Origin of the sequence: Streptomyces sp. NBC_00878, from assembly GCF_026341515.1 — a bacterium.
Taxonomy (GTDB): domain Bacteria; phylum Actinomycetota; class Actinomycetes; order Streptomycetales; family Streptomycetaceae; genus Streptomyces.
In genome coordinates this window covers 284,968-342,638 of the sequence record NZ_JAPEOK010000002.1, presented here as the reverse complement: position 1 = coordinate 342,638, position 57,671 = coordinate 284,968, and the positions used below count along the sequence as shown (strand labels likewise).

25 protein-coding genes and 1 pseudogene (2 of these 26 only partly in view) are annotated in these 57,671 nt (G+C 72.1%); 7 read left to right on the top strand and 19 right to left on the bottom strand.

The window, feature by feature from the left end; all coding sequences use genetic code 11:
• Window positions 1-98 carry the 5' portion of a type I polyketide synthase gene (locus OHA11_RS45845; protein WP_266508325.1) on the bottom strand. The gene continues 5,365 nt to the left of window position 1, outside the view, so 98 of the gene's 5,463 nt are visible here — the first part of the coding sequence; it begins with the start codon at window positions 96-98; its stop codon lies beyond the left edge, outside the window.
• A 939-nt stretch (window positions 99-1,037) separates the two neighbouring features.
• Here OHA11_RS45845 and OHA11_RS45840 point away from each other — a divergent pair.
• Window positions 1,038-1,523 (top strand): annotated as a pseudogene (locus OHA11_RS45840) (AAA family ATPase); the annotation flags it as partial.
• Window positions 1,524-1,724: 201 nt separating this feature from the next.
• Window positions 1,725-3,827: a helix-turn-helix transcriptional regulator gene (locus OHA11_RS45835; protein ID WP_266508655.1), complete on the top strand. Its 2,103-nt coding sequence runs from the start codon at window positions 1,725-1,727 to the stop codon at window positions 3,825-3,827.
• Between the two features lie 339 nt (window positions 3,828-4,166).
• Here the strand turns inward: OHA11_RS45835 and OHA11_RS45830 are convergent, their stop codons facing one another.
• The 10 genes from OHA11_RS45830 to OHA11_RS45785 all read right to left on the bottom strand — a co-directional run bounded on the left by OHA11_RS45830 (window position 4,167) and on the right by OHA11_RS45785 (window position 33,907).
• The gene (locus OHA11_RS45830; RefSeq protein ID WP_266508324.1) at window positions 4,167-14,651 is read right to left on the bottom strand and encodes a type I polyketide synthase; all 10,485 of its coding nucleotides are present in this window, start codon (window positions 14,649-14,651) and stop codon (window positions 4,167-4,169) included.
• 53 nt (window positions 14,652-14,704) lie between these two features.
• Complete coding sequence (locus tag OHA11_RS45825; protein WP_266508323.1) at window positions 14,705-25,546, bottom strand: type I polyketide synthase; 10,842 nt, start codon at window positions 25,544-25,546, stop codon at window positions 14,705-14,707.
• 69 nt (window positions 25,547-25,615) lie between these two features.
• A complete protein-coding gene (locus OHA11_RS45820; RefSeq protein ID WP_266508322.1) occupies window positions 25,616-26,905 on the bottom strand; it encodes a methylaspartate mutase in 1,290 nt (429 codons plus the stop codon).
• Window positions 26,902-27,342, bottom strand: coding sequence for a cobalamin B12-binding domain-containing protein (locus OHA11_RS45815; RefSeq protein WP_266508320.1), 441 nt, complete (start codon window positions 27,340-27,342; stop codon window positions 26,902-26,904). The genes OHA11_RS45820 and OHA11_RS45815 overlap by 4 nt, the downstream gene beginning before the upstream one ends.
• The gene (locus OHA11_RS45810) at window positions 27,342-28,580 is read right to left on the bottom strand and encodes a type III PLP-dependent enzyme (RefSeq protein ID WP_266508319.1); all 1,239 of its coding nucleotides are present in this window, start codon (window positions 28,578-28,580) and stop codon (window positions 27,342-27,344) included. Before OHA11_RS45810 ends, OHA11_RS45815 begins: the two co-directional genes overlap by 1 nt.
• Window positions 28,577-30,103, bottom strand: coding sequence for an AMP-binding protein (locus OHA11_RS45805; protein ID WP_266508318.1), 1,527 nt, complete (start codon window positions 30,101-30,103; stop codon window positions 28,577-28,579). Before OHA11_RS45805 ends, OHA11_RS45810 begins: the two co-directional genes overlap by 4 nt.
• A complete protein-coding gene (locus tag OHA11_RS45800) occupies window positions 30,100-31,677 on the bottom strand; it encodes an amino acid adenylation domain-containing protein (protein ID WP_266508653.1) in 1,578 nt (525 codons plus the stop codon). The genes OHA11_RS45805 and OHA11_RS45800 overlap by 4 nt, the downstream gene beginning before the upstream one ends.
• A gap of 26 nt (window positions 31,678-31,703) precedes the next feature.
• Complete coding sequence (locus tag OHA11_RS45795) at window positions 31,704-31,955, bottom strand: phosphopantetheine-binding protein (protein WP_266508317.1); 252 nt, start codon at window positions 31,953-31,955, stop codon at window positions 31,704-31,706.
• A gap of 78 nt (window positions 31,956-32,033) precedes the next feature.
• On the bottom strand, window positions 32,034-32,990 hold the full coding sequence (locus OHA11_RS45790) for an ACP S-malonyltransferase (RefSeq protein WP_266508316.1): 957 nt from the start codon (window positions 32,988-32,990) through the stop codon (window positions 32,034-32,036).
• 20 nt (window positions 32,991-33,010) lie between these two features.
• Complete coding sequence (locus tag OHA11_RS45785) at window positions 33,011-33,907, bottom strand: proline iminopeptidase-family hydrolase (RefSeq protein ID WP_266508315.1); 897 nt, start codon at window positions 33,905-33,907, stop codon at window positions 33,011-33,013.
• Window positions 33,908-34,317: 410 nt separating this feature from the next.
• On the opposite strand from OHA11_RS45785, the gene OHA11_RS45780 reads away from it, so the two are divergent.
• Genes OHA11_RS45780 through OHA11_RS45770 form a run of 3 tightly spaced genes read left to right on the top strand, consistent with a single transcriptional unit; the run spans window position 34,318 to window position 37,059 of the window.
• The gene (locus tag OHA11_RS45780; protein WP_266508313.1) at window positions 34,318-35,550 is read left to right on the top strand and encodes a cytochrome P450; all 1,233 of its coding nucleotides are present in this window, start codon (window positions 34,318-34,320) and stop codon (window positions 35,548-35,550) included.
• 58 nt (window positions 35,551-35,608) lie between these two features.
• The gene (locus tag OHA11_RS45775; RefSeq protein ID WP_266508312.1) at window positions 35,609-36,841 is read left to right on the top strand and encodes a cytochrome P450; all 1,233 of its coding nucleotides are present in this window, start codon (window positions 35,609-35,611) and stop codon (window positions 36,839-36,841) included.
• Between the two features lie 26 nt (window positions 36,842-36,867).
• The gene (locus OHA11_RS45770) at window positions 36,868-37,059 is read left to right on the top strand and encodes a ferredoxin (RefSeq protein WP_266508311.1); all 192 of its coding nucleotides are present in this window, start codon (window positions 36,868-36,870) and stop codon (window positions 37,057-37,059) included.
• A gap of 121 nt (window positions 37,060-37,180) precedes the next feature.
• Here OHA11_RS45770 and OHA11_RS45765 read toward each other — a convergent pair whose 3' ends face one another.
• The 3 genes from OHA11_RS45765 to OHA11_RS45755 are packed head-to-tail and all read right to left on the bottom strand — an operon-like array spanning window position 37,181 to window position 40,883.
• On the bottom strand, window positions 37,181-37,624 hold the full coding sequence (locus OHA11_RS45765; RefSeq protein WP_266508309.1) for a cobalamin B12-binding domain-containing protein: 444 nt from the start codon (window positions 37,622-37,624) through the stop codon (window positions 37,181-37,183).
• Window positions 37,625-37,658: 34 nt separating this feature from the next.
• Window positions 37,659-39,236: a methylmalonyl-CoA mutase gene (locus OHA11_RS45760; RefSeq protein WP_266508307.1), complete on the bottom strand. Its 1,578-nt coding sequence runs from the start codon at window positions 39,234-39,236 to the stop codon at window positions 37,659-37,661.
• Window positions 39,237-39,257: 21 nt separating this feature from the next.
• A complete protein-coding gene (locus OHA11_RS45755) occupies window positions 39,258-40,883 on the bottom strand; it encodes an acyl-CoA carboxylase subunit beta (protein ID WP_266508305.1) in 1,626 nt (541 codons plus the stop codon).
• A gap of 245 nt (window positions 40,884-41,128) precedes the next feature.
• Between OHA11_RS45755 and OHA11_RS45750 the strand changes: the two genes are divergently transcribed.
• Complete coding sequence (locus tag OHA11_RS45750; protein WP_266508303.1) at window positions 41,129-41,353, top strand: DUF5988 family protein; 225 nt, start codon at window positions 41,129-41,131, stop codon at window positions 41,351-41,353.
• Window positions 41,354-41,571: 218 nt separating this feature from the next.
• On the opposite strand, the gene OHA11_RS45745 is transcribed toward OHA11_RS45750, so the two are convergent.
• The 5 genes from OHA11_RS45745 to OHA11_RS45725 all read right to left on the bottom strand — a co-directional run bounded on the left by OHA11_RS45745 (window position 41,572) and on the right by OHA11_RS45725 (window position 47,413).
• Window positions 41,572-42,435, bottom strand: coding sequence for a hypothetical protein (locus tag OHA11_RS45745; protein ID WP_266508302.1), 864 nt, complete (start codon window positions 42,433-42,435; stop codon window positions 41,572-41,574).
• A 134-nt stretch (window positions 42,436-42,569) separates the two neighbouring features.
• Complete coding sequence (locus OHA11_RS45740) at window positions 42,570-42,941, bottom strand: fic family toxin-antitoxin system, toxin component (RefSeq protein WP_266508300.1); 372 nt, start codon at window positions 42,939-42,941, stop codon at window positions 42,570-42,572.
• On the bottom strand, window positions 42,938-43,195 hold the full coding sequence (locus OHA11_RS45735) for a hypothetical protein (RefSeq protein ID WP_266508299.1): 258 nt from the start codon (window positions 43,193-43,195) through the stop codon (window positions 42,938-42,940). The genes OHA11_RS45740 and OHA11_RS45735 overlap by 4 nt, the downstream gene beginning before the upstream one ends.
• A 92-nt stretch (window positions 43,196-43,287) precedes the next feature.
• The gene (locus OHA11_RS45730) at window positions 43,288-44,964 is read right to left on the bottom strand and encodes a hypothetical protein (protein WP_266508298.1); all 1,677 of its coding nucleotides are present in this window, start codon (window positions 44,962-44,964) and stop codon (window positions 43,288-43,290) included.
• Window positions 44,965-45,139: 175 nt separating this feature from the next.
• The gene (locus OHA11_RS45725) at window positions 45,140-47,413 is read right to left on the bottom strand and encodes a M4 family metallopeptidase (protein WP_266508296.1); all 2,274 of its coding nucleotides are present in this window, start codon (window positions 47,411-47,413) and stop codon (window positions 45,140-45,142) included.
• Between the two features lie 542 nt (window positions 47,414-47,955).
• Here OHA11_RS45725 and OHA11_RS45720 point away from each other — a divergent pair.
• On the top strand, window positions 47,956-57,671 hold the 5' portion of the coding sequence (locus OHA11_RS45720) for a non-ribosomal peptide synthetase/type I polyketide synthase (RefSeq protein WP_266508295.1). The gene runs 3,082 nt beyond the window's last position; the window shows 9,716 of its 12,798 coding nt (coding positions 1-9,716); its start codon is at window positions 47,956-47,958; its stop codon lies beyond the right edge, outside the window.

Here is a 57,671-nt window from a genome sequence, read left to right as displayed (position 1 = left end):
TGTGCGCGTTGCTCATTCTCGCGCAGCCGCCGCCGCGCCTCACGCAGGTCCGCAGTCGTCCGCCTGAGGTAGTCGAGCAGTTGATCCTCGTTGTTCACCAGCGCGCCATCCGATCGAAAATCGAAAGAAGGCTTCAGAAATGCGGACGGCTCCATCCCGAGTCCTCGATCCGCTTCCCCTTCCGCTCACGGAGGCTAAGGAAGCCGGGAAGGCGCCCGACACCCCTAGCGCCCCCAGCACCCCCTGAGCGCCCGGTCAGTCACGAGCGACGCTTACGCGAACCGCCTGTCCGCATCCCCGGGCCCGAATCCCTCACGGCGCTCTTCCACACCCGTCGGACAATTGAGAAACCATCCGCGAATCAGCCGCCCTGCCTCTCACCGAGAGGGCTCGGGGACGGGACGTCACTCGGCACACACAGCAAGTTGACAACCTCGGCGGGTGACAGATAGCGTCCGGGATTACCGGACTAGTGAACGAATGCGTCGACTCAATGCGGCGCCGAGCGACCGGAATTTACACAACCGTGGAAAACATTTGACTCAGCTCGTTCACCTACTTGAATAAACAGTGCAAGTCTTTACACGACCCACGCGTGGCCACGTAAAAAGCAAGGAAAAGCAAACGCACAGCTTTCCGCGCGGTGAACGCTGGCCCAACGTGACGGAAGGAACAAAGGCGTGCGAGGAACGTCCACAGCGGAACGCGCGCGGCCGACAGGAATTCGTGGTCGGCCGCGCAGCCGCGTGAACTGCTCTCAAGCCGGCCCACCCCTCCTGGGCTAGCCCAACCAATCGATCCGGCTCCCCCCACCATCGCCGGTGCATCATCTGTGGTCTGCCGCCAACTTCCGCGCCCCGCCGGGAGCCCAGATCGGGGACTGGACGACAACTCGCCTGCGCCCGGGTCCACGGCCATCGACGCCCAGGGACCCTGCGCACGGCGCCGCTCGATCCAACGATGACCAGCCGCCTTCTCTCAGCGGACTGGAGTCGGGGCGCGGCTTCACGGGGAAAACGATCACAGGGGGACTCACGATGCGCCTGTTCGACCGCAGCCGAGAACTGCAGACACTGAGCGACGCGTGGGCCGACAGCTCGAAGGGGTCCGGCCGATTCGTGATCGTCACGGGCGGTCCGGGATCCGGTAAGACCGAGCTCGTTTACGAATTCCTCGATTCCGTGGGCGACACGGGTGCACGTGTGCTTTCCGCCACAGCTTTACTGACGGAGCAGGGCCGACCGATGAACGTGGTACGGCAATTGCTCGACAACGGCGAGGTGGCCTGTCCAGCACTGAACAGCCTTCCGCTGTTTCACAGCAAAGCGGAACGACATTTTCAGCAAAGCGAACACCCTTGGAATAACACCGTCGCCGAGGTGGTCCAAGATGTTACGGATACGTTAATAAAACTGGCCGATCAGGCCGTTCCCTTGATCGTCGCCGTGGACGACGCGCATCTCATGGACAGCGAATCCCTGCAGACGATCCTCGTTCTGCTCAGCCGAATCCGCACCAAACGAATATTCGTCATATGCGTAACCTCTGGTAACAGTTCTCCGCGACCCCTGGCACATATCGAGCTCATACGCCAGCCGCACCGCAGGGTGCGGCTGGCACCGCTTTCGGAGCAGAGCGTCGGGGCCCTCCTCGCCACCCAGGCCGGAGAGCCCGTACCGTCGAAAATCAGCCGCGCATATCACCGCGCGACCGCGGGAAACCCCATGCTGGTGCATGCCCTGATGGACGACAGCACTCGTTCGCAGGCCGAATTCGGCCAGCCCGTCCCGAGCACCGCCTACCGTCAGGCGGTGCTCTCCTGCCTCTACCGCGGGGGTCTGCGGCAGACCCGGGTGGCACGGGCGCTGGCCGCGCTCGCCGACCGGGCCGACACCACCACGGTCGGATTCCTCACCGGAACCACGTCCGCCGCCGTCCAGGAGGTGGTCACTGTGTTGAACTCCACAGGGCTGCTGGACGATTACGCGTTCCGGCACCCGGCCGTGGCCGCGGCGATCCTGGACGACATGAACAGCGCCGAGCGCCGCAGCCTGCACAGCGAGGTCGCCGGCCTGCTGTACCGGCAGGGCTCACCCGCCTCGGAGGTGGCCACGCATCTGCTGGCCGCCGACCGCATCGACGAGGTCTGGGGCCGGGCCGTCCTGCGCACCGCCTCCGAACAGGCACTGGCCGCGGACGACGTGGCTCTGTGCACCAACTATCTGTGCCTGGTCCTGCGGGACTGCGAGGACGAGGGCGAGCGGCACGCCCTGTCGGCGGCCCTGGCCCGCGCGGAGTGGCGGGTCAATCCGGCGGCCGCCGGCACCCATCTGGCACCGCTGCGCGAGGCCGCGCTCGGTGACGAGCTCGACGTGCGCGACACGGCCACGGTCCTGCGGCACATGCTGTGGCAGGGCGACACCGAGCTGACGGCCAAGACCGTCGACACGATGGTCCGTTCCCGTACGCAGGCCGACGCCCACATCATCGCCGAGGTGGAGTTCATCCGGCAGTGGTTCTACGGTGTGGCGGTCGCCGGGCGGGGCTCCGACGTCAACAAGCAGATTTCCCAGGGGCGTTCGGCCACCGGTGACGCCACCGGGCTGCGCGCCAAGATGGCCGTGCTGGTCGGCGGCGACGCCACCGACGAGTCCGTGGCTGCCGTGGCACAGGCGTTGCAGGGCCACCAACTGGACTATCTCAACCTCGAACTGGTCGCGATGGCGCTGCTCGCCATCGCGCACACGGACCGCACGGCCGACGCCGCCAAGGCGTGCGACGCGCTGCTGGAGTGCGCCGTGCAGCGCGGGGCCAGGACATGGCAGACGCTGCTCGGCAGCGTCCGCGCGGAGATCGCCCTGCTCCAGGGCGATGTGACCACCGCGGCGGAACGGGCCGTCGAGGCGCTCGACATGCTGCACGCCCAGAGCTGGGGTGTGCTCGTCGGCCACCCGCTGTCGACGGCGATCTTCGCCTACACCGGAATGGGCAGGCACGACGCCGCCGAGGAGCTGCTCAAGCGGGAGCTGCCGGACGCGACGTTCCGGACCGTCTTCGGCATCCAGTACCTGCGCGCCCGCGGGCACCACTACCTGGCCACCGACCGCGCCTTCGCCGCGCTCAACGACTTCGAGACGTGCAGCCGGCTGATGCGTGACGGCAACCCCAACCTGCAGAAGGGCATCCCCTGGCGGACCGACCTCGCGCAGGCCAACCTCCGGATCGGCAAGGTCAGGACGGCCAGGGAGTGGGCCGAGCAGCAGCTGCGGCTGCCCGGCGGGCACAGTTCCCGGGCCCGGGCCGTCGCGCTGCGCGTCCTGGCCAGGGCCAGCAAGCCGCACCAGCGCGCCTCACTGCTGCGGGAGGCGATCGACCTGCTCAAGATGTGCGGCGACCGGCTCGAACTCGCGCTGGCCTACGCCGACCTGTCCGCCGCCCATTCCGAACTCGGTGAGTTCGACCGGGCCCGGCTCGTGGCACGGCAGGCCGCGCAGGAGGCCGAGGCCTGCCATGTCGAGTCCCCGGTGGGCAACCCCATGGTGGCCGCCGAACCCGCCGCGGCCCCGGCGTCCGACAGCTCCGACAACGTCCTGCCTCTCCTCAGCGACGCCGAGTCCCGCGTCGCGGGGCTGGCCGCCCTCGGATACACCAACCGGGAGATCAGCAGCCGGATCCACGTCACGATCAGCACGGTCGAGCAACACCTGACCCGCGTGTACCGCAAGCTGAACGTGGCCAGCCGGGCGGAGCTGCCGTCGAAAGTTCTGGAACACCAGTCCCCCGGCAGGCCGAACCGCCGGACCCGCAGCCGCTCTTCGGCGGTCTGATTCCCGACCTCCTCTCCGACCGCCCACGTCGGCCACGCCTCCGGCCGACCGCAGTGCCCCTCAGCCGTCCCGGGTCCCGGGGCGGCTGAGTCGTATACCGCCGATGCGGGACGGAAGACATGCGCCGCCGTGTCGGTGACCGGTGCCGTGGGCGGCTGGCCCTCAGGGACCGGGAGCCGGGTGGTCTTCCCGGGTGCACACGCTCCGGCGCGGCACCGACTGTCCGGTGCTCTCCGGCACAGCACCGACTGACGGAGCCTGCCGCGCGTGCCGTCCGCCGACGGGACGGCCGCGCCCCGGGACCTGCCCGGGACGCGGCCATCTCGGTGGAGAGTGAGGTCAGTTGAAGCTGCCGAGTTCGTCGTCGAGGATGCCGAACAGTTCGGCCGCGCTGGCCGACTCCAGCTCGGGGCCGCCCTCGGCCCGGGGCTGCGGCTCGTCCCACTCCTGTGCGCCGCCCCACTTCACGCTCAGGGCGCGCAGCCGCGCGGCCACCCGGGCGCGCCGTTCGTCGTCGACCGCGGCCGACTCCAGTGCGGTCCCCAACAGCGCCTCCAGGCGCATGACTTCCGCCTCGGCGTCCACGCTGTCCTCCGCGGTGTCGCCGTCCAGCTCCTCGAAGAGGTGCTGGGCCAGGGCCTCCGGCGTCGGGTAGTCGAAGGTGATCGTGGTGGACAGCCGCAGTCCGGTCTCCGTACTCATGCGGTTGCGCAGTTCGAGCGCGGACAGGGAGTCCACGCCCAGGTCGCCCAGGGCCCGGCCCGGCTCGATGGCGGCGACCCCGCTGTGCCCGAGGACATCGGCGACATGGCCGCACACCATCTCGACCAGCAATTGGGTGGCGTCGGCGGCGTTGAGCCCGGCGAGCCGCTGGGGCAGTGCCTCGGCGACCGCGGCGGCGCGCGCGGTGCGCCGCACCGGTGCCGGGGCCAGGCCCTGGACCATGCGCGGGGCGTCCTCGGTGACCTGGACCCGTACCGGCAGCAGCAGGGCGCTGTCGGTGGTCAGCGCCCGGTCGAACAGTTCCAGCGCCCGGTCGGCCGGCAGCGGCAGGATGCCGTCGCGGGCCAGTCGGCGCGTCTGAGTCTCGCCGAGCCCGGCCGCCATACCCGATCCGGTGTCCCACAGACCCCAGCCCAGGGAGAGGGCGGGCAGGCCGGCGGCCTGCCGCCGGGCGGCCAGGGCGTCGAGAAACGCGTTGCCCGCGGCGTAGTTGGCCTGTCCCGCCGCGCCGAGGGTGCCCGCGGCGGACGAGAAGAGCACGAAGGCGGCCAGGTCCAGGTCGCCGGTGAGTTCGTGCAGGTTCCAGGCCGCGTCGGTCTTGGGCCGCATCACCGCGTGGAGCCGGTCCGCGGTGAGGTCGGTGAGCAGCCCGTCGTCGAGGACGCCCGCGGCGTGCACCACGGCCGTCAGCGGGTGCCCGGCCGGTACGGACTCCAGGAGCAGGGCCAGCGCCTCGCGGTCGGCGGCATCGCAGGCGGCTACGGTCACGGTCGCACCGAGCGCCTCGATGTCCTCGAACCCGTCGGACCCCTTCGTCCTGCCGCTGCGACCGGTCAGCAGCAGGTGGCGTACGCCGTGCCGGGTGACCAGGTGCCGGGCCAGGAGCAGGCCCAGGCTGCCGGTGCCGCCGGTGATGAGAACGGTGCCCTCGGGGTCGAGTCCGGCGGTGGGCGGCGTGGGCCCCTCGTCGGCCGCCTCGGTCAGTTTGGGTACGTACACGATGCCCGCCCGCAGGGCGAGTTCGGGCTCGCCACTGGCCACGGCGGCCGGCAGGGCGGCGGTCGACGCGGGGTCGTCGTCGGTGTCGACGAGGACCAGGCGGTCCGGGTGCTCGACGGCGGCCGCGCGCACCAGCCCCGAGACCACGGCCTGTGCCGGGTCGGGCGGGCCGTCCACGGCGGTGCCGCGGTGGGTGAGGACCACCAGTGGCCCGGTGCTCGTCTCGTCGGTGAGGTGCCGCTGGAGCGTGGTGAGGGCTTCGAGCGCCGTCAGCCGTGCCAGGGCCGGCAGGGGCGTCCCGGCGTCCGGCCGCGGGCGGAACGTGACGGTCCGCGGCTCGCTCGTCGGACCGTCGGCGGGCAGGGGCAGGGGTGTCCAGCGCACCTCGAAGAGGTCACCGGGCGTGGGTGCGGCGGCGTTCAGTTGCTCGGCGGTCACCTGGCGGATGCGCAGTGACTCCACCTCGGCGACGGGCGCGCCCGCGCCGTCGTACAGCGACAGGGTCATGCGCTCGGTGCCGTGCGGGGTGAGCCGCAGCCGTACCGTCGTGGCGCCGGCCGCGTGGAGTGTGACGCCGTCCCAGGAGAACGGCAGCGTCATGGCGGTCGGGTCCTGGCCGTCGAGCAGGTCGATGGCGTGCAGGGCGGAGTCCAGCAGCGCCGGGTGCAGACCGAAGCCGTCGGCCGCGGCCGTGTCGGGCAGGGCGAGTTCCGCGTAGACCTCGTCACCGAGCCGCCACGCGGCGCGCAGGCACTGGAACAGCGGGCCGTAGGCGTACCCCTGTTCGGCGAGATGGCCGTAGGTGCCGCTGACGTCGACGGCCGTGGCGCCGGACGGCGGCCAGGCCCGCGGGGCGTCCGGCTCCGACGCGGCCCGGGAGGTGAGGACGCCTCCGGCGTGCCGGGTCCAGGCGCCGTCCGCTCCCTCGGGGCGGGCGTGCACGGTCAGGTGCCGCCGTCCTTCGCCGTCGAGTGCGCCGGCCGCCACCTGGAGGTGGACCGCGCCGTTCTCGGGCAGGACCAGCGGCCGTTCGATGGTGAGTTCCTCGATGTGCGTGCATCCGACCCGGTCGCCCGCCTGGACGGCGAGTTCGACGAAGGCACTGCCCGGGAGCAGCACGACTCCGGCGACGGCGTGGTCGGCGAGCCAGGGGTGGGTGGCCAGGGACAGGCGGCCGGTCAGGGCGACGGTGTCGTCGGCGGCCAGGGAGACGACCGCGCCGAGCATCGGGTGTCCGGCCGGGGACTGGCCGAGGCCGCCCGCGTCGGTGGCCGTGGTGGGCTGGTCCTCCAGCCACAGCCGTTGCCGCTGGAAGGCGTACGTCGGCAGGTCCGTGCCGCGGGCACCGGTCCCGGCGAAGACGCGTTGCCAGTCGACGGCCAGGCCGCGGATCTGGGCGGTGGCGAGCGCGGTGGCCAGCGCGGCGTCCTCCTCGCGGTCCCGGCGCAGCACGGGTACGAGCAACGACCGCTCGGGGTCGGTGAGGGCGTGGACGCCCATGGTGGACAGCACCGCGTCGGGGCCGAGTTCGACGAAGGTGCGGACGCCGTCGGCCTCCAGGGCGCGTACGCCGTCGCCGAAGCGCACGGCCTCACGGACGTGCCGGACCCAGTATTCGGGTGAGCACAGTTCGTCGTCGGTGGCGCGGGCGCCGGTGACGTTGGAGATGACGGGCACGGAGGGCGGGGAGAAGCGCAGCTCGCGGGCGATCTTCTCGAACTCCGCCAGCATCGGGTCCATCAGCGGTGAATGGAAGGCGTGGCTGACGCGCAGCCGCTTGGTCCTGCGGTCGTCGAAGGCGGCGCCGACGGCTTCCACGGCGGCTTCGGTGCCGGAGACCACGACGGCGCGCGGGCCGTTGACGGCGGCGATGGACACCTCGGGGCTCAGGTGCGGCCGTACCTCGTCCTCGGTGGCGTCGACGGCGAGCATCGCTCCCCCGGCGGGCAGTTCCTGCATGAGCCGGCCCCGTGCGGTGACCAGCCGGGCGGCGTCCGTCAGGTCCAGTACGCCGGCGACGTGCGCGGCGGTCAGTTCGCCGATGGAGTGCCCGGCGAGGTGGTCGGGGCGCAGTCCGTAGGACTCAAGCAGCCGGTACAGCGCCGTCTCGACCGCGAACAGCGCGCTCTGTGTGTAGAGGGTGTGGTCCAGCAGGGCGGCGGCGTCGCTGTCGGGTTCGGCCCACATGACCTCGCGCAGCGGGCGGTCCAGCTGCGCGTCGAGCGCCTGGCAGACGTCGTCCAGGGCGCGCCGGAACGCGGGGTGGGAGTCGTACAGGCCGCGGCCCATGCCGAGGCGCTGAGCGCCCTGGCCGGTGAAGAGGAACGCCACCCTGCCGCCGGTCTCCCGGCCGCGTACGACCGTGTCGGCGGCGGTGCCGTCGGCCAACGCGGTGAGTCCGGCGAGGAGTTCGGCCTCGTCGCGGGCGATCACCGCGCCTCGGTGGGCGAGGGCGGCGCGGCCGGTGACGAGAGAGTAGGCGAGGTCGGCGAGCGGCCGGTCGGCGACGGTCTTCAGCCGCTCGGCCTGGGCGGCCAGCGCCTCGGGAGTGGCCCCGGACAGCAGGACCGGCAGCAGCGGCGCGTCGGCGTCCGGTACGGAGGGCCCGGCGGAGTCGGGCGTCTCGGCGGTGGGCTGTTCGATGACGACGTGGGCGTTGGTGCCGCTGATCCCGAACGACGAGACACCGGCGCGCCGCGGACGGCCCGCCTCGGGCCACTCGCGCTCCTCGGTCAGCAGCCGCACGGCGCCCGCCGACCAGTCCACCTTCGTCGACGGCTCGTCCACGTGCAGGGTGCGCGGCAGCACACCCTCGCGCATCGCCATGACCATCTTGATGACACCCGCCACACCGGCCGCGGCCTGGGCGTGGCCGATGTTCGACTTGATCGACCCCAGCCACAACGGCGTGTCCTCGGGGCGCTCCTGGCCGTAGGTGTTCAGCAGGGCCTGCGCCTCGATCGGGTCGCCCAGGGTGGTACCGGTGCCGTGTGCCTCCACCGCATCCACTTCGATGGCCGACAACTGGGCGGCGGCCAGGGCCTGTTCGATCACGCGCTCCTGCGACGGACCGTTCGGCGCGGTCAGACCGTTGGACGCGCCGTCCTGGTTCACCGCCGAACCGCGGACCACGGCCAGTACGTCGTGCCCGTTGCGGCGGGCGTCCGACAGCCGCTCCAGCAGCACCATGCCGACGCCTTCGGAAAGGGCTGTGCCGTCGGCGTCCTCGGCGAAGGACTTGGCGCGGCCGTCCACGGCGAGGTTGCGCTGCCTGCTGAAGTCCACGAACGTGTCGGCGGTCGACATCACGGACACGCCGCCGGCCAGGGCCAGCGTGCACTCGCCCTGGCGCAGTGACTGGGCGGCCAGGTGGAGCGCCACGAGCGACGAGGAGCACGCGGTGTCGACGGTGAGCGTCGGCCCTTCCAGGCCGAGGGTGTAGGCGACCCGGCCGGAGGCGATGCTGCCGAGGCTGCCGTTGCCCAGGTAGTCGCGGACGGACTCCGGCGCGTTGTTCAGCCGGCTGCCGTAGTCGTAGTACATGACGCCGGTGAACACGCCGGTGCGGCTGCCGCGTACCGCGTGCGGGTCGATCCCGGCGCGCTCCAGCGCCTCCCAGGAGGCTTCAAGGAGCAGTCGCTGCTGCGGGTCCATGGCGAGTGCCTCGCGCGGGCCGATGCCGAAGAAGTCGCCGTCGAAGTCGGCGGCGTCGTACAGGAAGCCGCCCTCGCGGGTGTACGTGTGGCCGGCCTTGCCGAGTTCCGGGTCGTACAGGCCGTCCAGGTCCCAGCCGCGGTCGGCGGGGAAGGCCGCGATGCCGTCGCGGCCCTCGGCCAGCAGTCCCCACAGTTCCTCGGGGGTGGTGACACCGCCGGGGTAGCGGCAGGACATGGCGACGATGGCGATCGGCTCGTCCAGGCCCGTGACGAGGCCTTCGGCGGCGGGTGTCTCGGGGGCGTCCGGCCCGACGAGTTCCCGCCTCAGGTAGCCGACCAGCGCGTTGGCGTCGGGGTAGTCGAAGACCAGGGTGGCGGGCAGCCGCAGATCGACGGCGGTGCCGAGCCGGTTGCGCAGTTCGACGGCCGTCAGGGAGTCGAAGCCCGCCTCGCGGAAGGCGCGGCGCGGGTCGAGCACCATGTCGGCGCCGTGTCCGAGCACGGCGGCGACGTGGGTACGGACCAGTTCCAGGAGTACGGCGTCGCGTTCGGCGGGGGCGAGGGCGGTCAGCCGGTCGGCGAGCGAGGCGGACTCGGTGCGGGCGGCCGCCGTGCGCCGGGCGGGAGCCGGTACGAGGTCGCGCAGCACGGACGGTACGTCGTGGGCGCGGCGCAGCGCGGTCAGGTCCAGCCCGACGGGCAGCAGGAAGGGCTCGTCGCCGCCGAGCGCGGTGTCGAGCAGCAGCAGTCCGTCCTCGGTGGGGATGGGTCGGACGCCCGCGCGGGCCATGCGCTCCACGTCGGTGTCGCTCAGGTGCGCGGTCAGGCCGGTGCGCTGTTCCCAGAAGCCCCAGGCGAGGGAGACGGCCAGCAGGCCCGCGGCGACGCGGTGCTGGGCAAGGCCGTCGAGGAAGGCGTTGGCGGCGGCGTAGCCGGACTGGCCCCCGCCGTCGATCGTGCCGGCGGCCGAGGAGAACAGGACGAACGCCGACAGGCCGAGGTCCGCGGTGAGTTCGTGCAGGTGCCAGGCCGCGTCGACCTTGGGCCGCAGCACGGCGTCGAGCCGGTCCGCGGTGAGGCCGGTCACGAGGCCGTCGTCGAGGACGCCGGCCATGTGCACGACGCCGGTCAGCGGGTGCGCGGCGGGCACCTCGGCGAGGAGTCCGGCGAGCTGGTCGCGGTCGGCGGCGTCGCAGCGTACGACGGTGACCTCCGCGTCGAGGTCGGCGAAGTCGTCGGCGGCGGTGCCGCTGCGGCCGGCCAGCACGAGGTGGCGTACGCCGTGTTCGGTGGCCAGGTGGCGGGCGACGAGGCAGCCGAGGACGCCGGTGCCCCCGGTGATCAGGACCGTGCCGTCGGGCTCGAAGGCGGGCGCCGGTCCGCCGTGCGGGGCGCTGCGGGCCAGGCGCGGCACGTGCACGGTGCCGTCGCGCAGGGCGAGTTGGGGCTCGCCCGTGGCCGCGGCGACCGCTGCTGCCTCTGCGGCGGGGGCTCCGGTGTCGGCGAGGACGAACCGGTCGGGGTTCTCGGCCTGCGCGGCGCGTACGAGGCCCCAGACCGCGGCGCCCGCCAGGTCCCGGACGTCCTCGTCGCCGACGGCTATCGCACCGTCGGTGAGCACCAGCAGCCGGGCGGTGGCCGTGCGGTCGTCCGCCAGCCACTCCCGGAGCGTGTCGAGCGTGCGGCCGACGGCGTCGCGCGTGCCGCCGACGGGTTCGCCCTCGCCGTTGACGGGCAGCACCACCCAGTCGGGCACGGTGTCGAGAGCGGCGAGACCGTGTTCGTCCAGGACGGCGGACGCGACGTCGGGCCGCTCCGGTAGGGGCCGCGCGGGCCAGCCCAGGCGGTACAGGTCGTCCGTGCGGGCCGGGCCCGCGAGGGCGGCCGGGTCGACGGGCCGGGAGACCAGGCCGTCGACGGCGGCGACCGGGGCGCCGGTGGGGTCGGCGAGCTGGAGGGTGAGGGTGTCGCTGCCCTGGAGGCGTACCCGGAGCGCGGTGGCCCCGGCGGCGTACAGCGAGACGCCGTTCCAGACGAAGGGCAGCCGGGCGCCGTCCTGCGGCTCGGCGCCGAGCCCGTCGGCGTGCAGGGCCGCGTCGAAGAGCGCGGGGTGCAGGGCGAACCGGTCGGCGTCGACGGGCAGTTCGAGCTCGGCGAAGGTCTCGTCGCCGCGGCGCCAGGCGGCGCGCAGGCCCTGGAAGGCGGGCCCGTAGTCGTAGCCGAGGGCGGCCAGTTCCTCGTAGGCGTCGTCCACCGGCAGGGGTACGGCGTCGGTGGGCGGCCAGGCCGCGAGGTCGAAGTCGGGTGCCGCGGTCTGCGGTGCCAGCAGCCCGGAGGCGTGCAGCGTCCAGCCGCCGTCGTCCGCGCCCTCGGGGCGGGAGTGGACGGTCAGCGCGCGGTGTCCGGTGTCGTCGACGGCGGCCACGTGCAGCTGGAGCTGGACCGCGCCCTGGGCGGGCAGCACCAGCGGTGCCTGCAGGGTGAGTTCGGTGGCGTGTCCGCAGCCGAGGTCGTGGCCGGCGCCGAGCGCCAGCTCCACGAAGGCGGTGCCGGGCAGCAGAACGGTGCCGCCCACCGCGTGGTCGGCGAGCCACGGTGCGGTGGCGGCGGTCAGCCGGCCGGTGAACAGCGTGCCGCCCCCGGCGACCGGGACGGCCGCGCCGAGCAGCGGATGACCGGTCGCCGAGAGACCGGCGGCGGTGACGTCTCCGGTGGCCGGGGAGTGGCCGAGCCAGAACCGTTCGCGCTGGAAGGGGTAGGTGGGCAGCTCGGCGGCGCGTACCGGCGTACCGGCGAACACCTGGGACCAGTCGACGGGGATGCCCGCGACGAACGCCTCGCCCAGGGAGGCGAGGACGCGGTCCGGGCCGCCGTCGTCACGGCGCAGCGAGCCCAGGCCGGTGATGTCGGCGCCCGCGGCGTCGGCGGTCTCCTCGATGCTGTGCAGCAGTACCGGGTGCGGGCTGCACTCGACGAACACGCCGTAGCCGCCGTCGAGGAGCGTGCGCGTGGTGGGCGCGAACAGCACGCTCTGCCGCAGGTTGGTGTACCAGTACGTGGCGTCGAGACCCGTGGTGTCGTACAGCCCGCCGGTGACGGTGGAGTAGAACGGCACGTCGGCGGCGCGGGCCTCGATGCCGGCCAGGTCGGTGAGCAGGCGTTCGCGGATGGACTCGACGTGTGCGCCGTGCGAGGCGTAGTCCACCGGGAGCCGCTTGGCGCGGGCGCCGTCGGCCACGATCGTGTCGCGCAGTTCGTCGAGGGCGTCAGCGTCGCCGGACAGGACCACCGAGGAGGTGCCGTTGACGGCGGCCACCGAGACGCCGTCGCCGTACGGGGCGATGAGCTCGCGCAGCCGCGCTTCGGGCAGTGCGACGGACATCATGCCGCCGCGTCCCGACAGGTCCTCGGCGATGGCCCGGCTGCGCAGGGCCACCACGCGGGCGCCGTCGGCCAGGGACAGTGCGCCGGCCACGCAGGCGGCGGCGATCTCGCCCTGGGAGTGGCCGATGACGGCGGCGGGTCGCACGCCGTGGGCCCGCCACACCTCGGCCAGGGACACCATGATCGCCCACAGGACGGGCTGGACGACGTCCACCCGCTCCAGCGGGCGGCGGGCGCGCACGGTCTCCAGCAGGTCCCAGTCGGTGACGGGTGCGAGGGCCTCGGCGCAGTCGGCCATGGCGGCGGCGAACACCGGTGACGTGTCGAGGAGGTCGGCGGCCATGCCGGCCCACTGGGAGCCCTGTCCGGGGAACACGAACGCGATACGGGACTCCCCCGCTCGCGCGCCGCGCACGACGTGCGGCGCGGCGGTGCCCTCGGCGAGGGCTGTCAGGCCCGCGGTGAGGGCGGGCAGGTCGGCGCCGGTGACGACGGCCCGGTCGTCCAGCGCGGCACTGGTGGTGGCCAGGGCGAAGGCGATGTCGGGGACGGGGTCGGCGCCGGTGGCCAGGTGGTCGAGCAGTTGCCGCGCCCGTGCGGCCAGGCCCCGCTCGCCCTTGCCGGACAGCACCAGGGGCAACGGCCCGGTCCAGGCGGGCTCTTCCTCGCGGGGCTCGGGTTCGGGGGCGGCCTCCACGATGACGTGGGCGTTGGTGCCGCTGATGCCGAAGGACGACACGGCGGCGCGGCGCGGTTCTCCGGTCTCGGGCCAGTCGCGTGCCGTGCTGAGGAGTTCCACGGCGCCGGCGTCCCAGTCGACCTGGGGGGTGGGCCGGTCGGCGTGCAGGGTCTTCGGGAGCCGGCCGTGGCGGATGGCCATGACCATCTTGATGATGCCCGCGACACCGGCCGCGGCCTGGGTGTGGCCGATGTTGGACTTGACCGAGCCGAGCCACAACGGCTCGTCGCGGCCCTGTCCGTAGGTGGCGAGCAGCGCCTGGGCCTCGATCGGGTCGCCCAGCGGGGTGCCGGTGCCGTGCGCCTCCACTGCGTGCACCTGGCCCCCGTCCAGCCGGGCGTTGGCCAACGCGGCCCGGATGACGCGCTGTTGGGAGGGGCCGTTGGGAGCGGTGAGGCCGTTGGACGCGCCGTCCTGGTTGGTGGCGGTGCCGCGTACCAGGGCGAGCACCCGGTGGCCGTTGCGGCGGGCGTCCGACAGGCGCTCCAGGAGCAGCAGGCCGACGCCCTCGCCCCAGCCGGTGCCGTCCGCGCCGTCCGCGAAGGACTTGCAGCGGCCGTCCAGGGCCAGGCCGCGCTGGCGGGAGAAGTCGACGAAGGTGTCCGGCGTGGACATCACGGTGACGCCGCCCGCGAGCGCGAGGGTGCACTCACCGGTGCGCAGTGCCTGGACCGCCAGGTGCAGAGCGACCAGCGAGGAGGAGCAGGCGGTGTCGACGGTGACCGCGGGCCCTTCCAAGCCGAGGGTGTACGAGACCCGGCCGGAGGCGACGCTGCCGAGGTTGCCGTTGCCCAGGTAGCCCTCGACGCCCTCGGGCACCTCCGTCAGCCAGCTGCCGTAGTCGTGGTACATGACGCCCGCGTAGATACCGGTGCGGCTGCCGCGCAGACTGTGCGGATCGATGCCGGCCCGCTCGAACGCCTCCCAGGAGGTCTCCAGGAGCAGCCGCTGCTGCGGGTCCATGGCGATGGCCTCGCGCGGGCTGATGCCGAAGAACCCGGGGTCGAAGTGCGGGGCGTCGTACAGGAACCCGCCCTCGCGCACATGGGTCTTCCCCGGCGCGTCGGGGTCGGGGTCGTACAACGCGTCGCCGTCCCAGTCGCGGTCCGCGGGGAAGTCGCCGACGGCGTCCACGCCCTCGTCGACGAGCTGCCACAGCTGCTCGGGAGTGCTGACGCCGCCGGGGTAGCGGCAGCTCATCGCGACGATGGCGACGGGTTCCTGCGCCGACTCGGTGATCTCGGTGTTCCGCTGGCGCAGCCGCTCGTTCTCGAGCAGCGACTCGCGCAGCGCTTCGACGATCTGCTCGACGGATGTGTCCACGGTCGGTGTCGCTCCCTGATTGCTTGGCGGCGCCGGGGTGGTGCGGCGCGGGGTCACGGGGCGGTGCTGTTGTCGAGCGCCGCACGGACGAGGTCGGCGACGTCCATGGACTTGATGTCCTGGCTGCGGTCGGCCTCGCGTGGGACCGCCGGGTCGGCGGGCTCGGACAGCTTCAGCAGGCTGTCGAGCAGCCCGGCGTCCCGGATGCGGGTGACGGGGATGGCGGCGAGCAGTTCGCGCACCTGGTCGTCGTCGGCCTCCGAGGTGGCGGCGGCGGTCGCGGTGGCATCGGGCCCGACCCTGTCGAGCAGGTGGCCGGCCAGGGCCGCCGGGGTGGCGTAGTCGAAGATGAGGGTCGAGGGCAGCCGCAGCCCGACGGCCGCGCCCAGCCGGTTGCGCAGTTCGACGGCGGCGAGTGAGTCGAAGCCCAACTCGGTGAAGGCGCGCCGGGGTTCGATGGCGGAGGCTCCGGCGTGGCCGAGGACGGCGGCGACCTCGGTGCGGACCAGGTCGAGCACGGTGTGCTCGTGATCGGCGGCGGGCAGGTCGGCGAGGCGTTCGGCCAGGGTGCGGGTCGCCTCGGTGTGCGTGGCGCGGGCGGTGACTCCGGCGAGGGCGCGCAGCACGGCGGGCACGTCGTCGCCCCGGCGGCGCAGCGCGGCGATGTCCAGGCGGACCGGGACCAGGGCGGGCAGGCCGGTGGCCACGGCATCGTCGAAGAGTGCCAGGCCCTCGTCGGGGTCGAGCGCGCCGATGCCGGAACGTTCGATGCGCTGCAGGTCCGTCTCGTCGAGCTGCCCGCCCATGCCGCCCGCGCCGGACCACAGGCCCCAGGCGAGGGAGGTGGCGGGCAGTCCCTGTGCGGCGCGGTGCTCGGCGAGGGCGTCGAGGAAGACGTTGGCCGCGGCGTAGTTGCCCTGGCCCGAGGCGTCGAGGGTGCCGGCGGCCGAGGAGAACAGCACGAACTGGCGCAGGTCCCGGTCCCGGGTCAGCTCGTGCAGATGCCAGGCGGCGTCGGCCTTGGGCCGCAGCACGGTCTCGATGCGTTCCGGGGTGAGCGTGCCGACCGTGCCGTCGGCGAGGACGCCCGCGGTGTGCACGACGCTGTCGACGGGGTGGGCGTCGAGCAGGGCGGCGAGCGCGTCCCGGTCGCCGACGTCGCAGGCGACGAGCTCGGCATGGGCGCCGAGGCCGGCCAGTTCCTCGCGCAGCCGCTCGGCGCCGGCGGCCTGGGGACCGCTGCGGCTGGCCAGCACCAGCCGGGTGACGCCGTGCCGGGTGGTGAGGTGCCGTGCGACGAGCGCGCCGAGCCCGCCGGTGCCGCCGGTGACGAGGACGGTGCCCCAGTCGGGGTCCGCCGTCGCCAACGGCTGTTCGGCGAGGGCGAGTCGGGGCACGCACGCCCGGCCGTCGCGCCAGATCACCTCGGGTTCCCCGGTGTCGAGGGCGGCGGCGAGCGCGGCGCGGGCGGGGAGGTCCTCCCCCAGCCCGAGGAGCACGATACGGCCGGGGTCCTCGGCCTGCGCGGCGCGGACCAGGCCCCGTACGGGGGCGTCGGCGAGGGTGTCGCCGGTGAGCACGAGGAGCACCGAGTCGGCGTAGCGCTCGTCGGCCAGCCACCGCTGGACGGGCTCCAGGGCGGCGTGCAGCGCACCGCGCACGGCGGTCGGCATGTCGTCCGCGTCGGACCGCGGCGCCCGCACCGGCAGGACGACCACGTCGGGCACGGTGTCGCCGAGTGCGGCCAGGTCCGCGTGGACGGGGACGCCGAGACCGAGGTCGTCGGCGCCGAGGGCCGCCCAGGTGCGGCGGTCGGTCCGGTCTGCGGCTTCGGGCAGCGGCACGGGCTCGACGGCGTACAGCGACCGCTGCTGCCGGGCGAGCCGGTCGGCGGTGACGGTACGGGTGACGAACGAGGCGACGGTGGCGACGGGTTGCCCCTCGCCGTCCGCCACCTCGATGCGGGTGCCCTCGGCGCCCGGGATGACACGTACGCGGGCGGTGAGCGAGCCCTGGGCGTGGAGGGTGACGCCGGTCCAGGCGAACGGCAGGGCCAGGCCCGCCTCGCCGTGGCCGTCCCGCTCACCGTCATCGCTGCCGCTGCCGGTGTCCGTGTCGGTCTCGCTGTCGAGCAGGGAGGTGACGTGCAGGGCCGAGTCCAGGAGTGCCGGGTGCAGGCCGTAGCGGGTGGCGTCCTGCCGGGCTTCGGCGGGCAGTTCGAGCTCGGCGAACACGGTGTCGCCGCGGCGCCAGGCCGTCCGTACGCCGCGGAAGACGGGGCCGTAGTCGTAGCCCTCGGTGTGCATGCGCGGGTAGAGGCCGGTGACGTCGACCGGGGTCGCGCCGGGCGGCGGCCAGGCGGCCGGCGGGCGCGGCGGCTCGTCGGTCACGGCGGTGAGGGTACCGGTGGCGTTGCGGGTCCAGCCTTCGTCGGCGGGGGCGTTCTCGGGCCGCGAGTGGATCTCGACTCCGCCGTCGGGGCGGGCGGACACCTGGATGCGTACGGCGGTGTCCTCGGGCAGGACCAGCGGTGCCTGGAGGGTCAGCTCGTCCAGGACGGGCAGCCCGACGAGGCCTCCGGCGTGCACGGCGAGGTCGACCAGGGCGGTGCCGGGCAGCAACACGGTGCCGAGCACGGCGTGTTGGGCCAGGACCGGGTGGGTGGCGGTGGAGATCCGGCCGGTCAGCAGGACGCCGTCGGAGCCGGCCATCTCGATGCGCGCGCTGACCAACGGGTGGTCGACCGACGTGAGTCCGTGGCCGGCGGCATCGCCCTTGGCGACGGCCGTGTCGAGCCAGAACCGGCGGTGCTGGAAGGCGTAGGTGGGCAGTTCGGTACGGCGTCCCGCGTAACCGTCGTACAGGACCGCCCAGTCGACGTCCGCGCCCCGGGTGTGGACGGCGGCCACGGCGGCGAGCAGCCCGGGTACCTGCGCGGTGTCCTTGCGGGCGGTGGGCACGAAGGCGACATCCGCGCCATCGGTGTCCTGGGAGTCGTCGTCGGCGACGCAGTCCGGGCCCATGGCGCTGAGCACGGCGGCCGGGCCGAGTTCCAGGAAGGTGTCGACGCCCTGGGCGGCCAAGGCGGTGACGGCGTCGGCGAAGCGCACCGTCTCCCGCACGTGTCGCACCCAGTAGTCGGCGGAGCCGAGTTCACCGGGCGCGGCGGGCGCGCCGGTGAGGGTGGACACGATGGGCACACTCGGTTCCCCGGTGGCGAGGTCGGACATGACCTGCCGGAACTCCTCCAGCATGGGTTCCATGCGGGGCGAGTGGAAGGCGTGCGAGACGCGCAGCCGCCGGGTCGTGGTGAATCCGGCGGCGAGCCCGGTGACGGCGTCCTCGTCACCGGAGACGACGACGGCACGGGGGCCGTTGACGGCGGCGATGCCCATCCGCTCGTCCAGGAGCGGCGTGACCTCCTCCTCGGTGGCCTGGACAGCGATCATCGCGCCGCCCTCGGGCAGCGCCTGCATGAGCCGGCCGCGGGCGGCGACGGCGCTCACCGCGTCCTGGAGGGACCACACGCCCGCGACGTGCGCGGCGGCGAACTCGCCGATCGAGTGTCCGGCCAGCCAGTCGGGTCGCACCCCGAGCGACTCCAGCAGCCGGTAGAGGGCGACCTGGGTGGTGAACAGGGCGGCCTGGGTGTACGCGGTCTGCTCCAGCGCCTCGGAGTCGTCGCCGAAGACGACCTCGGCCAGCGGCCGTTCCAGGTGCTTGTCGAACAGGGCGGCGGCCCGGTCGAAGTGCTCGGCGTACACGGGGTACGTGTCGTACCAGTCGCGGCCCATGCCGGGGCGCTGCGCGCCCTGCCCGGAGAACAGGAAGGCGAGCCCGCCCTCGGTGACGGAGCCGGTGACCAGCAGGCCGGGTGCCTCGGCGCCGCGGGCCAGGGCGTCCAGGCCGGCGGCGGCCTGGCCGTCGTCCGCGGCGACGACGACGGCGCGGTGCGGGTGGGTGCTGCGGGTGGTGGCGAGCGCCAGGCCGAGGTCGGCGGGTGCGGCGGCGGTCGTCTCCCGCAGTCGCTCGGCCTGGCCGCGCAGCGCCTCGGGCGCGCGGGCGGAGAGCGGCAGGACGACCACCGGCGGGGCGGTGACCGGGTCGGGCTCGACGGCCTCCGGCTGGGGGAACTCCTCGATGATGACGTGGGCGTTGGTGCCGCTGATGCCGAACGAGGAGACGCCCGCGCGGCGCGGCCGGTCCGATGCCTCCCATGGGCGGGTCTCGGTGAGCAGTTCCACCGCGCCCGCCGACCAGTCGACCTGGTCGGAGGGCGCGTCGACGTGCAGGGTGCGCGGCAGTGTGCCGTTGCGCATCGCCATCACCATCTTGATGATGCCCGCGACACCGGCGGCGGCCTGGGTGTGGCCGATGTTGGACTTGATGGAGCCCAGCCACAGCGGCCGGCCGTCGGGCCGCTCCTGGCCGTAGGTGGCCAGCAGGGCCTGCGCCTCGATGGGGTCGCCGAGGGTGGTGCCGGTGCCGTGCGCCTCGACGGCGTCGACGTCGGCGGTCGTGAGCCCGGCGCCGGCCAGCGCGGCCCGGATGACCCGTTGCTGCGAGGGGCCGTTGGGCGCGGTGAGCCCGTTGGACGCGCCGTCGGAGTTGACGGCGGAGCCGCGGACCACGGCGAGTACCTGGTGGCCGTTGCGGCGGGCGTCGGAGAGCCGCTCGACAACGAGCATGCCGACGCCCTCGCCCCAGCCGGTGCCGTCGGCCGCGGCGGCGAACGACTTGCAGCGGCCGTCCGCGGCCAGCCCGCGCTGGCGGGCGAAGTCCACAAAGGTGTCGGGGGTGGACATCACGGTGACACCGCCGACCAGGGCGAGTTCGCATTCGCCCTGCCGCAGGGCCTGCGCGGCCAGGTGGAGGGTGACCAGTGAGGAGGAGCAGGCGGTGTCGACGGTGACGGCCGGGCCCTCCAGGCCCAGGGCGTAGGCGACGCGTCCGGAGACGACGCTGCCGAGACTGCCGTTGCCGAGGTAGGCGGCGACATCCTCGGGAACGTCGGTCAGCCAGGTGCCGTAGTCGTGGTACATGACGCCGGCGAAGACGCCGGTGCGGGAGCCGCGGACGGTCGCCGGGTCGATGGCGGCGCGCTCCAGCGCCTCCCAGGACACCTCCAGCAGCAGCCGCTGCTGCGGGTCCATGGCGACCGCCTCACGCGGGCTGATGCCGAAGAAGTCCGCGTCGAACTCGGCCGCGTCGTACAGGAAGGCGCCTTCGCGGGTGTACGTGCGGCCGGGCGTGCCCGGCTCCGGGTCGTAGAGCGCCTCGGTGTCCCAGCCGCGGTCGGCGGGGAAGTCCGCGACGCCGTCGACGCCGTCGGCGACCAGGTGCCACAGGTCCTCGGGCGAACCGACGCCGCCGGGGTAGCGGCAGCTCATGCCGACGATGACGATCGGGTCGTCATCGTCGGCGCGGCGTGTGGCGACGAGGGCGGCGGCCTGGGGCTCCGCGCCGAAGAGGACGTCGCGGATGTGGTCGGCGAGTGCCTGGGAGGTGGGGTAGTCGAAGACGAGAGTGGCGGGCAGTTGCTTCCCCGTGACGGTGTTCAGCCGGTTGCGCAGTTCCACGGCGGCCAGCGAGTCGAAGCCGATCTCGGTGAACGCGCGGGCCGGGTCGATGGCGGAGGGGCCGTCGTGCCGCAGCACGGCCGCGACCTCGGTGCGCACCAACTCCAGCAGCGCGCGGCCGCGTTCGGCGACGGGCAGTGCGGCGAGCGCTCCGCCCTCGGCGCCGCCGTCGGTGGCCGTGGCGGCGGCTGTCCGCCGGGTGACCGGCCGGACGACCGTGCTGAGCAGCGGGGGTATGCCGTCGGGGCGGCGGCGTACGGCGGCGGCGTCGACCTCGACGGGGACGACGCGGGGTGCGCCGGAGCGTACGACCGCGTCGAAGAGTTCCAGCGAGCGTTCGGCGGTGAGTCCGGGCAGGCCGTATCCGGCGATGCGTTCCAGCGTGGCGTCGTCGAGCGCGGCGCCCATGCCGGTGTCGGTGGCCCACAGGCCCCAGGCGAGGGCGGTGGCGGGCAGGCCGAGGGTCGCGCGGTGCTCGGCGAGGGCGTCGAGGTAGGCGTTGGCGGCGGCGTAGTTGCCCTGGCCGGCGCCGTCGAGGACGGCGGCGAGCGAGGAGAACAGGACGAAGTGGCGCAGGTCGTGGTCGCGGGTCAGCTCGTGCAGGTGCCAGGCGCCCTCGGCCTTGGCGTGGAAGACCTCGTCGACCATCTCGTCGGTAAGGCTGTCGAGGACGCCGTCGCGGACGGTGCCGGCGGCGTGCACGACGGAGTCGACGGGGTGCTCGGCCAGCAGTTGCCGGAGTGCTTCGCGGTCGCCGACGTCGCAGGCGGCGACGGTCACCTCGGCGCCGAGGGCGGTGAGCTCCTCCGCCAGGGCGGGGGCGGAGCCGCGGCGCCCGACGAGCACCAGGTCGCGTACGTCGTGTTCGCGCACCAGATGCCGGGCCAGGAGTGCGCCCAGGCCGCCGGTGCCGCCGGTGATCAGGACGGTGCCCCAGTCGGCCGCGGTGGCGGTGGCGGCGGGCAGGGAGGTCAGCCGGGGCACGCTGAACTGGCCGCCGAACAGGGCGAGTTCGGGTTCGCCGGTGGCGAGGGCGGCGCGCAGTTCGGCGTCGGTGGGCAGGGCGTCGTGTGCCACGAGCACGTAGCGGCCGGGGTTCTCCGCCTGCGCGGAGCGCACCAGGCCGCGTACGGCGGCGTGGTCGGGGCTGCCGGGCGAGGTGACGACCACGAGCCGGGTGTCCGCGAACCGTTCGCCGCGCTGCCAGGTCCGCAGCAGCCGCAGCACGTCCGAGGTGGCGTCGCGGGCCTCGCGGGCGTCGGCGGCGGAGTCACCGGGCCCTTCGGGCACGCGGTGGACGGCGATGTCCGGGGCCGGTCCGGTGGGCAGCGTGCCGGTCTCGTCGTCCAGGACGGCGATGTGCAGGGGTGGGGTGGTCGCCGGCCGAGGACACGGCGACCACCCCACCGTGTAGAGGACGTCGGTGTCCGGAACTGGCAGGGACGTCAGTCCCGCGACGTCGGCCACCGGCGCTCCGGTGGCGTCGGCGAGGTGCAGTGCGATGGTGTTGCCGCCGGTGCGGGAGATCTTCACGCGCACGGCGGTGGCGCCGGTGGCGTGCAGGGTGACATCGGTCCAGGCGAACGGCAGCAGCACCTCGTCGCTCGGTTCGGCGTCGAGGTCGGCGGCGTGCAGGGCCGCGTCCAGCAGCGCGGGGTGCAGGCCGAACCCGGGGGCGTCGCTGGCGGCCGGTTCGGGCAGGGTCACCTCGGCGTAGACGTCGGTGCCGTGCTTCCAGGCGGCGCGCAGGCCCTGGAAGGCGGGTCCGTAGCCGTAGCCCTGGTCGGCCAGGTCGGTGTAGACGCCGGTGACGTCGAGGGGTTCGGCGCCGAGGGGCGGCCAGGTGATCAGGTCCGCGGCGGTGGGCACGGCGGTGGCGGTGAGCACGCCGGTGGCGTGGCGGGTCCAGGGCGCGGTGTCGTCGCCGTCGGGCCGGGAGTGCACGGTGACGGCGCGGCTGCCGGAGTCGTCGGGTTCGGCGACGGCGACCTGGATCGCTACGCCACCGTCGGCGTTCAGCACCAGGGGCGCGCCGAGGGTCAGCTCTCGCAGGGTGCCGGCGCCCACCTGGTCCCCGGCGCACAGGGCGAGTTCGACGAAGGCGGTGCCGGGGAACAGCACGCGGCCGGAGATGACGTGATCGGCCAGCCAGGGATGGGTACGGGTGGACAGCCGCCCGGTGAGGACGACGCCCTCGGCGCCGACGGCGACGACCGCGGCCAGCAACGGGTGTCCTGCCGGGAGTTGGCCGAGCCCGCCGGCGTCGGTGGCCGAGCCCTGCTCCAGCCAGAACCGGCGGCGCTGGAAGGGGTAGGGCGGCAGGTCCGTACGTTTGGCGCCGTGGCCGCGGAAGTGGCGTTCCCAGTCGACCGGGACGCCGCGGGTGTGCGCGGCGGCCAGTGCGGAGAGCGCCTCGTGGGTTTCGGGACGGTCGCGGCGCAGCACCGGCAGGAAGGCGGTGCCGGGGGTGTCGACGCAGTCCGGGCCCATGGCGGACAGCACCGCGTCGGGGCCGATCTCCAGGAAGGTGCGTACGCCCGCGTCGGCCAGCCAGCGCACGGCGTCGTGGAAGCGGACCTGCGCGCGGACGTGCTCCACCCAGTACTCGGGGTCGCACAGTTCGGAGGTGACCAGGTCGCCGGTGACGGTGGACACCACGGGCAGCGCGGGCTCGGCGTAGTCGAGCACGTGGGCGATGCGGCGGAACTCGGCCAGCATCGGTTCCATCAGCGGCGAGTGGAAGGCATGGCTGACCCGTAGGCGCTTGGTGTCGTGGCCGCGCGCGGCGAGTTCGCCGGCGATGCGCTCCACGTCGGCCTCGTCGCCGGAGACGACCACGGAGGCGGGGCCGTTGACGGCGGCGACGCCGGTGCGTTCGGTGAGCAGGGGCGTCACGTCGGCCTCGGCGGCCCGGACGGCGACCATGGCGCCGCCGGTGGGGAGTTGCTGCATGAGACGGCCGCGGGCGGCGACCAGGATCGCCGCGTCCTCCAGGGTGAGCACCCCGGCGACGTGCGCGGCGGCGATCTCGCCGATGGAGTGGCCGGCGAGGTAGTCGGGGGTCAGGCCCCAGCTCTCCAGGAGGCGGTAGAGCGCCACTTCGAGGGCGAACAGGGCGGGCTGGGCGTACTCGGTGCGGTGCAGCAGCTCGGCCTGGGGCGAGTCGGGCTCGGCGAACAGCACGTCACGCAGCGGGAGTTCGAGCTGGAGGTCCAGGTAGCCGCAGGCGGCGTCCAGGGCGTCGGCGAACACCGGGTGGGTCTCGGCCAGTTCCCGGCCCATGGCCGTGCGCTGGCTGCCCTGGCCGGTGAAGAGGAAGCCGAGGGCCCCGCCCGTGGCGGCGGACACGGGTGCGGTGCCGGAGGCCAGGGCGGTGAGGGCGTCGCGCAGTTCGGCGCGGTCGCCGCTGACCAGGACGGCGCGGTCACCGAGGGCGGCGCGGGTGGTGGCCAGGGAGTAGGCGAGGTCGATGTCACCGGGGCCCGTCTCGTCCACCAGGGGCAGCAGGTCGGCGGCGCGGGCCCGCAGGGCGGCCTCGCCACGGGCGGACAGCACGAACGGCAGGAGGCCCGGTGCTCGGTCCGCTCCGGTGGCGCCGGGGGCGGCACCCGTGCCGGTCCCGGTCTCCCCCGTCTCCGGCCCCGCCCCCGCCCCCGCCCCCGACTCGTCGTCGGGCGCGGGCAGTTCGAGGATCACGTGCGCGTTGGTGCCGCTGACGCCGAACGAGGACACACCGGCGCGGCGCGGGAGGCCCGTCTCCGGCCACGGCCGGGTCTCGGTGACCAGCTCGACGGCGCCGGAGGTCCAGTCGACGTGCGGGCTGGGCTCCTCCACGTGCAGGGTCCTGGGCACCTGTCCGTGCCGCATGGCGAGGACCATCTTGATCATGCCGGCGACGCCCGCGGCGGCCTGGGTGTGGCCCAGGTTGGACTTGACCGAGCCGAGCAGCAACGGCGCGTCCGGCTCGCGTCCCTGTCCGTACGTGGCGAGCAGCGCGGTGGCCTCGATGGGGTCGCCGAGCCGGGTGCCCGTGCCGTGCCCGTCGACCACGTCGACCTCGGCGGCGGTCAGTCCGGATTCGGCCAACGCCCGGTGGATCAGGCGCTGTTGGGAGGATCCGCTGGGCGCGGTGAGTCCGTTGCTGGCGCCGTCCTGGTTGACGGCGGAGCCGCGGACGACGGCGAGCACCCGGTGCCCGTTGCGCCGGGCGTCGGAGAGCCGTTCCAGGACCAGGACGCCGACGCCCTCGGCGAAGCCGGTGCCGTCGGCGTCCGCGGAGAACGCCTTGCAGCGGCCGTCGGGCGCCAGACCGCGCTGGCGGCTGAAGGCCGTGAACACGCCGGGGCCGCCCATCACGGCGACTCCGCCGGCCAGGGCCAGCGAGGACTCGCCCTGACGCAGGGAGCGGCAGGCCAGATGGACGGCGACCAGGGAGGCGGAGCAGGCGGTGTCGACGGTGACGGCCGGGCCCTCGGCGCCCAGTACGTAGGCGACGCGGCCGGAGATGACGCTGGAGGCGTTGCCGGTCAGCAGGTAGGCGTCGAGCCCGTCGGGCGCCTCGTGCAGCCGCGGGCCGTACTCCTGGATCTCGGCGCCGAAGAACATGCCGGCCGCGGTGCCGCGCAGTGCGGTGGGGTCGATCCCGGCGTCCTCCAGTGCCTGCCAGGACGTCTCAAGCACGAGCCGCTGCTGCGGGTCCATGCCCAGTGCCTCGCGCGGGCTGATGCCGAAGAACTCGGCGTCGAACTCGGTGGCGGTGTCGAGGAATCCGCCGGAGCGGACATAGGCGCTGCCCGCCACCTCCGGGTCCTCGTCGTAGAGCGCGGCGAGGTCCCAGCCGCGGTCCTCGGGGAATCCCGACAGCACCTCGCCGCCGTCGGTCAGCAACTGCCACAGGTCGGCGGGTGTGGACACGCCGCCCGGGAACCGGCAGCCGATGCCGACGACGGCGACCGGCTCGTCGACCGGGCCCTGGGGCAGCGGCAGGGGGGTGTCGTCCCGTGTGCCCAGGGCCTCGGCCAGCAGCCGGCCGGCCATCGCGTCGGCCGTCGGGCAGTCATAGGCGACGGTGACGGGCAGGTCCAGGCCCGTCCGCTCGGTCAGCCGCCGGTGCAGGTCCACCGCGGCCAGCGAGTCCAGCCCCAGTTCGGCGAACGGGAGTGTCGGATCCAGCGTGCCGGCGGTGTCCGGGCGGGCCGCCTCGATCGCCTCGGTCACGGCCGTGTGCACCAGGTCGGTGACTAGCCTGCGGTGCTGTGACGAGGCGGCCGTGGCCAGCCGTCGTGCCAGCGCTGAGTCGGAACCGGACCCGTTCATCCACGCATCTCCACTTTCGACCGACGCCTTTTTTCCCACCGTAGTGACGGCCCGGAAAGGGCCACACCCTTACGAACCCCTAGGGGTCCGTCCCTTTCCCGCCACCGCTCCGGAGGTTGTCTCCAGGTCGAACGAGCGCCGAATGTACGACAGTGACGCGAGCAGATCGCCGGAGGTGATGGCGTGCGATTGGCGGGCGTCGGCGATACCGGCCAGCGGCATCCTTCCGGTGTCCGCCCAGCGCAGCCGGCCGTCCGCGTCGATATAGCTCCTGCTGAGTCCGGCGTTGTCCGGATGCAGGCAGTACGGAACGTCGAGGTATCCCAGGGCGAATGCCCCGAGCAGTGCCTGACCGAGATCGTCGCTCAGCTCCAGCACGGCGTTGACCAGTGCGGATGCCTCGGCGTACGTCTGGGAGGCGGTGCCGGGAAGCGGGGCGCGCTCGGTACGCTGGGCGACCGCCGCCGCGTATTCCAGTGCGTCGACGTTCTCCCGCACGGTCGGAATGCGCCGGGATTCCGCGACGGTTTTCACGATGAGCCGCTCCGAGCCGCTGGCGACGGCGAGTTCGGCGGCTTGTCCGAGCAACCGGTACGCCCCTCCCGGGGTTTCCGGATACAGCCCCATGTAGGCGTAGACGACGACATGCCATTCCGCGTCCGGCAGCAGTTCACCGCACAGACTGCGCAATGCGGCCACGGCTTCGGCATCCTGACGTGCATTGGTCTGCTGTGCGTAACTCGCCGAAATACTGCGGATGCCGTGCCGGTAGAAGAACAGCGCCTCCAGTGCGCTGACCGCCACGAGCAGGCTCGGCGGGCACAGCTGGCCCAGTACGCAGCCGCCGAACGTCTCCAGGTGCGGTTCGGCGCCGGTGTCGCGCAGCGAGGCCAGCAGTTCGCAGGATGCGGACCAGTTGGCCATGGACTCGCGCAGCGGGACCCGTCCGTAGGGCAGGCAGTACGAGACGGGACCGCCTTCGGAGGCGTCCAGGCCGACCGCCAGCAGGGCCCGGAAGATGTCCAGCGGAACCGCCGAGCCGTGCCGGACCTGCACCGGGAAGTGCGGTCCGCGGATTCCGTCCAGGACGTGGAGAGTGGTGGCCCTGTCGTGGCTGACGATGGGGTAGCCGTTGAGCGACACGTCCTCCATCAGGGCCAGTTCGGCCGATTCCAGATCCCCGACCCGGGTGTAGCTGTCCAGGGTGAGGGTGCCCACGGTCGTGGCCGCGGCGTTCCGGGTGGCGAGCAGGCCGGCCCGCATACGGGCCGGCTCGCTCATACCCATGCGGGGCTGGACCACCAGGTGCCCCGCGTTGTGAGCCCGGCGGACGAAGCCGCCGAACCCGTCGCCGGTCACACCAGGGCCCGCTGCGGCAGTCCGTCGAGCATCCGCAGGAAGGCCTCGACGCCCTCGGCGCTGTCGTCGAACACCGCGCCGTACCCGGCGGTGCGCAGGGTGGCCAGTTCCTCGGTGCTGCGGGCCCCGGCGATGCCGAGCTTGCCGCCGATGACCGTGGGGACGTCGGCGAGTTCGGGCTGCTCGCGCAGCCGGGTGATGGTGCGCATGCCGTCCTGGTAGCCGTGGCCGTTGACGCTGCTGACCACGATGAGGGCCGGCCGGTGGGCCAGGGCCTCGGCGATCAGCAGGTCCTCGGGCACGCAGGGGCCGAGGTTGACCACGCGGTGGCCGTGCTCCTCCAGCAGCAGTTGGAGGAAGACCAGGTTCCAGGTGTGGGAGTCGGATATGCCGCCGGCGACGATCACGGGCGCGTCATGGGGGGTGGGGAGGGTCATCACAGGGCCTGTCCGTGCTCGTAGGTGCGGATGTGCTGGATACGGGAGACGGACACCAGTTCTTCGCCGCGGACCACGAGTTCCGCGGGGGCGGGCCTCCCGAGGAACATCAGCAGGCTGGCCGTGGGTCCGTAGGAACCGGCGTTCGGAATGGTGAGGACGTCGCCGGGCGCGATGTCGGGCAGTGCGACGTCCCGGCCGAGCACGTCGCCCGGTGTGCACAGCGGGCCGACGAGGCTGGCGGGCACGCCGGCTTCGCCGCGTGCCTCGTCCGGCTCGACGGAGACGGGCATGATGCGGCCGAGGCCGGACATGCCGCCGAAGGTGTTGATGCCGCCGTCCAGGATGAGGAAGCGCCGGCCGCGGCTCTCCTTGACGTTGACGACGCCGATGAGCAGCGTGCCGCTGCCGCTGACCAGGTAGCGGCCCGACTCGCAGGCGATGCGCGGGGCGCCCTCGCGCCAGCCGGGGAAGTGCTCGTCGAGCGCGGCGGCCAGGTTGTCGCGCAGGTCGGTGTAGACCGGCCGCTCGCCGCGCACCGCGTAGGGCGCGGCGAACCCGCCGCCGATGTCGACGAGGCGGAACGGTACGCCCAGTTGCTTCTGGAGGGCTGCCGCGGTGGCGATGGTGTGCCGGAACTCGGCGATCAGGCTCGCCTCGTCCTTGGCGTTGCTGAGCGGGAAGAAGTGCAGGCCCGCGATGGCGGTTCCGGGCACGTCGCGCAGTTCGGGGGCGAGCGCGGGCAGTGTCTCGCTGTCGAAGCCGAACTGCGAGGGCACGCCGGTCATCCGGATGCTGGTGACGGCGGCGCCGGTGGCGTTGTTGACGCGCAGCAGGCAGTCGGCGGTGACGCCGAGCCGTACGGCTGTCTCGCCGATGCGGCGCAGGTCGCCGAGCGACTCCACGGAGAACAGCCGGACGCCCTGGGTGAGCGCCTCGGTCAGCTCCTCCTCGGTCTTGCCGGGCCCGGTGTAGAGCACGTCGGCGCCGTCGAAGCCGGCCTGCAGCACGGCGGTGAGTTCGCCGGTGGAGCTGATCTCCGCCCGGCACACCCGGCCGTCCCCGGCGCGCATCTCGCGCAGGATCTCCGGGTGCGGGTTGGCCTTGGCGGCGTAGAACAGCTCGACCTCGTCGGGCAGGGCGGCGAAGAGGTCGTCCCGTGCCTTGGCCACGCGGTCGAGGTCGTAGACGTACGACGGGGTACCGAAGCGCTTGGCAAGCTCGGTATGGCCGGTCACAGCGGGGTTCCTTCCAGTATGCGGGCGAGCCGCTTGCGGTCGTGCTTGCCGTGCAGGGTCAGCGGCAGCTCGTCGACGACGCGGGAGACCCCCGGCACCTTGGCGGGTTCCAGTCGCAGCGAGAGTTCCCGCAGGAGCACGTGCGGGTCGATGTCGCCCTCGGCGAACACGGCGAGGTCGTGGTCGGGGGTGGGCGGGAGGACCGCGGCGGCGCGGACCCCGGGGATGTCGGTCGCGGCGGCCTCGATCTCGGTGGTGCTCATGCGCACGCCCTTGTGTTTGAACATGTCGTCGCGGCGGCCCTCGTAGTACAGGAACCCGTCCTCGTCGACGTGTCCGTAGTCGCCGGTGTGGAGCCGCAGGCCGCCGGCGGGGGCGGGGCGGAAGGCGCGTGCGGTCTGCTCGGGCGCCTTCCAGTAGCCGGGCATCACGTGCGGGCCCTCGGCGACGAGCTCGCCGGTCACCCCTGGCGGCAGTTCGACGCCCTCGTCGTCGACGGCGAAGGCGAGGGTGCCGGGCAGCGGGCGGCCGACCGAGTCGGGCTTGGCGTCCTGGTGGTGCGGCGGCAGGATGGAGATGCGCTTGCACTCCGTCTGCCCGAACTGGATGACCACCTCGGAGCCGGGGAACGCGGTGCGCAGCCCGTCGGCGGTGGTCTTCGGCAGCGCGGCACCGGTGTTGGTGAACATCCGCACCCGGGACTCGCGGCGCGGTTCGCGCTCGGCGAGGGCACAGATCATGGTGGCCAGGGACGGCACGATGGGCACGATGGTGGCGCCGGTCTCGCGGATGCGGCGCAGCAGGACCAGGTCGGAGTCGCCGTCGGCGAGGACCAGTTCGCTGCGGCCGATGGCGGTCAGCAGCACCTTGTACAGGCCGTAGTCCCAGGAGATGGGGAAGCGGCAGAACACCACGTCGTCGGGGCGGTAGCCGAGTTCCAGGTTGATGGCCTCGGAGGCGAAGACCATCCGGCCGTGCGGGCAGATGACCGCCTTGGGGGCCGCGGTGGAGCCGGAGGTGTACACGAGCACGGCCACGTCGTCGGGGGTGACGTGCGCGCCGCCGGAGCGGGCCTCCTTCTCGCGCAGGGCGGCGACGTCCCGCCACACCTCGCCGAGCGCCAGGACGGGGACGCCGCCGCTGAGGGCGGCGATCCGCTGCACGGCGTCGTCGGCCGAGATGACCAGCACGGGCTCGGCGTTGGCGGTCACCGCGCGCAGGTGGAAGTCCTTCATGCCGGTGTTGACGGGTACGAGGATCGCGCCGCGCCGGGAGGTTCCGTAGACCAGCGCGACCAGTTCGCGGATGCTGGGCACCTGGACGAGGACCCGGTCGCCGTGGCCGACGCCGCGGGACTCCATCCAGGCGTCGACGGCGTGGCTGTACGCGGTGAGTTCGCGGTAGGTCCACCGCCCGTCGCGGTCGCTGACCGCGGCCGCGTCCGGGGTTTGGGCGGTGGCCTCGTCCAGCAGGTCGTGTACGAGTGCGTCCGTGCGGGCTTGTGTTGTCGGTTGGCGGTTCACTGCGCCCCGTTCTGCCTTTCGTCCGTGCTCCCGCGCTCGGCGGGAGCAGCCGCTGCTGGTGCCATGGCCGCCACGGCCAGGGCGGTGAGCTGCCTGCGATCCGTCTTGCGGTTGGAGTTCAGGGGGAATGCGTCGAGGTGGTGGTAGGCCCGGGGCACGACCGCGGCGGGCAGCACCTGCCGCAGGTGGCGGGCGAGTTGGACGGGCGGCACCTGCTCACCGGTGTGGAACACGGCCAGTTCGGTCGTCCCGTCCACCGGCACCGCGACGGTGACCGCGTCCTGGACGCCTTCGCAGGTGCGCGCGGCGGCGTCCACCTCGGCGAGTTCCAGGCGTACTCCGTGCACCTGTACCTGGGCGTCCTTGCGGCCCAGGTACTGCCAGGTCCCGTCGCCGTCGCGGTGGACCCGGTCCCCGGTGCGGTAGAAGCGGTGTCCGTCGTGTTCGAGGAACCTGCCGGTGTCGTCGGCCGGGTCGAGGTAGCCGGGGGTGAGCTGGGGCCCGGCGATGCACAGTTCGCCCTGGTCGGCCGTGGTCGGGGCGCCGGAGTCGTCCAGCAGCAGCACTTCGTGCCCCTCGTGCACGGTGCCGATGGGCACCATGTCGTTGAGGTGGCGTACCGGCGTCCACCGGTGGCCCGTGATGGTGATGGTCAGTTCCGTGGGCCCGTACAGGTTCTCCAGCAGCGAGCCGGGCGCGGCGGCGGCCCAGTCCTCGGCGTCCTGGCAGCTCAGTGCCTCACCGGCGAAGAAGCTCCAGCGCAGCGACGGCAGGGCGCCGGCTGTCAGCGCGCCCATGCGGCGCAGCAGGGTGATCGCGCTGGGGGTGGAGAACCACACGGTCATGCCCTGCTCGGCCATGAACTCCGGCATCCGCCGGTAGGCCTCGGCGGGGGGCGGTACGAGGGTGGCGCCGGCGCCCCAGGCGCAGAACAGGTCGAACATCGCGCAGTCGAAGTTGAGGTCGAAGGTCTGCGAGAAGACGTCGTCCGGGCCGAAGTCGTAGCGCTCGTCGAGGAGTTGGAAGTAGTGCGCGGTGTTGGCGTGGGTGACCGGCACGCCCTTGGGCCGGCCGGTCGAGCCGGAGGTGAACAGGACGTACGCGGTGTCCGTCGGGCGGCCCGGCATGGGTGCCTTCAGCGCGCTGTCCGGGTCCACGGCCAGGGCGGGCATCGGCTGCCCGCCGGGCGCGAACAGTGTCGGCAGGCTCGTGCCGGTCTCCCGCAGAGCGGTCAGGGCGGGCATCGTGTCGTCGGCGGCGAGCAGCGCACCGACCCCGGCGGCGTCGATCATCTGCCGGGTGCGGGCCGCCGGGAACGCAGACTGCAGCGGGACGACGGTGACGCCGCTGTACAGACCGGCCAGGAGCGTGACGTAGGCGGTGGGGCCCCTCCCGGCCAGCACGCCGACGGCGCGCGGCTCGTCCGGCATCCCGGCCAGCAGGGAGCCGGCCAGCAGCAGGGCACGCTCGTGCAGTTCGCGGTAGGTCGGGCTCCCGCCGCCGGCCCGCAGTGCGGGCCGGTCCGGGGAGGCGGCCAGGCCACGCAGGAAGCGTCCGGACAGCGTGCCGTCCATGGTGGGATCCACGGTGTCAGCTCCCGCTAGCTCGCGGCGCGCTGGAGCATGCTCTCCACGGTCGCCCACAGGGCGCCGGCGCTCCGGAAGGTGTCCATGCTCAGCGCGCCGTCGAGGAACCGCACCTGGTACGTCTCCTCCAGGGTGCCCAGGAGCTGCACGGTCCCCAGCGAGTCAAGGCCGAGGTCACGCAGTTCGGAGTCGGGCAGCAGCGGCTCCTGCGGGGGCAGGAAGGGGAGGAAGGGGCGCACGGTCGGTTCGAACTGGTCGTCCCACATGGTGTCTCCATCGGTCGGGATCGGATCGGTCGGATCGGAGTGGTCGCGTCGGATCGGATCTGTCTGGTCGAGGGGTGCTCAGGCGGCGCGTGAGGGGCGCCGGGGCGTCATCGCCAGGCGCGGGTGCGCGGCGATGACCTCGAAGTTGCGGGTCGTGCAGGGGACCCGGCCGAACAGGCTGTCCGGTCCGGCGACGCACACCCGCCGCACACCGGCGGCCTTCAGAGCCGTGGTGACGCTCGGCCAGTTCAGGGGCCGGACGAAGCTGTCGAGCAGCATGGTGCGCAGTTCCTCGCCGGTGCGCAGCAGTGCGCCGTCCTGGTCGGCGACGACCGTCTGCTCGGGGTCGGCGAAGGTGTAGGCGGACAGCACCTCCCGCTCGGCCTTGTCGCGGAGCGGGCCGAACGCCGAGGCGTGCATGGGCGGGCGCATGGTGTAGAGCGGCATGCCACCGATGGCACGCAGTCGCTTCTCCATCCACTCCACCCGGCGTTCGGCGAGGGAGATCATGTAGAAGCCCTCGTCGACGTAGCAGGAGATCTCGTGCCACTCCCCCGCGTCGTCGAGTTCGGCGCGGATCTCGTCGAGCCGGTCCTGCGGCGTCCTGACGAAGGAGAGGGTCACGATGTCGCGGTGCTCCTGGGCGAAGTACTCGTCAAGGCAGCGGGCGATCTGGGCGGTCAGGCGGACCGCGTCGGCCATCGGCAGGGCGCCGGAGTAGGCGACGGCCGCCTTCTCCCCGAAGCTCGGGCCGGTGATGAGGTCGGGTTCGACGCCGAGGTGGTCCCGGGCCCAGTACGCGCTGGCGAGGCAGTTCACGAAGAAGGCGACCTGCGCCGCCTCGGAGTAGTCGCCCTCGGCCTGCCGGAAGGCGTCGACCAGCGAGTACCCGAGGGTCTCGTCGGCGATGTCGACCAGTTCCCTGGCGTACCGGTTGGCGACCATGAACCTGCCGACGTCGGCGAAGGACGCCGGTCCCATGCCGGGAAAGACAAGAGCGGTGTCGCAGGCCGCGGTGGGTTCGTCGTGCGCCATGGTGGGTTCCCTGTTTCCCTTCACAGGCTCTTCAGGAAATCGGTCATCACCTCGAAGAACCGGTCCGGTTCCTCAAGGTGCGGCAGGTGGCTGGATTCCTCGAAGATCTCCCAGCGGGCGCCGGGGATGTGGTCCTGGTACGGCTGGACGACCGCCTCGGTGGCCTCGTCGTGGCGGCCGCTCATCAGCAGCGTCGGGGTGCGGATCGCGGCGAGTTCGTCGACGATCGACCAGTTCTTCAGCGAACCGATGACGTGGAACTCGGTGGGGCCGTTCATCGTGTAGTACACGGTCGGGTCGTTGTAGATCTCCATGAAGGAGGAGAGGAAGTCCAGCGGCCACGGCTGGACCCGGCACACATGGCGGTCGTAGAAGACCCGCATGGCCGCGTGGTACTCCTCCGAGTCGTACGTGCCGGCCGCCTCGTGCCGCAGCAGCGTCTCGTGCACGTGCGGCGGCAGCTCTGCCCGCAGTCGCGCCATCTCCTCCATCCAGATCGGATACGAGGCGGGCGCGTTGGCGATGACCAGGCCGCGCAGGCCCGTCGGGTGACCCATGGCGTGCTTGGCGCACAGGGGGCCGCCCCAGGACTGGCCGAAGAGCACGTAGTCATCGGCGATCCCCAACCGGCTGACGAGGTTGTCCAGTTCGGCCATGAACAGCTCGACCGTCCAGAACTCCGGTTCCTTGTCCGGCAGATGGGTCGAGCCGCCGTTGCCGAGCTGGTCGTAGTGCACGACCGGCCAGCCGTCCTCGGCGAGGCGGGCCAGCGGCAGCAGGTAGTCGTGCGTGCTGCCGGGGCCGCCGTGTACGGCGACGACCGCCGGCCGGCCCGCGTGGAGTTCACCGGTCGTGCGGTACCAGGTTCGGTACTCCCCGAAGGGGACGGTGCCCTTCGCACTGGGCGGCGGGGACACAGTGATCACCTCAATCGGCGGCAGGATGGGGGCGGCAGCGACGTGCCGCGAGGACCAGGGGACCGTGATCCGAAAACGACGCTAACCGGCGCCACGACGAGGCTGGACCCCTAGCTGCCCCTAGGGGACTGTCGTGCACATCACTCTCGGCGAGGGTGTCGGCACCCGATGCGGCCAGCTCCTGCGGCAGCGTGTGGAAGCGCAGGTACAGCGGCCGTGATCCGCCGGACTCCGCCGGCCGGAGGGCCGCACTCCGTCCGGTTCACGGAACCAGGGGCCCTTAGGGGTGTGGTCGGCGGGGCGCGGCTGTTTAGCGTGCGGGAGACGGCCGACAGCGCCATATCGCCGCCGGCTCCGGGCGTCAGTCTCTGGTGCCGACGCGTCCTGTTACCCGAATGCGAGAGGGCATCATGACTGCACCTGCCGATCCGGCCCACGAGGCCGCGCTTCCGGAATTTCCGATGCGGCGCGCCTGCCCCTTCAGCCCGCCCGACGAGTACGGCGAGATGCGCGAGAACGACCCGGTCTCGCGGGCCCAGCTGAAGGTCAACGGCAAGCCCGCCTGGCTGGTCACCAGGCACGAGCACTACAAGAAGCTGCTCGGTGACGCGCGGGTGAGCGCCAACCTGAAGCTGCCCGGATACCCGCTGCAGGTGCCGGTGCCGGAGGAGATGCTCCAGGCGGTGCCGCTGACCTTCCTTTCGATGGACCCGCCGGACCACACCGTCCAACGGCGCATGCTCGCCCCGGAGTTCGGCCTGCGCCGGATGCGCGCGCTGCGCGAGCGGGTGCAGGAGATCGTGGACCACCAGATCGACCAGTTGATCGCCAAGGGCAGCGAGGGCCCGGTGGACCTGGTGAGCAACCTGGCGCTGCCGGTTCCCTCACTGGTGATCTGCGAACTGCTCGGCGTGCCCTACGAGGACCATGCCCGGTTCGAGGAATGGGCGTGGGCGATCATGAACCACGACATCAGCGACGAGGACCGCGGTGTCGCGCACTACGAGCTCGACAAGTACGTCGACGGGCTGGTCACCGCCAAGGAGAGCGAGCCCGGCGACGACATGATCAGCCGGCTGATCGAGTTCAACCGCGCCGAACCGGCCGTCGAGCACTCCGACATCGTCAGCATGGCCCGGCTGATGCTGGTCACCGGCCACGAGACGACCGCCAACATGATCGCCCTGGGCACGCTGGCGCTGCTGGAGCACCCCGACCAGCTGGCCGCCGTCCGCGAGGACCCGGAGCTGATGCCGCGAGCGGTCGAGGAGCTGCTGCGGTTCTTCTCCATCTCCGACGCCGGCACCGCGCGGGTCGCTCTGGAGGACATCGAGCTGGGCGACGTCACCATCCGCGCGGGCGAGGGCATCCTGCCGCTGAACAACGCCGCCAACCACGACGAAACCGTCTTCCCCGACGCGAACACGCTCGACCTGCGGCGCGAGTCGCGCAGCCACGTGGCCTTCGGCTACGGCGTCCACCAGTGCATCGGGCAGAACCTGGCCCGGCTGGAGCTGGACGTCGTCTACACGACCCTCTTCCGCCGCCTGCCGACGCTGCGGCTGGCCGCCCCGGTCGAGGAACTGCGGTTCAAGGACGACGCCATCGTCTACGGCCTCTACGAACTGCCCGTCGCCTGGTGACGGCGGACGACCACCGCGTTTCCCCTTCCGCCGCGCCGCGCCTGTCTGAGAGGGCATCATGACCCAGTCCGCCGAAGAGGCACCCGAGACGACGCAGTACCCGCAGTTCCCCATGAAGCGCACCTGCCCGTTCAGCGAACCGGACGAGTACGCCGGGTTCCGCGCGAGCGACCCGGTCTCCCGCGCCACACTGAAGGTGAACGGCAAGCCCACCTGGCTGGTCACCAAGCACGAAGACGTGAAGCAGGTGCTGGGCGACGCACGCGTGAGCTCGAACCTCAAACTCCCGGGCTACCCGCACCAGTTCCACATCCCCGAGGAGATGCTGGCGCAGGTCCGGCTGATGCTGCTGTCCATGGACCCGCCGGACCACACGGCCCAACGCCGCATGCTCATCCCCGAGTTCACCGCCCGCAGGGTGAAGGAGATGCGCCCGCGGATCCAGGAGATCGTGGACGAGCAGATCGACGCGATGCTCGCGTCCGGTGGACCGGTGGACCTGGTGACCGCGCTCGCGCTGCCTCTGCCGTCGCTGGTGATCTGCGAACTGCTCGGCGTGCCCTACGAGGACCACGCGCAGTTCGAGGAGTGGTCCGCGGCGATGATGAACCACGACCTGAGCCCGGAGGAGTACGGGGCCGCGGTGCAGGGCCTCGACATGTACCTCGACAAGCTCGTCACCGCCAAGGAGAGCGAGCCCGGGGACGACCTCATCAGCCGGTTCATCGAGAAGAACCGCGTGGAGCAGGTCGCCGACCATGTCGACGTGGTGACAATGGCCCGGCTGATGCTGGTCGGAGGCCACGAGACCACGGCCAACATGATCGCGCTGGGCGTGCTGGCGCTGCTGGAACACCCCGAGCAGCGCAAGGCGGTGCAGGAGGACCCCTCCCTGCTGCCGCACGCCATCGAGGAGTTGCTGCGTACGTTCTCCATCTCCGACTCCGGTACCGCCCGGGTCGCCCTGGAGGACATCGAGGTCGGCGGCACCACCATTCGCGCGGGCGAGGGCATCCTCGCCCTGAACAACGCCGCCAACCACGACGAGGCCGTCTTCCCCGACGCCGGCACCCTCGACATCCACCGCAAGGAGGCCCGCAGCCATCTCGCCTTCGGCTACGGCATCCACCAGTGCATCGGGGCGAACCTCGCCCGGGTGGAGCTGGAGGTCGTCTACGGCACCCTGCTGAGCCGCATCCCCGGACTGCGGCTGGCCACGCCGGTGGAGGAGCTGCGCTTCAAGGACGACGCCATGGTCTACGGCGTCTACGAACTGCCCGTCACCTGGTGACGGCCGACCCGATCGGAGTCTGACTCATGCGTGTCAGCACGGACAACGACAAGTGCGTGGGCGCGGGCCAGTGCGCGATGCTCATTCCCGACGTCTTCGACCAGGGCGACGACGGCATCGTCGTCCTGCTCCAGAAGGAGCCGGCCGAGGACGTCCACGACGACGTACGCCAGGCCGCGGTGCTGTGCCCCTCCGGGTCCATCCACATCGCGGACTGACCTGACCGCCGCACCCATCGGGCGGTGCAGTGACGCCGAAGGGCCGGGAGCAGACAGCTCCCGGCCCTTCGGCGTTCGGCCGGCTCGGCGGAAGACTCCCGACTCAGCCCACTGTCAAGTCTCAGCCCACCGTCAAGCTGGTCGCGTCGGTGGGACGTGCGCCACGCTGCGGTCGCATCTTCGTCGTCACCCACTCCACGACCTCCTGGGTGGACGTACCCGGCGTGAACAGGGCCGCGACCCCGCGTTCCAGCAGCGGCGCGATGTCCGCGTCCGGAATGATGCCGCCGCCGAAGACGATGATGTCCGCCGCGTCGGCCTCCCGGAGCAGCTCGACGACCTCGGTGAACAGCGTCATGTGGGCACCCGAGAGGACGGAGAGACCGATGCCGTCGGCATCCTCCTGGATGGCCGTGGCCACGATCTGCGTGGGTGTCTGGTGAAGTCCGGTGTAGATGACCTCGACACCGACGTCTCGCAGGGCACGTGCGATGACCTTGGCGCCACGGTCGTGGCCGTCGAGGCCCGGCTTCGCCACGACGACACGGAGGGGTTCGGTCGGCACGGGTGGGGCTCCTTGTCTCTTCACGGGTTTCGGATCAGGACGCGTCGGCGGGGATGTAGGTGCCCCAGATCTCCCGGAGGGCGTTGCAGATCTCGCCCACGGTGGCTCGGGCCCGCAGCGCGTCCTTCATCGGGTAGAGGACGTTGTCCTCACCTTCGGCGGCCTTCCTCAGAGCGATGAGAGCCGCGTCCACCGCAGGCTGATCACGTTCGGCACGGAGCCTGGCGAGGCGTTCGGCCTGCTGGGCCTCGATGGCCGGGTCCACCCGCAGCGGCTCGTACGGCTCCTCCGCGTCGAGCTGGAAACGGTTGACGCCGACCACGACCCGCTCACCGGCATCGGTCTCCTGCGCGATCCGATACGCGCTGCGCTCGATCTCGCCCTTCTGGAAACCCCGCTCGATCGCGTTGACCGCACCACCCAACTCCTCGATCTTCACCAGGAGTTCGGTGATGGCCGCCTCGACGTCGTCGGTCATCTTCTCGATCACGTACGAGCCCGCGAACGGGTCGACGGTCGCGGTCACGTCCGTCTCGTACGCCAACACCTGCTGCGTACGCAGAGCCAGACGGGCCGACTTGTCCGTCGGCAGCGCGATCGCCTCGTCGAACGAGTTGGTGTGGAGGGACTGGGTGCCACCCAGGACCGCAGCCAGACCCTGCACGGCGACACGGACCAGGTTCACCTCCGGCTGCTGCGCCGTCAGCGCCACCCCCGCCGTCTGCGTATGGAAACGCAGCATCCACGACTTCGGATTCCGTGCCCCGAACTCCTCGCGCATCACCCGCGCCCAAATCCTGCGCGCCGCACGGAACTTGGCCACCTCTTCCAACAGCGTCGTCCGCGCCACGAAGAAGAACGACAGCCGGGGCGCGAAATCATCCACATCCATCCCGGCAGCGACCGCCGTCCGCACGTACTCGATGCCGTCGGCGAGCGTGAACGCGATCTCCTGAGCAGGCGAGGCACCCGCCTCCGCCATGTGATACCCGGAGATCGAGATCGTGTTCCAGCGCGGGATCTCCGCCCGGCAGTACTTGAAGATGTCCGCGATCAGCCGCAGGGAAGGCTTGGGCGGGAAAATGTACGTACCCCGCGCGATGTACTCCTTCAGCACATCGTTCTGAATCGTGCCGGTCAGCTTGCTGGCCGGCACCCCCTGCTCCTCCCCCACCAACTGGTACATGAGCAGCAGCAGCGCGGCGGGCGCGTTGATCGTCATCGATGTCGAGACCCGGTCCAGCGGAATCCCGCCGAACAGCACCTCCATGTCCTCCACCGAATCGATCGCCACGCCCACCTTGCCCACCTCGCCATGCGCGATCGGCGCATCGGAGTCATGGCCCATCTGGGTGGGCAGGTCGAACGCCACCGACAGGCCCATCGTGCCGTTCGCGATCAGCTGCTGATAGCGCGCGTTGGACTCCACCGCCGTACCGAACCCGGCATACTGCCGCATCGTCCACGGCCGACCCGTGTACATGGAGGGGTAGACACCACGGGTGAACGGATACCCGCCCGGCTCGCCCAGCTTCTCCGCCGGATCCCAGCCCTCCAGGGCATCCGGCCCGTAGACCGGCTCGATCGGCAGCCTCGACTCCGACTCACGCACGGCGGTTCTCCTTCGTATCTGTCACTGCGGCGGGTTGCCGTGCTTACGGAGGGGCAGGTCGGCGTGCTTGGTGCGGAGCATGGCGAGGGACCTGATGAGGACCTCGCGGGTTTCGGCGGGGTCGATGACGTCGTCGACCAGGCCGCGCTCGGCCGCGTAGTAGGGGTGCATCAGCTCGGACTTGTACTCCTTGACCATGCGCACGCGCATCGCCTCGGGGTCCTCGGCCTCCGCGATCTGGCGGCGGAAGATGACGTTCGCGGCGCCCTCGGCACCCATCACGGCGATCTCGTTGGTGGGCCACGCGTACGTGAGGTCCGCGCCGATGGACTGGCTGTCCATCACGATGTACGCGCCGCCGTACGCCTTCCTGAGGATCAGCGAGATCCGCGGCACGGTCGCGTTGCAGTAGGCGTACAGGAGCTTCGCGCCGTGCCGGATGATGCCGCCGTGCTCCTGGTCGACACCCGGGAGGAACCCGGGAACATCCAGCAGCGTGATGATCGGGATGTTGAAGGCATCACACATCTGGACGAAACGGGCGGCCTTCTCCGACGCCTCGATGTCCAACACACCCGCCAGGGCCTGAGGTTGACTGGCGACGATGCCGACCACCTGGCCGTCGAGGCGGGCCAGGGCGCAGATGATGTTGCGGGCCCAGCGCTCGTGGATCTCCAGGTGGTCACCGTCGTCGACGAGCTCCTCGATGACCTTCGTCATGTCGTACGGCCGACCGCCGTCCACCGGCACCAGGTCGAGCAGGGCTTCCGAATGGCGGTCCGCCGGATCGGCGGCCTCGACCACGGGCGGGTTCTCGGTGTTGTTCTGCGGCAACAGCGAGAGCAGATACCGCACTTCGGCGATGCAGGTTTCCTCGTCGTCGTAGGCGAAGTGCGCCACGCCGGAGGTCTCGGCGTGCACGTCCGCGCCGCCCAGACCGTTCTGGGTGATCTCCTCGCCGGTGACCGCCTTGACCACGTCCGGGCCGGTGATGAACATCTGCGAGGTCTCGCGGACCATGAACACGAAGTCGGTCAGGGCGGGGCTGTACGCCGCGCCGCCCGCACACGGACCGAGCATCACCGAGATCTGGGGGATGACGCCGGAGGCGCGGGTGTTGCGCTGGAAGATGCCGCCGTAGCCCGCGAGCGCGCTGACACCCTCCTGGATACGGGCCCCCGCACCGTCGTTCAGGGACACCAGCGGCGCACCGGCCGCGATGGCCATGTCCATGATCTTGTGGATCTTCGTGGCATGCGCCTCGCCCAGCGCACCGCCGAAGATCCGGAAGTCGTGCGCGTACACGAAGACCGTGCGACCCTCCACCGTGCCCCAGCCGGTGACCACACCGTCCGTGTACGGCTTCTTCGCCTCCAGCCCGAACCCGGTCGCCCGGTGCCGCCGCAACTGCTCGACCTCGTTGAACGAACCCGCGTCCAGCAGAAGCTCGATCCGCTCCCGCGAAGTCAGCTTGCCCTTGGCGTGCTGCGCCGCCGTCGCCTTCTCACTGGGACCCCGCAGGGCCTCCGCGCGGATCGCGTGCAGCTCGGCCACACGCCCGCGGGCGTCGGCGCGTTCGCCGGCCAATGGCTCGTCCGTTTCGAGGGCTGGCGGTGGAAGGTGGGCGGCCTCCGGCAGAAGCGTCATGTCGTCCCTCCCAGGGCATCACGTTGGAGGCTCTGCATTTCCCCGACGGTAGGGACCGAATCCGTCCGCGCGCACCCCTACCAACCCCTGAAGAGAGGCTCGTCCGCCTTTCTCATCCACCACCCCGATTACCGGTCTTATAGGGGGAGTCCAGGGGTGTCCAAGGGGGCTGTCCCGGCGAAGAATCAATGCGAGACGAGAGGAGGCCCATGCGTAGAGTCGCTCAAGATTCCTCCGCTACCGCGATGAGCTCCGTACAGCTGGAAGGCGGGCCCAACGGGTTGTGCGGAACAGTTGAACTCACCGAACTGGACGAGGTGATCTTCTCCGACGAGAAGATCAAGATCCGCTATGGCAATGGATACGAACACTACGAATCGAGCCGTATACCGCTGCCCGGCACCAACGGCGACGCGGAGTCCGAGCTGGTGACATTCCGGTGGGTCGGCCGAACCAAGATAGCCGAGTAGACGAGAGCATCACGACGCTCTCTCTCCCAAGTATCCCGGTGACCGTTTCCCCCCGTGAACGGTCGCCGGGATTTTCTTTGTGTGCGGCACAAGCTTTGAGCAGAAGCTTTGATGTGTGCAACAGAAGCTTTGAGCGGAATCTTTGTGTGCGGCAGTAGACGGCGAATCGGTCGTCGCGTGAAGACGCGACGACCGTTGTCTTTTCTCCCTCTCTCCGGCTACCGCTCGGTGGTTGCCATGTCCGGGGCGGCGGCGAGCAGAACGGAAACGGTCCGTGCGACGGCGGGGCTCTTGAGTATCTCCTCGTGTTCGTCCCTGAAGAAGATCTCCTGGGCGACGAACCGGGCTTCGGGCAACAGCAGCGCGGTCCTCGTACGGCTGAGTCCGTTGCCGGCGCTCGACGAGCACAGTGCCGTGCAGCGGGACCACAGGGGCATCACGTCGTACGGCTCGGCCAGGGCAAGCACGGACAGCCGGGACAGTGCCCGGTTCAAGGTCGCCGTGGTGGTGCGAGCCCCCACGTCGGCCACATCGGCATCGGCATCGGCATCGGCATCGGCTCGCAGGATGACCGACCGGAGCCGCAGGGCCAAGGCCGCCGGGTCGTCGAGGCTCTGCTCCACGACGGAGTCGAGGCGGAGGTCGAGGGTGTTCACATCGTGGGCGCTCAGCAGGTGCGGGTCCTCGGCCGTCACCCGCCGGAACTCCCCCACCACCGTGTCCGCATCCACCAGTTCGGGGTCGAAGAGCAGCACCCTCGGCGTCAACCCGCCGTCACCGCCGAGCGCTTCGGCGATCGCGCTGGCGAGTATGGAACCCACTCCGTGGCCCAGCACCGCGCGTACGGTCAGACCGCGGGCCCGGACCGCGCGAACCCAAGGCGTGACATAGGCGTCGAGGCTGCCGTCCCCAGGAGGAGCGTCGGCGTGCTCCAGGGCACGCCACACCGTGTGCGGGGTGTCGAGGAGCGGCACGAGTTCCCGGAAGTCCATCCCGTTTCCGCTGGATGGGATGTCGATCGCCAGAACTACCTCGCCGGTTGTCCCGGCGCGCAGCTCTTCCCAGAATTCAGCATCGCCCATGGTGCCTTCCTCACTCCCTGAAGCGGTGGCACGATGTGGCTTGACCGGCCGATGCAAGAAGAGGGCCGGTCGGCGCACTGCTTCAGGCTAGGGCGAGGGGATGTCGACGCTGTACCCCTACCGGGCCCTTACCCTCAGGGTTTCCAGGTGTGCAGGATGGCGGCGATCCGGGCCGCGCTGCAGCGCGGGTGGTTCAGCTCGTGGGCGAGTGCGGTGAGCTGCTCGCGGGTGGGGCTGACGGGGATGTTGCCGGCCTCCAGGTACATGACGGCGACCGCGCAGGCGACGGAGAGGTTGGAACGCTCCAGCCAGCGACAGCGGCCCAGGGCGTGCACCAGGGCAGCGGCCCGGGCGTACGGGCCGTCGTAGACGGGGTGATCGAGCAGTTCGCCACGGTGGCGCGCGACGGCGGCGATGGGCACGCCGTAGTCGTCGACGTCGGGGTCACCGGCGCCTGCCCGTTCGGCGACTTCCAGGATCCAGGACTCGTCGATGTGCAGGATCACGCGGCGGCACCGGGATGCGGCCTGCCGTACGGCGCGTCCAGTTGCTGTTCGAGATCGTCGAGGAAGCTGCCGTGCTCCTCGATGAGGCGCTGTGCCGCGGTCATTCCCGCGGCACGGGCACCGGTCGTGTCCTCGACGATGAGGCGCTCGACGTACTTGTTGAAGTCGAGGCCCCGCGCCGCCGCGGCGCCCTTGCCGGCGTCGAGCACATCGGGGTCCAGCCGAACCTGTGTCTGCTTCTTCGTAGAGGTCACCCCAAAAGGTAGCAGGGTGGTAGCAGACCTGTCGGCGGGACGTGAAAGTGCAAGCGCGGCCCGCACAGCCGAAAGGGCCGGAGGGGTCGGCCTTAGCAACACCCGCCATCGCCGTCGGCACCACCGACGGCTTCGAGGCGGCAGAAACAGGACGCCTCGACCGGTACGTCGGCCAGCGCCGCGGCGATCTTCAGCTGCTGGGCCACGATCTGCGCCTCCCCCGCCTTGCCCAGACGGACGAGGCACTCGTGGAAGCCGTGCAGGGCCCAGACGTTGCCGGGGTGCTGCAAGGCGCGCGGGAGGGTGTCGTCCAGGCCCAGGTCGGCCCGGTAGACGGCTTCGGCCTCCGCGACGCGGCCCTGTTCGAGGAGCAGGGCGCCGTACGCGTGCCGGGTGGGCTGCATCCACCCCCACGGCTCGTCGTAGGGAAGGTTGTCGTCCAGTGCGATGGACCGTTCCAGTGCGGCGAAGGCGGCCTCGTGGTTGCCCTTGCGGTACTCCAGTTCGCCGTCGAGCATCGCCGAGGCGATCGCGAGGATGTCGGCGCAGGTGTTGTTGAACAGCATCCGCGTCTCCGGAACGCGGGTGACGGCCTCGCGGAACAGTTCGCGTTCGGCCTCGGCGGCGGCGATCCGGCCGGTGGCCGAGAACGCGACACCGCGCGCGTAGTGGAGCATCGCGGTCGTCGCGCAGTACAGCTCGGGGTCGGCGGGCAGCGGCAGTTCCACGATGTCGGTCCAGCGGCCGAACCGGATCAGCGCGTGGACCCGCATGGCGAGGAACGCCTCCAGCCAGTCCGCCATGGGCGGGGACTGCACCCGCAGCAGGTCCTCCGGGATGGAGGCTTCGAGCTGGGCGGCGGTCTCCAGGGCGGTCTTCGACTGGCCGAGGAACATCGCGCCGTAGATCTTGAAGTGGTAGTTGTGCGACCTGTACAGGGTGTAGAAGTTCATCGCTCCGGCCCGCGCGCGGTACTTCTCGTCGGCGACGATGGCCGTGCCGTTGTCGGACACCACGCGCCGGTAGTCGCCGCAGAGGACGTCCAGGTGCGTGGGCATGTGCTGCAGGTGTCCGGCGTCGGGGACCAGGCCGCGCAGCCGGTCCGCGACGGGCAGCGCGGTTTCGGGGGCCGAGGACATCTCCATCAGGTGGATGTACATGTGCAGGATGCCCGGGTGCCGCGCCCCGGCCTCGGTGGCGATCGCCCGTTCCAGGACCGCCTTCGCGGCGAGGGTGCGCGCGCCCTCGGCCGGTTCGCCGGTGCGCAGGTCCCACAGCTGCCACGGTGTGAGGTTCATCAGCGCGTCGGCGTAGAGCGTGGCGATGTCGAGGTCGTCGGGGGCGAATTCGTACACGGCGCGCATGCTGTCGGCGTAGGGCTCGTTCCACACCGAGCAGTCCTCGACCGCCTCCGCCTGCGGATAGCGGGACCGCAGCGCGCCGATCAGCGCCTGTTCGACGGGGGTGGCGCCGGCCGCCTTCTCCTGCGCGAGCTCCACGGCGGCGTGCGTGCGGTCGACGGTACGGGCCAGATCCTCGCCGTCGAAGAACTCCCAGGGCTTGTTGTAGTTCGGGCCCAGGGCGTAGGCGATGCCCCAGTGCGCCATGGCGCAGTCAGGATCCGCCGCGACGGCCGCTTCGAAGCAGGAGACGGCTTCCTCGTGATGGAAGGCGTACGACCAGACCAGGCCGCGGTCGAACCACCGCTGGGCCTCGGGGGACGATGTCGTCACGGGCCGGCCGTGAGTGCCGAGATCGTAGTAGTCCATCGGTCCGCCTCTCCTGCGCTGCCTCAGTGGCCGAAGCCCCGAGGGACATCTCTACCATCGAGGCTTGAGGCGATACGGGACACCTCACAGCGCTACCGAAGCGACCGGACCGTACGACCCGAACGCCCGCCCGGACCATGGCGTGGTCCGGGCGGGCGTGAGAGTGGGCGGCAGGTCAGGGAGTGATCCGCCACTGCTGGATGTAGCCCACGTCGATCGACGCGACGTCACGCACCCGCAGCTTCCAGGTGCCCTCGATGGGCTGCGCCGAGGCGTTCACGACGAAGGTCTGGTCCACGTTGTCGGCCGAACCGCCGCTGCGGTTCAGCAGCGAGTAGGCGGTCCCGTCGGGGCCGACCAGCTCGACCGTCAAATCACCCCGGTACGTGTGCACGATGTTGACGTACACCTCCGTGGTCGCCGAGGCGTTGCCCGGGCGGCCCGTGATGGTGATGGGCGACTCGACCGCGGCACCGAGGTCGGGGATGTCGACCCGGGTGGAGTTGCCGTAGACGTACGCCACCCGCCACGCGAAGGTGTCCGACACGGTCGCACCCGTGCTGTCGGTCACCTTCACGGTGACGTCACTGGTGCCGGTCGTGGTCGGGACCCCGGAGATCAGTCCGCCGGCGCTCGCGGTCAGGCCGTCGGGCAGGCCGGTGACCTCGTAGGTCAGCGTCGCGTCCGTGTTGGTCGTGTAGGCGTCGACCTGCAGGGACACCTCCTGGCCGACACCGGAGGTCTGGTCGTCGATCGGGGCGACGTTGACGCCCAGAGCTATGCGGTCGCCGACGTTGATGCCCGCCCAGGCGGCGGCGACGGCGAGGTAGGTGTCGCTGTAGGCCCCGAAGAGGTCGCCCGCGGCCCGCAGGGTCGCGACCCTGGCAGCCGCGTAGTTGGTCGACGACGTCATGTACGTCGTCAGCGCCCGGTACCAGATCCGGGCCGCGTTCTCGATGCCGATGCCCGCGACCGGGACGCCGTCGGCGGTGGGGCTGTCGTAGTTCACCCCGTTGACGGTCTTCGCTCCGCTGCCCTCGGACAGCAGGTAGAAGAAGTGGTTCGCGGGACCGGAGGAGTAGTGGACGTCGATGCTGCCCAGCGAGGCGTCCCAGTTGTCACGGGACGAGCCGTCCTTGGAGGGCTTGTCCATGTACCGCAGCGGGGTGCCGTTGCCGTTGATGTCGATCTTCTCGCCGACCAGGTAGTCGGGGACGTCGGCATCCAGCCCGGCGTTGAACTCCACGGCCGCGGCGAAGATGTCCGAGGTCGCCTCGTTCAGGCCGCCCGACTCCCCCGAGTACGTCAGGTTGGCGGTGGCGCTGGTGACACCGTGGGTCATCTCGTGCGCCGCCACGTCCAGCGAGGTCAGCGGCTTGGCGTTGCCCGACCCGTCGCCGTACGTCATGCAGAAGCAGGAGTCCTGCCAGAAGGCGTTGACGTAGCTGTTGCCGTAGTGGGCGCGGCTGTAGGCGGCGACACCGTCGTTGCGGATGCCGTTGCGGCCGTAAACATTCTTGTAGTAGTCCCAGGTAGCTGCCGCCCCGAAGGCGACGTCGACACCGGCGGTCTGCCGGTTGGCCGGGGTGCCGTCGCCCCAGACATCGTTGTCATCCGTGAACAATGTGCCGGTGCCGGAGGTTCCCTGGTTCAGGTCGTACGTACGCTGCCCCGCGCGATCCCCGTCGACCAGCTGGTACGACGAACCGGACGCCGTGCTGCCTACCGAAACCGAGCCGTTGTACTGGCCCGTACCCGTGCCGGTGTGCACACTCTCGTACTTCGAGGCGACCTTGCCGGAGGCCGCGTCGGTGACGACGTGCAGCTCGCTGGGCGTGCCGTCCTCCTGGAACCCCTCGACGACGGATTCCCAGGCCAGGACCGGCTTGGCCCCGGCGGCGGCCCAGACGACGAGCCGCGGCTTGCCTTCGACCTCGGACCGCTCCACGTCGGCGGCCTTGCCGATCGCGAGCGCCTTGGTGGCGGCGCGGGCCGCGGAGATCTTCGGCGTGGTGGTGGGAACCGCGATGGTTGCGCCGGTGGCCTTGGACGTGGTGGTCCGGCCGTTCTTCAGGTGCAGCACCAGGTCACCGCCGAGGACCGGGAGTCCCGCGTAGGTGCGCTCGTACCGGGTGTGGGTCGTGCCGTCGGCGTCCTTGATGACGTCCTTGACGACGAGCTTCTCCCGCGAGCCGAGGCCGAGTTGCTTGGCCGTGTCCCCGGCGGTGGCGGTCGCGCTCTTGAGGAGCGCGGCGCGCTTTGCCGGCGACAGCTCGGTCTGGGCGGCACCGGCACGTGGCGTGGCGGTGATCTTCGAGGAACCGGGATCCGCGGGTGCGGCGGATACGGGTCCGGTCTGGACTCCGAGGACGAGCAGCGAGCTCGCGGTCGTGAGGGCCAGGGCCGCGGCGCGTCTGCGCCGACGGGCTGAACGATGAAGCCCGGACAATGTCTTCTCCTCCTGCGACGGCCGGCCCTTGGTGCGGGCCGACGGCGAACAGACCGACTGGGTGCGGCCCGTCCGGAAATGGGGGGTGGGGCGGGAAGGAGTGCCGCACGAGGCGGCACGCGAAGATGTGGAACATGTGGAGATGTGAACGATCAGTGAACGTTCCACAGCAGGGTGGCAGCACCCGCACAGGGTTGTCATGGAAGTGACAAGACAACGGCTTGAATTGATCGTCGCCAGGGGCGATTTCACCGCCGTCGACACCCGCGTTCGGCCGCCACGAGGCCGTTGAGTCCGGGCGAGGGTTCACCGGCTTCGGGAGCGGGCCACGCGTCCTGACCTTGCCATGCGGAACGCCGGCTGAGTACGCGTACTCATGAAACGGGACCCAACGTCCGTCAGGCTCCCATGAGACAACGAGAAGACAAGATCCATACCGGACCATGACCGCGACCCTCCCGTGGCCGGGCCCAGACCCTCCCGGGGCCGGGCCCAGTGGGATCAGCCCTGCGCCATGCGCCTCCGCACGAACGAACGGACCCATGAAGACTGCATCGCTGTTTGACGTACTGCTGGACGCAGCCCGCCAGGCCCCCGAGCAGGTCATCGTCCATGTCCGTGGGGACGGAAGCGAAGTCGCGGTCACGTTCCGGCAGTTGCTCGACGAGTCCCTGCGCGTCGCGGGCGGCTATCGCCTCGCCGGGGTCGAGCCCGGCACATGCGTGCCGCTGCTCGCGGAGCGCAGCGAGGACTTTCAGCCGATGTTCTGGGGCGCGCTCGCCGCCGGGCTGGTACCGGTGCCGCTCGCTCCCGACGCCCGGCGGGTCGCCCCGGTGTGGGAGCACCTCGGCCGTCCCCCTGTCGTGGCGGACGCGGCCTGTGCGGGGGTGGCCGCCGAACTGCCCGCCGGCGCACGGGTGTTGCGACTGGAGACGCTGCGGGAGTGCGCCACACCGGTCGTCTCGCCGGTCGTGCCGAGGCCGGACGATCTGGCCTTCCTGCAGTTCTCCTCCGGCAGCACCGGGTCGCCCAAGGGCGTCGAGCTGACGCATGCGGCGGTCGTGGCGAACCTGCGGCAGATCGCCGCTGCCACGGCGCTCACCGAGCAGGATGTCGTGGTCAGTTGGATGCCCTACTTCCACGACATGGGACTCATCGGCACCCATCTGGCACCGCTGAGCATGCGGGTGAAGCAAGTGAAGATCGGCCCTCTGTCGTTCGCGAAATCGCCGCGCCTGTGGTTCGACGTGGCCGCCGCGCACCGGGCCACGGTGTTGTCGGCCGCCAACTTCGCGCTCGCGCTCGCCGTCCGCCGGGTCTCCGACGAGGTGCTCGCCTCGCTGGACCTGAGCCATGTCCGGCTGATGCTGGTGGGGGCCGAACCCATCTCGGCGACGGTGTGGCGGAACTTCGCGGACAAGATGCGGCCGACCGGCCTGGACCCGCGGGCGGCCACGCCTGTCTACGGGCTCGCCGAGGCGACGGTGGCCGTCACCTTCCCGCCGCTCGGTGAGGTGGCGGCGCCCGTGGTGCTGGAGCGGGCCGCCCTCAGCCGTGGCCGGGCGGTGGAGCGGGAGCCGGGCGGCGACGCCGTGGAAGTGATGGACGTCGGCCTGCCGGTGCCCGGCTGTTCGGTACGGATCACCGACGAGCTCGGCCGGCCGCTGGCTGACCGGCGGGTGGGTCACATCGAGGTCAGCGGCCCACAGATCGCGCGCGGCTACCACGGCCTTCCCGAACCGACCGCGCAGACCTTCGCCGACGGCTGGCTGCGTACCGGGGACCTCGGCTTCCTGCGGGACGGCCGGCTGTGTGTCAGCGGCCGCCACAAGGACGTCCTCTTCCTCAACGGCCGGACCTTCCACGCCCCGGACATGGAGGAGGTGGCGGCCTCGACGCCCGGGCTGCCCGCGGGCATCACGGCGGTGATCGGCTCCAGCGACCCGCTGACCGGGAGCGAGCGCGTGGTGGTGTTCGTGTCCTGGAGCCGCCCGCCGCGCACCGCGACGGAGGTGCTGGACCAGATCGCCCGGCGGGTCCGCGGAGCACTGGGCCACGACGACGTGTACGTCCTCGCTCTTCCTCCGTCGGCCTTCCCCCGCACGACGAGCGGCAAGGTGCAGCGGCAGCGGATGCGGGTCCGCTTCGAGGCGGGCTCGTACCGGCCGACGGCCTCTTCCAGCCCCCTCTCCAGCCCCGCGTTCATCCCTTCGGCCGCCGTCCGGTCCGCGTCCTCGGCCCCGACCTCCTCGGGCGCGTCCTCGGCCCCGACCTACGACGACACGTCCGCGGGCGGGCCGGGACGGCCGGACGACGTGGGGCGGACGGCGTCGCCCCGCTCCCGCGGTGACGTGCGGCAGGTGGTGCGCGATGTCTGGGCGCGGGTGCTGGCGCGGCCGGAGGCGTCTTTCGCGGACCGGGACCGGTTCACGGACCTGGGCGGCACCTCGCTCAAGGCCATGGAGGTCCTCGCCGAACTGGAAGAAGCCTTCGCCGTCACTCTGACGCCGGCCCTGATGCGCGAGGACACCGTCACCGCACTGACTGACCACCTGCTGACGGCAGTTGACGACACAGGGGACGGGCATGCGTACGCCGCCGACCGGAAGTCGCCCGCCGCAGACCGGGAGTCGCCCGCCGTCGACCGGCAACCGACGCCGCCCACCGCGGCAGTCAAACCCGCGACGGCGATCGTCGCGATGGCCTGCCGGTTCCCCGGGGCGAGCACGCCGGAGGAGTTCTGGGACCTGCTGGCCACCGGCCGGGACGCGGTCACCTCGGTACCGCCGGGCCGCTGGGACGGCGCACCCCCGACACGGGCGGACGGGCAGGCAGAGTGGCAGGCCGGCGGACGGGCGTCCACCGTCTCCGGCGGACGCTGGGGGTCCTTCCTCGACGACCCGGCCGCGTTCGACGCCGGACACTTCGGCATCGGTGACGAGGAGGCCCGCACGCTCGACCCGCAGGCACGGATCTTCCTCGAACTCGCCCACGAAGCACTGGAACGGGCGGGCTACGCCGGTCCCCGCCGCCGCGGCCTGCGCGTCGGCGTGTTCGCCGCCGTCGGAGACAGCGGCTACCGGCAGATCCTTGCCGACGCGGCCCCGGCCGGTGTACCACTCGCGGCCACGGCCCTGACCGGGAACCTGCCCAATCTGGTCGCCGCCCGTGTCGCACACTGCCTCGATCTCGACGGGCCGGCACTCGCCGTGGACACCGCGTGCTCCTCGGGTCTGGTGGCACTGCATCTGGCCCGGCGCAGCCTCGCGGACGGTGAGTGCGACATCGCCGTCGTCGGCGGCGTCAACCTCCACCTCACACCCGACGGCTACCAGGCGCTGGAGGCGGCACAGGCACTGTCACCGACCGGCCGCGGCCGCGCGTTCAGCACGGCTGCCGACGGGTTCGTACCCGGTGAGGGCGGAGCTGCCCTCGTCCTGCGGCCACTTGAGGAAGCGAGCCGCGCCGACGACGAGATCCTGGCCGTCGTACGCGGCACCGCCGTCAACAACGACGGCACCTCCCTGAGCCTGATGGCACCCAATCCGCAGCGGCAGCACGAGGTGATCGGCCGGGCGTACGAGATCTGCGGCGTCGATCCGCGGTCGGTGACGTACGTCGAGGCCCACGGGACGGGCACGGCCGTCGGCGACCCGATCGAACTGCGGTCCCTCGCGCATGCCTTCCCGGCCCGTCCGGACGGTCGGCGACGGCTGCTCGGCTCGGTGAAGACGAACGTCGGGCACCTGTTGAACTCGTCCGCCCTGCCCTCCCTGGTCAAGGTGGTGCTCGCGCTCGGGCACGGCCGGCTGCCGGCTTCCCTGCACCACACGCCGCCCTCCCCCGCGGTCGAACGGTCCGGGTTCGCCCTGGTCACCGAGCTGACCGCGTGGGAATCGCACGGCCCGCGCATCGCGGGCATCAACGCCTTCGGCTTCGGCGGTACGAACGCGCACGCGGTCCTGGAACAGGCGCCGTCGTCGGCCTCTGCCCCGGCCACGGCCACAGTCCCGGCCCCGGTTCCGGTCCCGGTCCCGGTCCCGGTCCCGGTCCCGGTTCCGGTCTCGGTCCCGGCCCCCGTGTCCGCGTCGCGCGAAGGAGGCGGCCCGCACCTGCTGACCCTGTCCGCACGCAGTGCGGGCGGTCTGGCCGCCTGGACGTCCCGGCTCACGGACCATCTGTGCGACCACCCGGAAATCGACGAGGGCGACGTCTGCCTGACGGCGTCCACGGCGCGGGACGAGGGGCCGCACCGCCTCGCCGTCGTGGCCGACGGGGACCTCCGGGAACGGCTCGCCGAGGGTGTGGGACAGCGGGGCGTGGGACAGCAGGGCGTGGTCACCGGGACGGTGGCGAACCGGCCACGGACTGTCTTCGTCTTCCCCGGCCAGGGCGCGTTGCGGCCGGGCCAGGGCCGTGCGCTGTACGCGACGGCACCGGTGTACCGCGACACGCTCGACGAGGCGTCGGCCCGGGTCGGCGCCGTGCACGGGCGGCAGTTGACGTCCTGGTGCGTGGACGCGGAGGTGGACCCGCGGGCACAGGCCGCCACGGAGGTGGCGCAGCCGCTGCTGGTCGCCCACGGGGTGGCCGTCGCCCGGCAGCTGATGGCCTGGGGCGTACGGCCCGACGCACTGGTCGGGCACAGCGTCGGCGAGCTCGCGGCCGCCTGCGTCAGCGGGATACTGTCGCTCGCCGACGCGGTGGGGTTCGCGGCGGAACGTGGGCGGCTCATGGGTACGTTGACCGCGCCGGGCGCGATGCTGGCCGTGCGGGGAGCCGACGAACGGGACGTGGCGGCTCTGGTGGCCGCAGCACCCGGCGAACTCGCGGTCGCCGCGTACAACGGTCCCGGCCGACTGGTGATCTCCGGTGGTCCCGACGCGGTCGAGCGGGCGGCGGAGAAGCTCGCCGGGCAGGGCGCGGCGGTGCGCCCGCTGCGGGTGTCGCACGCGTTTCACTCACCGTTGATGGAGCCGGTCTCGCAGGCCCTGGCCGACGCGGCACGGGCGCTGGACACCACGTCTGCCGCCCTGCCCGTGTTGAGCACGCTCACCGCCGAGTGGCAGCCGCGCATGGACTCGGACCACCTGCGCGAACACGCCCTGCGGCCGGTGCTGTTCGGCCGGGCCGTGGCACGGCTGCTCGACGAGGGCTACGACACGTTCGTGGAACTCGGACCGGACGAGACCCTCACGGGCCCGATCCGCGCGGCGGCGGCCCACCAGCGGGCCACCGGCGCGGACGAGACCGGGAGGGGCGAGAACAGTTCCACGGCCTGGGCAAGTGGTACAAGCCGCACGAGCAGTACAAGCGATACGGCTGCCGGGGCTGGTCGTGTGCTCGTCGTGTCCGCGCCCGGAAAGCCGGAGCCTGCCGGGGCCGCCGAGGACCGCCCCGCCGGCGGGGCGCGGGAGCTGCTGGAGACGGTGGCGCGGCTGTGGGTGCGGGGCGTGCCGCTGGACCGTACGGCACTCGACGCGGACCGGCGGCGCGTGCCGCTGCCGCCCTACCCCTACCAGCGGCGCCGGTTCTGGCCCGACACCCAGGCGCGGGGGCTACTGCGCGACACCCAGGCTCACGGGCTGCTGCACCGCGTCACGTGGGAGGCGGCGCCCCTGACCGACAACGCTCCCGCCGGTCCCGTACTGGTGACCGGCGCGGACGCGACGGCGGTGCGCGCGCTCGCGGAACAGCTCGCGGGTCAGGGCGTGGAGACGCTCACGGCCTCCGGGGCCGTCCGTCCGCAGACGGTGCTCCTGCTCGCCGGGCCGACCGTTCGGACCGGTCCAACCAGTGCGAACGGGTACGGCACGGCCGCCGCGTTCGACCGGATGCAGCGTCGGTGGGTCTCGGTGTTCCAAGAGGCACTCGCGCTCTTCGACCGGACCGGGGCCCGTCGGCTGCTGGTCGTGACCGAGGACGCGCACGTCACCGGAGTCGGCTCCGAGCGCCCGGACCCGGCACAGGCCGTGCTCGGCGGTCTCGCCCTTGCCGTGCCCGAGGAGTTCCCCGGAGCGGTGGCGAACTGGGTCGACCTCGCCTCCCTCGACGACGCCGGGCAACGGCTCCGGGCCGTCCTCGCCGAGACGGCGGCACCGCAGGCGGCCGGAGTGGTCGCCTGGCGGGACGGGCGACGGCTGGTACGGACCGTCGTACCGCAACCGGCCAAGACGCAACACGGCGAGGAACGGCTGCCCGCCGACGGCACCTTCCTGATCACGGGCGGCTGCGGCGGCATCGGCTCCGCGCTGGCCCGGGACCTCGCCGCCCGTGGCCGACCGGTGGTCATCCTCACGGGCCGCTCTCCGCGACCGCCCGAGGGCCTGGTGGAGGAACTCGTGGCGCTCGGCGCCGATGCCCGCTACCACCCGGCCGACCTCGCGGAACGGGACGACGTCGACAAGCTCGCCGCCGAACTGCCCCGGCTGGACGGTGTCTTCCACGCGGCCGGAGTGGTGCGTCCCGGGAGCCTGCGCGCAACGGACGTACAGGAGGCGGTGGATGCGCTGCGGGCGAAGACGCTCGGCACCGTGCTGCTGTCCGAGGCACTGCACCGGCACGGGCAGCGTCCCGGGGTGTGTGTCGCGTTCTCGTCCGTGTCCTCCGTCCTGCCAGGGCTCGCCGGGGCCCTCGGCGTCTACGCGGCCGGGAACGCCTTCCTGGACTCCTTCGCCGCCGCCGAACGGCGGGCCGGACGACCGTGGTTGTCGGTGAATCTCGGGCCGTTCGCCGAGACGGGACTCGCCGCCTCGCTCGGTGTCGGCGCCCCCGCGCGTGCCGGAGGCCGCCCGTTGGCGACCGCGCCCGCATTGGCCGCACTGCGTTCGGCGTGCGACACGGACGCGGCACAACTGGTACTCGCCGACCTGACGACGGTGCGGGGACCTGCCGTCGCCGACTCGCCGACGCGAACTGCGGCAACGCCCTTGCCGCAGTCGCGATCGGCGTCGACGTCGGGGGCGGGAGCGGGAGCGGCTCATCAGCCCTCCGGCACGGACCTGTCGACGTCCGTCTCCGGTGCTGCCGCCGTGCTGCGGGAGCTACTTGCGCAGTCACTGGGCATACCGGCGTCGGCAGTCGACGAGGAAGCGCCGTTCCTGTCGCTCGGGCTGGACTCGCTGGGCGCCGTCGATCTCGTCAAGCGGTTGGAGCGCAGGACGGGACGGTCATGGCCCACCACGCTCTTCTTCGAGTACCGGACGGTGCGCGAACTGGCCGCCCACGTCGACGCGCAGACCGCGGCCGAAACCGGAAGCGGAAGCGGAACCGGTGCCGGTGCCGGTGCCGGTGCCGGTGCCGGTGCTGACGCGCGCGAGCCAGGGTCGGACGCCCGCCGAGCCCCGCTTCCGCCCGCGGCGCACGACGGCACACCCTTCGCCCTCACCCCCGTACAACTGGCCCTGTACACCAGCAGCCGACTGCACCCGGACGTCCCGGCGCGCGGCCATCTCCGCCTGACGATCCGGGGCCCGCTGGACACGCACGTCCTCGGCCGGGCGCTGACAGTTCTGGCCGAGCGGCACGGCATGCTGCGGATGCGCGTCGACGACGCGGGCGCCACACCTGTGCAGCGTCTGGCGCCGACGATGCCCCTGCCGACCTGGTACGAGGTGCGCGAGGGCACCGCCCAGAGCGTGGCCGACGTCGAATCGGCCCTGTCCAACCAGCCGTTCAACCTGGCCGCGGAACCCCCGGTGCGGGCCGTCGTACTCCGCCAGGACCCGAACCTCGCGCACCTGCTGCTGGTGGTCCATCACGCGGCGGCGGACGGGTACAGCCTGAACATCCTGACCGAGGACCTGTGGGCCCTGTACACCGCGCTGTGGCGCGGAGAAGATCCCCAACTGGCGTTGCCTGCACCGGACTTCGCAGCGTACGCCGCTGCCGGCACCCGCATCTCCAGCTCCGGCCCCGGCTCGGGCTCGGGCTCGGGCTCGGGTGGCCCGGACGCCACCCGGCGTTACTGGGCCGAGCGCCTGGCCGGACGGGGTGAGCCGCTGCGGCTGCCGTACGACGGCGATCCCGACGCGCCCCCATCCGGTCCGCTCCTGCAACACCACGGCACACTCGACACCGACGTCACCGCCGGTCTGGAACGGCTGGCCGCCGCCCATGACGTATCCCTGTTCCATCTGCTGCTCGCCGCGTACGTGCGCTGCCTGGTGCGGTGGACGGGCCGTCGGGACATCGCCGTGAATGTGGCCCGTGCCCGGCGCGACGACCGGTTCGAGGGGCTGGACCGGCTCGTCGGTCCGCTCGCCGACACGCTTCCGCTGCTGTGCGAGGCGGACCCTGACGAGCCGCTCGGGACGCTGGCGGGGCGGCTGCGCCGCGCATGGCTGGAGAGCGAGCGGCATGCCGACCTGAGCAGTCTCGACCTGGCCGGGCTGCTGTCCGGCGCCGACGGCGGCCCCCGCACGGCGAGCCCGGCGGGCTTCAGCTTCGCCCGCTTCCCGGCCCGCCTGGCGGCCGACTGCCCGGTGGACGTACGGGCGACCTCGGCCGGTACAGGATCGGCCGCGACCCGGCTGAGCCTGCTGTGCTGGGCAGACGGCCCCGTGCTGCGCATGTCGTGGAACTTCCCGGCTCGGCTCTTCGAGCGCCCGACCGTGGCGCGTCTGGACCGGGAGTACCGCGAGGAACTGGCCGCGCTGTGCGCGCTCCCCACACCGCCTGCACCTTCGCTTTCGCTGTCGTCATCGCCTGCTGCGGCCGTCTCCCCCGCCTCCCTCGTGGCGTCGGCACCGCTCGCCGGATCGGACGGCGGCTCGACGCTGGTCACCCGGCTGCTCGACCGGTTCCGGGCCACGCCCGCGGCAACCGCGGTCGACGCCGGAGGGACGACACTCACGTACGCGGCCCTCGACCGCGCATCGGGTCTGCTCGCCGCGCGTCTGCGGGCCCTCGGCGTGCGTCCGGGCCACCTGGTCGGACTCCTCACCGAGCCGGGCCCGGACACCGTGATCGGCGTGGTCGGCATTCTGCGGGCCGGTGCGGGCTGGGTTCCGCTGGACTCGGCCCACCCCACCGCACGGATGGCGGATCAACTGGCCCGCACGGGTGCCACCACCGTCGTATGCCACGCCTCGACCCTGTCGACCGCCACCGCCCTCGGCGGAGTCCGGGCCGTGGCCGTCGACAACCTGCCGACCGCACAGGCCGACAACTCCGCACCGGCGACCGTCCCCGTGCCGGTGTCCGCCGCGGAGGCGATCGCGTACGTCATCTTCACCTCCGGATCCACCGGACGCCCCAAGGCGGTGCCCATCACCCACCGGGCGATGGAGAACTACCTCGACTGGGCCGTCACCACTTTCGGCTACGGCCCGCACGACCGCCTGGCACAGACGGCCTCGCCTTGCTTCGACGCCTCCGTACGCCAGTTGCTCGCACCGCTCCTGGTCGGCGGCACCGTGGTGACCGTGCCGCGGGACCTGCTGCGTGACCCCGAGCTCCTGCTCGCGTACGTGGAGCGGGCGCGGATCACCGTGTGGAGCTCCGTGCCGACGTTGTGGGAGCAGCTCCTGTCGGCCTCCGAGGAACGGGCAGCGCAGGGGGCGGGCCGACCGGACCTGTCGGCGCTGCGCTGGGTGCATGTCGGAGGCGAGGCACTCCCCGCCGAGCACGTACGCCGATGGTTCGACCTCTTCGGAACCGGCACACGGATCGCCAACCTGTACGGGCCCACGGAGGCCACCATCAACGCCACCTGCCACGTCATCGACGTGCGCCCCGGTGACGACGTACAGCTGTTGCCGATCGGTCGGCCCGTCGCCTGTACCGACCTGGAAGTGGTCGGCCCCGACGGTGTGCCCCGCGGGCCGGGCGAGTCCGGCGAACTGCTCATCGCGGGAGTCGGGTTGACACCCGGCTACCTGGGCGAGCCCGAGCTGACCGCCCGCGCGTTCGCCGTACGCGACGGACGCCGCTGGTATCGCAGCGGGGACCGGGTACGCCGCGCCGAGGACGGCACGGCGGACGGCACTCTGGAGTTCCTGGGCCGTGTCGACGATCAGGTGAAGATCCGCGGGAACCGGGTGGAACCGGGTGAGGTCGAGGCGGCCCTCCAGACACACCATTGCATCGCACGGGCCGCGGTGACCGCGCGGGAAGGGCGGCTGCTGGCGTTCGTCACCGTACGGCCCGGTTCCGGCCGACCGGACAGCCGTGATGTGCGCCGGTACCTGTCGGACGTGCTGCCGCCGTACATGGTCCCGGCCCGTATGACGGTCGTCGACGCGCTGCCGCTCACCGG

Coding starts and splice junctions, on each gene's coding strand:
- OHA11_RS45835 (WP_266508655.1), top strand. CDS start 1,725: ATGCTGGTGCATGCCCTGATGGACGACAGCACTCGTTCGCAGGCCGAA.
- OHA11_RS45825 (WP_266508323.1), bottom strand. CDS start 25,546: ATGAACGGGTCCGGTTCCGACTCAGCGCTGGCACGACGGCTGGCCACG.
- OHA11_RS45815 (WP_266508320.1), bottom strand. CDS start 27,342: ATGACCCTCCCCACCCCCCATGACGCGCCCGTGATCGTCGCCGGCGGC.
- OHA11_RS45800 (WP_266508653.1), bottom strand. CDS start 31,677: ATGGACGGCACGCTGTCCGGACGCTTCCTGCGTGGCCTGGCCGCCTCC.
- OHA11_RS45795 (WP_266508317.1), bottom strand. CDS start 31,955: ATGTGGGACGACCAGTTCGAACCGACCGTGCGCCCCTTCCTCCCCTTC.
- OHA11_RS45790 (WP_266508316.1), bottom strand. CDS start 32,990: ATGGCGCACGACGAACCCACCGCGGCCTGCGACACCGCTCTTGTCTTT.
- OHA11_RS45780 (WP_266508313.1), top strand. CDS start 34,318: ATGACTGCACCTGCCGATCCGGCCCACGAGGCCGCGCTTCCGGAATTT.
- OHA11_RS45775 (WP_266508312.1), top strand. CDS start 35,609: ATGACCCAGTCCGCCGAAGAGGCACCCGAGACGACGCAGTACCCGCAG.
- OHA11_RS45770 (WP_266508311.1), top strand. CDS start 36,868: ATGCGTGTCAGCACGGACAACGACAAGTGCGTGGGCGCGGGCCAGTGC.
- OHA11_RS45755 (WP_266508305.1), bottom strand. CDS start 40,883: ATGACGCTTCTGCCGGAGGCCGCCCACCTTCCACCGCCAGCCCTCGAA.
- OHA11_RS45750 (WP_266508303.1), top strand. CDS start 41,129: ATGAGCTCCGTACAGCTGGAAGGCGGGCCCAACGGGTTGTGCGGAACA.
- OHA11_RS45745 (WP_266508302.1), bottom strand. CDS start 42,435: ATGGGCGATGCTGAATTCTGGGAAGAGCTGCGCGCCGGGACAACCGGC.
- OHA11_RS45730 (WP_266508298.1), bottom strand. CDS start 44,964: ATGGACTACTACGATCTCGGCACTCACGGCCGGCCCGTGACGACATCG.